Annotated in this window: 53 protein-coding genes and 1 pseudogene (2 of these 54 cut by a window edge); 29 read left to right on the forward strand and 25 right to left on the reverse strand. The window is 65.4% G+C overall.

The genetic code is table 11. The features are described 5' to 3' along the window. Both XH98_RS27240 and XH98_RS27245 read left to right on the forward strand, forming a co-directional pair. On the forward strand, positions 1-261 hold the 3' portion of the coding sequence (locus tag XH98_RS27240; protein ID WP_271620461.1) for a MarR family winged helix-turn-helix transcriptional regulator. It extends 234 nt beyond the left edge of the window; only the last 261 of its 495 coding nucleotides appear in the window; its start codon lies beyond the left edge, outside the window; it ends in the stop codon at positions 259-261. Further along, complete coding sequence (locus XH98_RS27245) at positions 261-743, forward strand: MarR family winged helix-turn-helix transcriptional regulator (protein ID WP_271602055.1); 483 nt, start codon at positions 261-263, stop codon at positions 741-743. The genes XH98_RS27240 and XH98_RS27245 overlap by 1 nt, the downstream gene beginning before the upstream one ends. 167 nt (positions 744-910) lie before the next feature. On the opposite strand, the gene XH98_RS27250 is transcribed toward XH98_RS27245, so the two are convergent. The 15 genes from XH98_RS27250 to XH98_RS27320 all read right to left on the reverse strand — a co-directional run bounded on the left by XH98_RS27250 (position 911) and on the right by XH98_RS27320 (position 16,952). Next, positions 911-1,861, reverse strand: a complete 951-nt coding sequence (locus XH98_RS27250; RefSeq protein ID WP_442868638.1) for a substrate-binding domain-containing protein — start codon at positions 1,859-1,861, stop codon at positions 911-913. Positions 1,862-2,015: 154 nt separating this feature from the next. Next, positions 2,016-3,068 carry an ABC transporter permease gene (locus XH98_RS27255; RefSeq protein WP_057758715.1) on the reverse strand — a complete coding sequence of 351 codons (1,053 nt, stop codon included), beginning with the start codon at positions 3,066-3,068 and terminating at the stop codon, positions 2,016-2,018. Continuing rightward, entirely contained in the window at positions 3,061-4,599 is a 1,539-nt protein-coding gene (locus tag XH98_RS27260) for a sugar ABC transporter ATP-binding protein (RefSeq protein ID WP_271602057.1), read from the reverse strand. The genes XH98_RS27255 and XH98_RS27260 overlap by 8 nt, the downstream gene beginning before the upstream one ends. After that, a complete protein-coding gene (locus tag XH98_RS27265) occupies positions 4,596-5,597 on the reverse strand; it encodes a LacI family DNA-binding transcriptional regulator (RefSeq protein ID WP_271620463.1) in 1,002 nt (333 codons plus the stop codon). The genes XH98_RS27260 and XH98_RS27265 overlap by 4 nt, the downstream gene beginning before the upstream one ends. 147 nt (positions 5,598-5,744) lie before the next feature. Further along, positions 5,745-6,473, reverse strand: coding sequence for an SDR family NAD(P)-dependent oxidoreductase (locus XH98_RS27270; RefSeq protein WP_271602059.1), 729 nt, complete (start codon positions 6,471-6,473; stop codon positions 5,745-5,747). 2 nt (positions 6,474-6,475) lie between these two features. Beyond that, positions 6,476-8,092, reverse strand: coding sequence for an ATP-dependent acyl-CoA ligase (locus tag XH98_RS27275; RefSeq protein WP_271620464.1), 1,617 nt, complete (start codon positions 8,090-8,092; stop codon positions 6,476-6,478). Positions 8,093-8,099: 7 nt separating this feature from the next. Further along, positions 8,100-8,576 (reverse strand): aromatic-ring-hydroxylating dioxygenase subunit beta, encoded by a 477-nt coding sequence (locus tag XH98_RS27280; protein WP_271620465.1) that lies wholly within the window; start codon positions 8,574-8,576, stop codon positions 8,100-8,102. Continuing rightward, on the reverse strand, positions 8,573-9,913 hold the full coding sequence (locus tag XH98_RS27285; RefSeq protein WP_271620466.1) for a Rieske 2Fe-2S domain-containing protein: 1,341 nt from the start codon (positions 9,911-9,913) through the stop codon (positions 8,573-8,575). The genes XH98_RS27280 and XH98_RS27285 overlap by 4 nt, the downstream gene beginning before the upstream one ends. An 8-nt stretch (positions 9,914-9,921) precedes the next feature. Next, positions 9,922-10,872: a PDR/VanB family oxidoreductase gene (locus XH98_RS27290; RefSeq protein ID WP_271620467.1), complete on the reverse strand. Its 951-nt coding sequence runs from the start codon at positions 10,870-10,872 to the stop codon at positions 9,922-9,924. A gap of 208 nt (positions 10,873-11,080) precedes the next feature. Then, on the reverse strand, positions 11,081-12,130 hold the full coding sequence (locus tag XH98_RS27295) for a LacI family DNA-binding transcriptional regulator (RefSeq protein ID WP_271602064.1): 1,050 nt from the start codon (positions 12,128-12,130) through the stop codon (positions 11,081-11,083). Continuing rightward, positions 12,127-12,771, reverse strand: a complete 645-nt coding sequence (locus tag XH98_RS27300) for a ThuA domain-containing protein (protein WP_057759104.1) — start codon at positions 12,769-12,771, stop codon at positions 12,127-12,129. The genes XH98_RS27295 and XH98_RS27300 overlap by 4 nt, the downstream gene beginning before the upstream one ends. A 10-nt stretch (positions 12,772-12,781) precedes the next feature. Beyond that, positions 12,782-13,879 carry a Gfo/Idh/MocA family protein gene (locus XH98_RS27305; RefSeq protein WP_271602065.1) on the reverse strand — a complete coding sequence of 366 codons (1,098 nt, stop codon included), beginning with the start codon at positions 13,877-13,879 and terminating at the stop codon, positions 12,782-12,784. A gap of 22 nt (positions 13,880-13,901) precedes the next feature. Then, positions 13,902-14,750, reverse strand: a complete 849-nt coding sequence (locus XH98_RS27310; RefSeq protein ID WP_271620468.1) for a carbohydrate ABC transporter permease — start codon at positions 14,748-14,750, stop codon at positions 13,902-13,904. Beyond that, positions 14,743-15,684, reverse strand: coding sequence for a carbohydrate ABC transporter permease (locus tag XH98_RS27315; protein ID WP_271602067.1), 942 nt, complete (start codon positions 15,682-15,684; stop codon positions 14,743-14,745). Before XH98_RS27315 ends, XH98_RS27310 begins: the two co-directional genes overlap by 8 nt. A gap of 2 nt (positions 15,685-15,686) precedes the next feature. After that, on the reverse strand, positions 15,687-16,952 hold the full coding sequence (locus XH98_RS27320) for an extracellular solute-binding protein (protein ID WP_271620469.1): 1,266 nt from the start codon (positions 16,950-16,952) through the stop codon (positions 15,687-15,689). 163 nt (positions 16,953-17,115) lie between these two features. On the opposite strand from XH98_RS27320, the gene XH98_RS27325 reads away from it, so the two are divergent. Then, positions 17,116-17,874: an SDR family NAD(P)-dependent oxidoreductase gene (locus XH98_RS27325; RefSeq protein WP_271602069.1), complete on the forward strand. Its 759-nt coding sequence runs from the start codon at positions 17,116-17,118 to the stop codon at positions 17,872-17,874. Positions 17,875-17,904: 30 nt separating this feature from the next. Here XH98_RS27325 and iolE read toward each other — a convergent pair whose 3' ends face one another. Both iolE and iolD read right to left on the reverse strand, forming a co-directional pair. Continuing rightward, positions 17,905-18,804, reverse strand: a complete 900-nt coding sequence (gene iolE / locus XH98_RS27330; RefSeq protein ID WP_271620470.1) for a myo-inosose-2 dehydratase — start codon at positions 18,802-18,804, stop codon at positions 17,905-17,907. Between the two features lie 15 nt (positions 18,805-18,819). Further along, entirely contained in the window at positions 18,820-20,661 is a 1,842-nt protein-coding gene (iolD, locus tag XH98_RS27335; RefSeq protein ID WP_271620471.1) for a 3D-(3,5/4)-trihydroxycyclohexane-1,2-dione acylhydrolase (decyclizing), read from the reverse strand. Positions 20,662-20,888: 227 nt separating this feature from the next. On the opposite strand from iolD, the gene iolG reads away from it, so the two are divergent. The 6 genes from iolG to dinB all read left to right on the forward strand — a co-directional run bounded on the left by iolG (position 20,889) and on the right by dinB (position 28,224). Then, complete coding sequence (gene iolG, locus XH98_RS27340; RefSeq protein ID WP_271602072.1) at positions 20,889-21,881, forward strand: inositol 2-dehydrogenase; 993 nt, start codon at positions 20,889-20,891, stop codon at positions 21,879-21,881. A 2-nt stretch (positions 21,882-21,883) separates the two neighbouring features. After that, positions 21,884-22,666: an inositol monophosphatase family protein gene (locus XH98_RS27345; protein WP_271620472.1), complete on the forward strand. Its 783-nt coding sequence runs from the start codon at positions 21,884-21,886 to the stop codon at positions 22,664-22,666. Positions 22,667-22,759: 93 nt separating this feature from the next. Then, positions 22,760-23,794: an ABC transporter substrate-binding protein gene (locus tag XH98_RS27350; RefSeq protein ID WP_271602074.1), complete on the forward strand. Its 1,035-nt coding sequence runs from the start codon at positions 22,760-22,762 to the stop codon at positions 23,792-23,794. A 22-nt stretch (positions 23,795-23,816) separates the two neighbouring features. Next, positions 23,817-25,997, forward strand: coding sequence for an ABC transporter permease (locus tag XH98_RS27355; RefSeq protein WP_271620473.1), 2,181 nt, complete (start codon positions 23,817-23,819; stop codon positions 25,995-25,997). Positions 25,998-26,018: 21 nt separating this feature from the next. Next, the gene (locus tag XH98_RS27360) at positions 26,019-27,065 is read left to right on the forward strand and encodes an ABC transporter ATP-binding protein (protein ID WP_271602076.1); all 1,047 of its coding nucleotides are present in this window, start codon (positions 26,019-26,021) and stop codon (positions 27,063-27,065) included. 58 nt (positions 27,066-27,123) lie between these two features. Then, entirely contained in the window at positions 27,124-28,224 is a 1,101-nt protein-coding gene (gene dinB, locus XH98_RS27365) for a DNA polymerase IV (protein WP_271620474.1), read from the forward strand. Between the two features lie 24 nt (positions 28,225-28,248). On the opposite strand, the gene XH98_RS27370 is transcribed toward dinB, so the two are convergent. Then, positions 28,249-30,408 carry an exonuclease domain-containing protein gene (locus XH98_RS27370; RefSeq protein WP_271620475.1) on the reverse strand — a complete coding sequence of 720 codons (2,160 nt, stop codon included), beginning with the start codon at positions 30,406-30,408 and terminating at the stop codon, positions 28,249-28,251. Between the two features lie 396 nt (positions 30,409-30,804). Here XH98_RS27370 and XH98_RS27375 point away from each other — a divergent pair, with 396 nt between their 5' ends. From XH98_RS27375 to XH98_RS27470, 20 genes and pseudogenes are all read left to right on the forward strand, one after another. Further along, a complete protein-coding gene (locus XH98_RS27375; protein ID WP_057758758.1) occupies positions 30,805-32,055 on the forward strand; it encodes an ABC transporter substrate-binding protein in 1,251 nt (416 codons plus the stop codon). Positions 32,056-32,182: 127 nt separating this feature from the next. Continuing rightward, a complete protein-coding gene (locus XH98_RS27380; protein WP_271602079.1) occupies positions 32,183-33,010 on the forward strand; it encodes a helix-turn-helix domain-containing protein in 828 nt (275 codons plus the stop codon). A gap of 196 nt (positions 33,011-33,206) precedes the next feature. Then, positions 33,207-34,217 carry a branched-chain amino acid ABC transporter permease gene (locus XH98_RS27385; protein ID WP_271602080.1) on the forward strand — a complete coding sequence of 337 codons (1,011 nt, stop codon included), beginning with the start codon at positions 33,207-33,209 and terminating at the stop codon, positions 34,215-34,217. A 1-nt stretch (position 34,218) separates the two neighbouring features. Then, positions 34,219-35,307 (forward strand): branched-chain amino acid ABC transporter permease, encoded by a 1,089-nt coding sequence (locus XH98_RS27390; RefSeq protein ID WP_271620476.1) that lies wholly within the window; start codon positions 34,219-34,221, stop codon positions 35,305-35,307. Further along, positions 35,300-36,082 (forward strand): ABC transporter ATP-binding protein, encoded by a 783-nt coding sequence (locus XH98_RS27395; RefSeq protein WP_271620477.1) that lies wholly within the window; start codon positions 35,300-35,302, stop codon positions 36,080-36,082. Before XH98_RS27390 ends, XH98_RS27395 begins: the two co-directional genes overlap by 8 nt. After that, on the forward strand, positions 36,075-38,291 hold the full coding sequence (locus XH98_RS27400; RefSeq protein ID WP_271620478.1) for an ABC transporter permease: 2,217 nt from the start codon (positions 36,075-36,077) through the stop codon (positions 38,289-38,291). The genes XH98_RS27395 and XH98_RS27400 overlap by 8 nt, the downstream gene beginning before the upstream one ends. A gap of 3 nt (positions 38,292-38,294) precedes the next feature. Beyond that, positions 38,295-39,128 (forward strand): phosphoenolpyruvate hydrolase family protein, encoded by an 834-nt coding sequence (locus tag XH98_RS27405; RefSeq protein WP_271602084.1) that lies wholly within the window; start codon positions 38,295-38,297, stop codon positions 39,126-39,128. Between the two features lie 27 nt (positions 39,129-39,155). After that, positions 39,156-42,056, forward strand: a complete 2,901-nt coding sequence (locus XH98_RS27410) for a flotillin family protein (protein WP_271620479.1) — start codon at positions 39,156-39,158, stop codon at positions 42,054-42,056. Positions 42,057-42,066: 10 nt separating this feature from the next. Then, positions 42,067-42,504, forward strand: coding sequence for an SRPBCC family protein (locus XH98_RS27415; RefSeq protein WP_271620480.1), 438 nt, complete (start codon positions 42,067-42,069; stop codon positions 42,502-42,504). Positions 42,505-42,509: 5 nt separating this feature from the next. Beyond that, positions 42,510-42,953 (forward strand): SRPBCC family protein, encoded by a 444-nt coding sequence (locus XH98_RS27420; protein ID WP_220002812.1) that lies wholly within the window; start codon positions 42,510-42,512, stop codon positions 42,951-42,953. After that, on the forward strand, positions 42,954-43,772 hold the full coding sequence (locus XH98_RS27425) for an FAD binding domain-containing protein (RefSeq protein ID WP_271620481.1): 819 nt from the start codon (positions 42,954-42,956) through the stop codon (positions 43,770-43,772). Between the two features lie 6 nt (positions 43,773-43,778). Next, on the forward strand, positions 43,779-44,255 hold the full coding sequence (locus tag XH98_RS27430; protein ID WP_271620482.1) for a (2Fe-2S)-binding protein: 477 nt from the start codon (positions 43,779-43,781) through the stop codon (positions 44,253-44,255). A gap of 12 nt (positions 44,256-44,267) precedes the next feature. Beyond that, positions 44,268-45,860 carry a xanthine dehydrogenase family protein molybdopterin-binding subunit gene (locus tag XH98_RS27435; RefSeq protein WP_271620483.1) on the forward strand — a complete coding sequence of 531 codons (1,593 nt, stop codon included), beginning with the start codon at positions 44,268-44,270 and terminating at the stop codon, positions 45,858-45,860. Further along, positions 45,861-46,878: pseudogene (locus tag XH98_RS27440) on the forward strand (xanthine dehydrogenase family protein molybdopterin-binding subunit). Positions 46,879-46,890: 12 nt separating this feature from the next. Beyond that, positions 46,891-47,772, forward strand: coding sequence for an AAA family ATPase (locus XH98_RS27445; RefSeq protein ID WP_271602089.1), 882 nt, complete (start codon positions 46,891-46,893; stop codon positions 47,770-47,772). Further along, a complete protein-coding gene (locus tag XH98_RS27450) occupies positions 47,769-48,890 on the forward strand; it encodes a vWA domain-containing protein (RefSeq protein ID WP_271620484.1) in 1,122 nt (373 codons plus the stop codon). Before XH98_RS27445 ends, XH98_RS27450 begins: the two co-directional genes overlap by 4 nt. Beyond that, the gene (locus XH98_RS27455; protein WP_271620485.1) at positions 48,887-49,771 is read left to right on the forward strand and encodes an amidohydrolase family protein; all 885 of its coding nucleotides are present in this window, start codon (positions 48,887-48,889) and stop codon (positions 49,769-49,771) included. The genes XH98_RS27450 and XH98_RS27455 overlap by 4 nt, the downstream gene beginning before the upstream one ends. 31 nt (positions 49,772-49,802) lie before the next feature. Beyond that, a complete protein-coding gene (locus tag XH98_RS27460) occupies positions 49,803-50,651 on the forward strand; it encodes an MBL fold metallo-hydrolase (RefSeq protein WP_057758792.1) in 849 nt (282 codons plus the stop codon). Between the two features lie 20 nt (positions 50,652-50,671). After that, the gene (locus XH98_RS27465) at positions 50,672-52,246 is read left to right on the forward strand and encodes an isochorismatase family protein (RefSeq protein ID WP_271620486.1); all 1,575 of its coding nucleotides are present in this window, start codon (positions 50,672-50,674) and stop codon (positions 52,244-52,246) included. Positions 52,247-52,249: 3 nt separating this feature from the next. Next, positions 52,250-52,876, forward strand: coding sequence for an FMN-dependent NADH-azoreductase (locus XH98_RS27470; RefSeq protein ID WP_271620487.1), 627 nt, complete (start codon positions 52,250-52,252; stop codon positions 52,874-52,876). Between the two features lie 44 nt (positions 52,877-52,920). Here XH98_RS27470 and XH98_RS27475 read toward each other — a convergent pair whose 3' ends face one another. The 7 genes from XH98_RS27475 to dhaL all read right to left on the reverse strand — a co-directional run. After that, positions 52,921-53,376 (reverse strand): RbsD/FucU family protein, encoded by a 456-nt coding sequence (locus tag XH98_RS27475; protein ID WP_057758798.1) that lies wholly within the window; start codon positions 53,374-53,376, stop codon positions 52,921-52,923. 180 nt (positions 53,377-53,556) lie between these two features. Continuing rightward, a complete protein-coding gene (dhaK, locus tag XH98_RS27480; protein WP_271620488.1) occupies positions 53,557-54,546 on the reverse strand; it encodes a dihydroxyacetone kinase subunit DhaK in 990 nt (329 codons plus the stop codon). A 36-nt stretch (positions 54,547-54,582) separates the two neighbouring features. Next, entirely contained in the window at positions 54,583-55,014 is a 432-nt protein-coding gene (locus tag XH98_RS27485) for a hypothetical protein (protein WP_057758802.1), read from the reverse strand. Then, positions 55,011-56,609 (reverse strand): phosphoenolpyruvate--protein phosphotransferase, encoded by a 1,599-nt coding sequence (ptsP, locus tag XH98_RS27490; RefSeq protein WP_271620489.1) that lies wholly within the window; start codon positions 56,607-56,609, stop codon positions 55,011-55,013. The genes XH98_RS27485 and ptsP overlap by 4 nt, the downstream gene beginning before the upstream one ends. 3 nt (positions 56,610-56,612) lie before the next feature. Continuing rightward, positions 56,613-56,927, reverse strand: coding sequence for an HPr family phosphocarrier protein (locus XH98_RS27495; protein WP_057758806.1), 315 nt, complete (start codon positions 56,925-56,927; stop codon positions 56,613-56,615). Beyond that, complete coding sequence (gene dhaM, locus XH98_RS27500) at positions 56,920-57,306, reverse strand: dihydroxyacetone kinase phosphoryl donor subunit DhaM (RefSeq protein ID WP_271602097.1); 387 nt, start codon at positions 57,304-57,306, stop codon at positions 56,920-56,922. The genes XH98_RS27495 and dhaM overlap by 8 nt, the downstream gene beginning before the upstream one ends. After that, a protein-coding gene (dhaL, locus tag XH98_RS27505; RefSeq protein WP_271602098.1) for a dihydroxyacetone kinase subunit DhaL crosses the window boundary here: on the reverse strand, positions 57,303-57,671 show its 3' portion. 246 nt of this gene lie beyond the right edge of the window; only the last 369 of its 615 coding nucleotides appear in the window; its start codon lies off the right edge, out of view — the gene reads right to left on this strand; the stop codon is at positions 57,303-57,305. Before dhaL ends, dhaM begins: the two co-directional genes overlap by 4 nt.

Below are 57,671 nucleotides of genomic sequence, written 5' to 3' on the forward strand. Positions count from 1 at the left end.
GTCTCCGGCCTGGTGCAGCGCCTGCTCGCGGACGATCTCATCAGCCGGGAAATGTCCAGCGAGGACCGGCGCTCCTTCATCGTGCGCCTGACGCCGAAGGGCGAAGCGCTGTTCAGGAAGGCGGCCGACGTGCACAAGAAGCTTCTCGCCAAACGGTTCGAGAACATGTCGGCCCGGGAGCTCGACAACGCGCTGTCGGTGCTGAAATCGCTTTCTTCGAAACTTGATACCGAGAGCAAGAAGCAAAGTCGCAAGAGATAATGGCCAGAGAATCCAAGAGCCGATGGAAGTCGGGTCCGCCGCGGACGCGGGACCAGCTGCAAAGCTACATCCCCTATCTGTTCAACCGGCTCGCCAATCGCTGGAACCTCGACCAGAACCGCGACCTCAGCGAGCACGGCATCAACAACGTCGTGTTCCGGACGCTGTCGGTGCTGTTCATCTACAAGACCCTGACGGTCAACGAGGTCGCCGTGCTCGCGGTGACCGAGCAGTCGACCGCGAGCCGCATGGTCGAGTCCATGGTGTCGTCGGGCCTCGTCAAGCGCGAGATCGCCGAAGAGGACCAGCGCCGCCGCGTCGTCGGGCTGACGCCTGACGGCGAGGCGCTGCTGCGCAAGATCTGGCCGATCATGGCGAACAATTACGACAGGCTGATCGAGGGCATCGACCCTGACGACATCGAGGTCTGCGCGCGCGTGCTGGCCAAGATGGTCGAGAATATCAAGCAGAACCAGATTTGACTGGTGCGCTTAGATCACGCCGCTGGCCATTCGAAGAAACGCCGAGGCAAAGCCTCGGCTATGGCGGAGCGCTCGGGGCTCTCTCCTCTAGCTAGCAGGTGACGGCGGCGTTGACGAAAAGCGCCGTGCGGGCGCGGCGACCACCGGCCGCGCCCACTGAGCAATGTTCAGTTCTGCATTAGCTGCTTCGCGTTGTCGGGCGTAATCGCGGTGGTCGGCACGGTCACCACGGTCGGCACCTTCTCGGTGCAATCGAGCAGGATTGACTTTGCCATGTCGATCGCCTCCGGGCCTCCGGTCGGATAGGTGAAGGTGGCCGCCCACTCGCCTTCCGCAACCGCGCGGATGCCGCCAGCAGGTCCGGGCAAGCCGTCGGTGCCGAGGATCTTCACCTGATCGAGCTTGCCGGCGCCCTTGGCCGCGAGGCGCGCACCGGCCGCCATCATGTCGTTGCTCGCATAGACCGCCTTGATGTTCGGATGGGCCTGGAGCATCGCGGCGAACGCGGTCTGCGCCTTGTCCGGCAACCAGTCGGCGGCCTGCTCGGCGACGACCTGGACCTTCGGATTGTCCTTCACGCCGGACTTGAAGCCGTTGAGCCGTTCGACGGCGGGCGTCGAGCTCGGCAGGCCCTGGAGCACAGCCACTTCGCCGCCTTGCGGAAGGAGCTTGTCGGCGACGTATTTGCCCGCCTCCTCGGCGATCTTGAAATTATCGCCGCCGATGAAGGCCGTATAGTCCTTGCCGGGCTCGCCGACCGTCTTGCGGTCGAGTTCGATGACGGGAATGCCGGCCTTCATGGCCCGCGCGACGACCGGCGTCAGCGGCGCGGCCTCGAACGGCGAGATCAGGATCAGGTCGACCTTCTGGGTGATGAAATTGTCCATCTGCGAGGTCTGCGTGTTCACGTTGCCGGCGCCGTCGGCGATCTGCAGCTTGAATTGCGGCACTTTCTTCGCCGCAGCGGTGAGCTGATCGTTGACATGCTGGCGATAGGGCTCGGCATTGTTGGCCTGCGAGAAGCCGATGACAAACTCCCCGGTCTTGCTGCATTCCTTGACCAGCGGTGCGGCCTGCGCTGCACCGGCGAGGAGCGCCGCGGTGCCGGCGCCCAGCATCAGATTGGACCATAACCTCGACTTGGTAGATGCGCGTCGCATGATTCACTCCCCTGTTTTGCCTTGAACATTCCGCCACTACCGGCGGTCGCTTGCCGGCGGCCGCTGGCCACCGCCAGATCTTTACGTCCCAGCCTTTGCGTCGCCATTGGGGTCAACGACCCAATCCCTCGCGGCGACGAACGAGAGATTGAAGAACCGCGGCCACGACGATGATCGCGCCGGTCGCGAGCAGCTGCAGCGCCGCATTGATGTTGTTGAGCTGAAGGATGTTGGCCAATGCACCGAGCATGATCGCACCTGCGATCGTGCCGATCATCGAGCCGGCGCCGCCGAACAGGCTGGTGCCGCCGATCACCACCGCCGCGATCGCGGTCAATTCGTAACCTGTACCATCATTGGCGCTGCCGAAATTGAACTGGCCGGCGTGGACGATGCCGGCGATGGCCGACACCAGACCCGTAATCGCATAGACCGAGATCTTGACCAGCGTGACTGGCACGCCGGAAAGCCGCGCCGCCCGCTCATTGCCGCCGACCGCGAAGACATAGCGGCCAAAGCGCGTGAAGTTCAGCACGAAAATGGCCACGATCGCGACGACGAGAAAGACCAGGGTTGCGACCGGAACCGTGTTGTCGAACAGACGATCACCCAGCACCGAGAAGATCGGCGGCGCAAGACCTGGACCATTGCCGTAGGAGATATTGATGTACTGGTTGTTGGAGATCACCAGCGCCAGGCCGCGTGCGACCTGCAGGCCCGCCAGCGTCACGATGAAAGCCTCGAGGCGGAAGCGGGTCGAGATCGCGCCCTGCGCGCAACCGAACAGGGCGCCGCAGATCATGACGAACAGCAGGGTCGGAACAAGTCCCCAGCCCCAGGTCGTCATGATCGTGGCGGTGAGCACACTGCACAGGCTGAGCAGCGCGCCGACCGACAGATCGATGCCTGCGGTGATGATGACGAAGGTCATGCCGACGGCGATGATGCCGGTCTCGGAAATCGCCCGCACGATGTTCGCGATGTTATCAGGCGCCAGGAACAGGATGGAGCCGTGCCGCCGCGGCGAGAAGATGACGCCGCCGATCGCAACGAGGATGAGGCCGATGACGCTCTGAAAGCGGACCGCGATCGCGAAGAAATCAAGACGGCGCCTCGGCGTGGACCGTGCGGGTGCGGATTTCAAGAGTGTTGCGGCGTCATTCATCGCTATCGTCCTGACTGGATTCGGCCACCGCGAGGATGTCGTCCTCCGCGGCGCCGGCGGGAAATTCGGCAACCGTACGCCCACCCCTCAGCACGACGATACGATCGCACAGGCCGATCAGTTCGGGCATTTCGCTTGAGGCGACGAGAATGCCGACGCCTTGCGCGGCGAGCTCGCGAATGCGGGCATAGATTTCGCCCTTTGCGCCGACATCCACGCCGCGCGTCGGCTCATCGAGCAGAAGCAGGCGCGGCTCGCCGAGCACCTCCTTGGCAAGCGCGACTTTCTGCTGGTTGCCTCCGGAGAGGGCGCCGACCGCAAGCTCAGGCCGCGGCGGCCGCACGTCGAACGCCTTGATCGCCTGACGGGCGAGTCTCGCCTGGCGCACCTGCGACATCAGAAAGAACGGCGACACGCGTCGCAGCACCGAGGCGACGAGATTGCGTTCGACGCTGTCGCGCAACATCAAGCCGGCGCCGCGGCGATCATCGCTGACAAAGGCGACGCCGGCGCGGCGCGCCTCCGCTATAGAGGTCAGCCTGGCCGGCCTCTCCCCAACCTCGACGCGGCCCGACCAGGCGCCGGGACCGCCCGCGCCATAGAGTGTAGAGAGCAGCTCGGTCCGTCCCGCTCCCATGATGCCGGCCAAGCCGACGACCTCGCCGGCGCGCACCTCGAGCGAGACCTCGCGCGGCGCACGCCAGCCGGCCTTGGGCCGGCGCGGGCGATAGGCGGCCCGCTCCAGATGCAGCACACGGCGACCGAATGCGCCGCTGCGGCGCGGATAGAGCTCTGCGAGCGGCCGTCCGACGAGCAACGCCACGAGATCGGATTGCGGAGCGGTCGGCGGCGCCGTCCCTGCGATCCTGCCATCGCGCAAGATCGTCACGCGATCGGCGACGCGCGGCACCTCTTCGAGCCGATGCGAGATATAGACGATGCCGACCCCGCGCCGTGCGATCTCGCGCATCACATGAAACAACCGCTGCACCTCCGCAGCGGTCAACGCGGCCGTCGGCTCGTCCATCACGAGAATTCGCGACGCGTAGGTCAGGGCCTTGGCGATCGCGACGATCTGCCGCCTGCCGACCGACAATTCACCGACGGGCTGATCGACATCCACATCGAAGCCGATCTCATCAAGCCGCGCCCGCGCCGCGCGACGCATCGCGCCGCCATCGAGCACGCCGGCCCGCGTTAGCTCTCGGCCGAGGAACAGGTTGGCGGTTACGTCGAGGCTCGGGACGAGATCGAGCTCCTGGAAGATCGTCGCAACCCCCGCGGCCTGCGCGGCGCGTGGATCGGTGAAGCGGACGGCGGCCCCGTCGACGCGGATCTCGCCCTGATCCGGCGCGATCACGCCGGAGAGAACATTCATCAGGGTCGACTTGCCCGCGCCGTTCTCGCCAAGCAGCGCGTGGATTTCCCCGCTTTCGAGATCGAAATCGACGCCGCGCAGCGCCTGCGCGCCGCCAAAGCTCTTGACGATGCCGCGCATGGCGAGCAACGGGGTGTGAGAGCCCGTGTTCATTTGGGCCTCCCGCAAGATTCGCGCTCGATGATAACAGCGTCGAGTTGAATGGAACGCCGCGCCCCTTGCGGCGCGGCGATGCGCTCCATGAGCAGGAAGGCAGCGCGCCGGCCGATCTCGGCGCAGGGCTGCGCGACCAGCGTCAGGCGCGGCTCAAAGCAATCGGCCCATTCGAAATCGTCGAAGCCGACGATCGAGATATCCTTCGGCACCCGCAATCCGCGCCTATGGATGGCCTTCATGATGCCGATCGTCGCGAGATTGTTGCCACCGACCAAGGCGGTCGGCGGGTGATCGAGATCAAGGAGCCGCTCCGCCGCCTGCATCGCGCTGTTCGTCGTCGCACTGCCGGTCACCAGAAGGCGCTCGTCGATCGCGCCGCCGGCGCCGGCCAGGCCCTCGCGATAGCCGGCAATGCGCGCGAGCGTGGTCGCGAAGCCGGGATTGCCGCCGACATAGCCGATGCGGCGGTGACCGTGCGCGGCGACCCGCGCGACGAGATTGCGCATCGCCTCGCGGTTGTTGATGCCGACCTGATCGAAGGTCGGGTCGGGCATGCGATCGACAAGCACACAGGGCAGCCCGACGTCGCGCAGATAGGCGAGCGTGCGGCGATCGGGATCGGGACTCGGCGCGAGGATGATGCCGTCGACGCGCCGTTGATGCAGCGCCATGACGACCTCGAGCTCACGGTCCGGATCGTCCTCGGTATCGGACAGAAACACCATCATGCCGAGGCGCGCACACTCGGTTTCGATCGCGCAGATGATGTCGCTGAAATAGGGATTGGAGATCGAAGAGATGGCGATGCCGACCGAGCGGGTCGACGCGGCCTTCAGGCTGCGCGCCATGATGTTGGGGCGGTAACTCAAGGAGGCGATCGCCGCTTCCACGGCGCGTGCCGTGTCCGGCGCAACCCGCCGCGTACCGTTCACGACATGTGAAACGGTCGAGACCGAAACGCCCGCTTTGCGGGCTACATCGGCGATGGTCGCCACGTCCCCTCCCGTGCCTGGGCTTTGTTGAACAACCCAAGTTTTGGAGGATTATGTCACACGAAAACGTTTGCGCAATCGTTTTTATGCCATTCACTGTCGTCTAGCTTCGGCGTCGCCGCAAAAAATCGAGCCTGGTCTCACGGCCTTTTAGGGCCCCAGCCCGACGAGGCTGGTGCCGCCGCAGACATAGAGCACCTGGCCGGTGACGAAGTCCGAGCGCTCGTCGAGGAAGAACGAGATGGCGTGCGCGACATCCTCGCGGGAGCCGAGCCGCCCGACCGGGACGTTGCGCGCCATCCGCTCCTGCTGCTCGGAGTCCTTCGGGATGATGCCCCAGAAATTGTCGGTGAGGATCGGCCCCGGCGCCACCACATTCACGGTGATGCCACCAGCGGCAAGCTCCAGTGCCCAGGTCCGGGCCATGCCGTGCACGCCGGCCTTGGTGGCCGAATAGGCCGAGCGGGTCGCAGCGCCCATCGCCGCGCGCGACGAGACGAACACGATGCGCCCGAAGCGGCGCGCCAGCATCCCCTCCAGCGCCGCCTGGGTCAGCAGCATCGGCGCCCCCAGATGCAGCTGCGCCAGCATCAAAATGTCTTCCGGCCTCGCATCGGGCAGCAGGTTCGGCAGGATCACGCCGGCATTGTGCACAAGGCGATCGATGGCGTGATCGCGGCAAATCTCTTGCGCGACCGCGCGCGTCTCCTCGAGATCGGAGAGATCGGCGCGGTAGGCCGCGAGCAGCTCATGCGTCCATGTCGGCTGCTCCAGCCCGACCGAGACCACGCGCTCGCCGCGCGCGACCAGCTTCTTCGCCAGCGCCTCGCCGATTCCGGAATTGCCGCCGGTGATGAGTGTGGTGCGCTGCTCGCCCATGATCAGATCTGCCGCTTCTTGAGGTCGCGAAGGTCGAAGAACGCGCCCTCGCGCATCAGCTTCGCGACAAAATCCTTCAGGCTGCCGCGCTGGATTTTCTCGGTTGCCGTCAGCGGCAGGCTATCGACGAAAGCGATCCAGCCCGGCGCCTTGTAATAGGCCATCTGCTCCAGGCTCCAGCGCACGATCTGTTCGGCGAGCGCACGGTCGGCGCCGCTGTGTTCTGCGATGATCACCGCCGCGACCTCGTCGCCGCGCACCTGGTCGGGCGTCGCCGTAACCGCGGCCTGCCGGATCGCGGGATGGCGGTTGAGCACGGATTCGACCTCGACCGCGGCGATGTTCTCGCCGGAGCGGCGGATCACGTTCTTCTTGCGATCGACGAAGTGCAGGTCACCGTCCGCATCGCGCGACACGATATCTCCGGTGTGCAGCCAGCCGCCGGCCCATGCCTCAGCAGTGGCTTCCGGATTCTTCAGATATTCGCGGAAGAAGCCGTAACGTGGATCGGCGCCGGCCCGCCGCACCAGGAGCTCGCCGGGGACGTCGTTTGGAGCATCGTTGCCGGCATCATCTACGATCCGAACCTCCACCTCGGGGGCCGGACGACCAAAGCAGCTGGTGCCAATCTTGCGCGGCTCGACATTGGCGGCGATGACGCCGCCGCTGCCGGTCTCGGTCATCGCCCAGGCCTCCAGCAGCGGAAAGCCGAAGCGCTGCTCGAACGGTGCATGCAGCAGCTTGTCGACGCCGGCGCCAAAGCCGAAGCGCACGCTATGCGCCCGGTCCTGGTCCGATGGCGGTGCGCTCATCAGCATCGAGGGCATGACGCCGAGATAATGCAGGCAGGTGGCGCGGCTGTCGCGCACCGAGGCCCACCAGGAACGCGGATGAAAGCGATCGAGCATGGTCAGGCAGCCGCCGACCGAGAGCATCGCCATCAGCGACACCGCCATCGCATTCATGTGGAACAATGGCAGCGGCGTGATCATGCGCTCGCCATCGTCCCCGAGGTCGATCAGCCCGCCGACGTCGCGATACCAGTTGCCGGAGTGCAGGAAATAGGTGTTGGTGAGCACGCAGCCCTTGGGCTGCCCCGTCGTGCCTGATGTATAGAGCAGCGCGCATTCGCTCCAGCCGTCGCCCGCGCTGGCTGGCCGCGCGCCGCCGAAGGGCGCGGGAACGTCGTCCTGATCGGTCACGACCGGAATCGGCCGGCCGGCCTGGCGTGCCGCCGCCCCGACCTCTTCGCGTCGCTCGGCGAGGACGAAGGCCGCGTTCATCTCGGAATGCGCGATGATGTATTCGAGCTCACTGAGGCGCAGGTCCGGATTGATCGGCACCACGGAGACACCGAGCGCATTGAGGGCGAACCACAGCTCGATGAAGACGGGCCGGTTCTGCAGCAGCAGCCCGACCCGGTGACCTTCGCCGTAGCCGCGCTCTGCAAAGGCCGCGCGCCGGCGTTCGACCCGGTCGAGCATCGCGCGGTAGGAGATCTCGCCCGCGGCGATGCCGTAGATCTCGGCGGTCTCCGGCAGCACGTTGAGGAAGCCCGCCTCACCCCGGCGCAGCGCGGTCTCGCGAAAGCGGTCATAGACTGTGGTCGCAGCGGTCAAAGCAGTCTCACATGAAAAGCTGGATATTGCCGAACGGCGCATCGAAATTGACGAGATCGATCCGCTTGAGCTTGATCTTCAGGGCATCGCCGACCTCTACGAGATCGTGCGAGGCCCATCCCGAATAACGCTCCAGCGTATCACCGCGGGTCTCGGTGTAGATGTAGGACGTCCGCGCCTTGAACACGCCGGCTTCAGGATCGCACGCCACGATCCTGGGCGCCTGGAGCAGATGATGACAGCGGCTCTTCGGCTTCTGGCTGAAGGTGCGCTCGCCGGCCAGCCGCTCGACGCGAACCTTCAGGAGCAGCAGGTCCTCGTACATCAAGGACGGCTGCAGCACCGGATCCTGCTGCTGCCATTCCAACGGCATCCAGTAGCGCCCCTCGGGATGAAACAGTTCGAGCCAGGCCTGCCACTGCATGGTGTCGAGCAGCTCGGCCTCGCGGTAGATGAAGTCCGTAACGTCCCTCTCGCTGATCATTCCGCGGCCTCGATGCGCTTGTCCATGTCCATGGTCATGAATTTCGCCCAGGCATGGAACTGGTTTCGCATCTGCCGCTCCGATGTGCCGTTGATGACGGCCGTGACATCAGGCTCCTCATGATCGTCGTAGAGCCGCCGCAGATTGACCCATTGATTGCCGTTCGACTTGAGCCCTTCCTGCGCCCGCTCGTACATTTCGAGATCGTCGTGGCCGACGATCGAAGTGGGCGCGTTGATGAAGCGGTTGTACATCAGGGCGCGCTCGTAGAGCTTGTCGGGCGCGCCGACCAGGCGATAGACCCAGCTCTCCACCAGCGTCTTGTCGACCGCTACGGGGATGAAATTGCGCAGGATCTGCACCGCGCCTTTCACCATGATGTTCGGGAAATAGACGGTGTTGTGGCGGACCTCGCCGAGGATCTCGTGCGCCCGCTGCTCGCCATAGGCCGCAACCATCCGGTCGAGATAGCCGGGGACATCCTGATAGTTCGAATGGATGGAGTTGGCGACGCCGGTATGACCGTGGCCGTTCGGCCAGATCCTGATGCCGCTCTGCTCGTAGAACTCGTACGGGCTCATGAAGGGCCCGTAGAGCTGCACCGCCATCGGCGTCTCCGTGGCATCCCCCTGCTCGCGCTTCCAGACCTTGACCGCGGTGCCGGCCGAGCTCTCATGCGCCACCATGGGATGGCAGGTGTCGGTCTGGTTCTCGACCAGCATCTTCCAATTGCAGCTGTGCATGTAGCGGATCGGCGTCGCCTGGACGGCGAGCTTTCCCTCCGGCGAGCGGTCGACCATGTTGTCGATGGTCGAGAGGCTCTCGCCGAAATAATCCTCGAACGACACGCCATTATCGCTGAGGCGGGCGAAGATGAAATCGCGGTAGATGACGACGTTTTCGACCTTCGACAGCCCCTCATTGGCCTGGGTGTCGCCGAAGCCGGTGCCCTCGTAGCCCTTCTTCAAGGGAATCGCGAGCAGCGAGCCATCGGTCTTGAAGGACCAGGCATGATAGGGACAGCGAAAGAATTTTCCGGTGTTGCCGCAGGGCTCAGAGGCGATCTTCACGCCCTTGTGCGGGCAGCGATTGTAGAAGACGTGGATGGAGCCGTCGCTGTGGCGGCTGGCCATGACCGGCTGCCGGCCGATGGTGGCAGTGATGAAATCGCCTGAATTGGCCAGCTGGCTGGCATGGCCGACATAGATCCAGCTGTTCGGAAACAGGTGCTCCATCTCGAGCTCGAAGATTTCAGGGTCGACATAGACGTCGCGGTGCACCTCGGCCTCGCGCACCAGCGCGGCAATCGCTTGGGCATTCCTTCCGTATTTCGTCATGGCTCCCCTCACAAATCCAGCACCAGACGTTCGGACTTGGCGCGCGACACGCAGATCTGCATGACCTTGTTGGACGCCCTCTCCTCGTCGCTGAGAATGACGTCGCGGTGATCAGGCACGCCATCGATCACGCCGCATTGGCAGATGCCGCAATCGCCGCGCTGGCAGTCGTAGAGAACGTCGAGCCCCGCCGCCTCCAGCGCCTGGATGATGCTCTGCCCCACCGCGACGCCGACGACCTGCCCGGTCGATTTTATCTCGACCTCGAACGGCCGGTCCGGCGAGGACGGCTGCTCGGATTTGAACAGCTCGTAATGGATGCGATCGGCTGATACGCCGGCGGCGAGCGCACCGGCCTTGACCGCCTCGATCATGCCTGGGGGGCCGCAGACATAGATGTGAGCATTTGCACCTGAAGCGCCGAGCGCTGCTGCAATGTCGAGGCGGGTCTCATCGCTGTCGTAGTGAACGGACAGATTCCTGGCGCAGATCTTCTGCAATTGCGGCAGGAACGCCAGCAGTCCTTGCTTGCGGCCGGCATAATGCAGGCGATACGGACTTCCTCGCGCCGCCAGCTCCGCCGCCATCGACAGTACAGGCGTGATGCCGATGCCGCCGGCAAACAGCAGCGCCGGCACGCTGCCCTCGTGCAGGCGAAAATTGTTGACCGGCGCGCTCGCCTTCACGACATCGCCGACCTTCAGCGCATGCATGAATTGCGAGCCGCCGTTCGAGGCCTCTTCGCGCAGGACACCGAGCGCCAGCGCATCCCCGGGCAGGCCCGGCAACGCCATCAGCGAATACGGCCGGTCCCCTCCATCGGGGAGCGCCACGCGGAGATGCGCGCCGGCCTGCCAGCGCGGCACGGCCCCGTCCTCCACGCCAAACACAAGGCTCCGTATGAACGGCGTCTCCGCGGCATACGACCTGACCTTGAGCTTGAGCGGATGCGCGTCCATTCAGGCGGCCCGTGAATTATATGAATTTGCATATTTTTAGACATGTAATAATTGCCTGTCAATCGTCCGCGCGGGCCAGGCCCGGCGGGGCGCACATCGCGCCTCCAACTATTTGGGAAGATGGAGCTCTTGGTATACTGGGGTGTGCCGGCCTGAACAGTCCCGGGCGATGCATCGTCCCGAGCGCTCCGCCGACACCATCAGGCCGTTACGGCAGGTTGTCGCGCAGGAAGATGTCGATGCGGATGCGCTCCTGATCGGGGCTGATCGGCTCTTCCATGCAATGCGCCAGCAGCACCCGTGCGGCGGAGCGCGCCTCGTGGCCGGGATCCTGGTTGATGATCGCATCGAGCGTGCCGCGCACCAGGAAGCGCCGCGTATGCTGGGTCAGCTCATGAGTGATCCAGACCACGTCGCGCGCGCGGCCGGAGGCCTCGAGTGCCTCGGCAATGCCGCGATTGCCGGCGCCGCAGCAATAGATGCCGCGCAGGTCCGCATGGCGTTTGAGCAGCGCGGTGGTCAGCTCCCGCGTGCGCTCGCTGTCGTCACGGCCCTCGATGACAGGCAATGTCACCAGGTTTGGATACTCGCTGGACAAGATCTGATGGAAGCCGAACTGCCGCTCGCTGTGATCGCGCAGCGACAACGATCCCGCGATGACCGCAACCTTGCCGTCGCGAGCGGCGAGAAAGCGCCCCATCAGCGTTGCCGCGGTCCGTCCCGCGGCCGGATTGTCGATACCGACATAGTGCAGACGGCGCGAGCTCGGCGCGTCCGACACAAGGGTCACCACGACGATCCCGCGCGCGGTGAGCTCGTCGATCGCGTCGCGGACCTTGGGATGGTCGAGCGCGACCACGGCGACCCCCTGATAGACCGGCGACAAATCCTCCAGTGCGCCGGCCAGAACTTCCGGATCGAACACGTCGACGTGGCGGACGTCGATGAAGCCGCGCTGGCCGGCAAGCCAGCCGGCGGTGCGCTGGACCTGCTCGGACAAATTGGTCATGAAGCTGTTGCTGCCGGTCGGCAGCACGAAGGCGAAACGAAACGACTGCCCGCGGGCGAGGCGCGCAGCGGCGACGTCGGCACGATAGCCCAGTTTTGCCACCGCGGCCTCGACACGCGCGACGGTCTTGGCGCGCACGCCCTCGCGCCGGTTGACGACGCGATCGACGGTGGCGAGCGACACCCCCGCCGCGCGCGCGACATCCTCGAGCGTGGCGCGAGCCATGGGCTGGGTCGCGCTCTCAGTCATTCGCGCGCCGCCCACAGCATGCCGCGGGTCATCAATGTCCGGATCTCCGGTACGTCGAGCTCATAGGCGCGATGACCGAGCGAGGAATAGAACACCCTGCCCGCGCCATATTGCTTCTTCCAGACCACCGGCATCACCACGCCGTCGATCCAGGGCGCGTGCTCGCCGGTAAAGGTCGTCGTCGCCAGCACCTCGATAGCGGGATCGACATGCATGTAATACTGCTCGGAACGATGCTCAAAACTCTTCAGGCCCTTCATGATGGGATCGTCAGGCTTGGTCACGTCGACCTTGTAGTCGATGATGTTGCCGGGATGCGCGACCCATTGCCCGCCGCACATGAACTGGTAGTCCACAGAATCGCGGAAGGCATCGCACATACCGCCATGATGACCGGCGAGCCCGACGCCGCTGCGCACGGCCGCGCAGAGATTGAGCGCGTCCGCCTTCTCGATCTTCGACATGGTGTAGATCGGGATGATCAGCGAGAGATCGTGGATCTTGGGATCGCCGAACGCCTCGGTCGTGGTCTCGATCCGGACTTCGAAGCCTTCCGCCTTCAGCCAGCCGCGGATCATCGAGGCACAGAGATCGGGATCGTGTCCCGGCCAGCCGCCCCATACAATCAATGCCTTGCGCATGCTCATTCCCTCAGTCGATCTGTCCGGTTTCACGTCCGGCCGGCAGCATCGCCGGCCGCTCGACGCGGTTTTCGATCTTGACGCGCCGCCCCTCGTCCGCCGAGGTCTGGAACGCCTCCATCACTTCCAGCACATGGAAGGCGAGCGCGCCGCTGGCGCGGTGCGGCCGGTTGTTCAGGATCGCGGAGGCCATGTCGGCGACGCCGATCGAGCGGAATTCGCCTTCGACATGACCATGCGTCAACGGCATCGTCTCAAATTCGCCGCCGGTCTTGGCGACCTGCACTTCGCCGCCGAAGCGGTTCGGGTCCGGCACCAGCATGCTGCCCTTGTCGCCATAGATCTCGATCGGCGCGTGGCGGTGCTTCGGCACATCGAAGCTCATCGTGATCGAGACGACGGCCCCGCTTTCGAATTCGAGTGTGCCCGCGACGTGGGTCGCCACCTCGACCGGGATGAAGCTGCCGTTCATCGGCTGACTGGTGACCAGACGCTCGGATCTCGGGCGCGCGGTCGAGCCCATCACACTGGCAACGGGCCCCAGCAGTTGCACAAGATCGGTGATGTAATACGGGCCCATGTCCAACATCGGCCCGCCGCCCCGCAAATAATAAAAGCCCGGCGCCGGATGCCAGCGCTCATGGCCGGGGCAGCCGAAGAAGGCGCTGCCCGCCACGGGCGTGCCGATCGCGCCGTCATCGATCAGCTTGCGCGCGGTCTGGTGCCCGCCGCCGAGGAACGTGTCGGGTGCGCAGCCGACACGAAGGTTCTTCTGCGCGGCGAGATCCATCACCTTGCGGGCTTCCGCAACGTTGATGCCGAGCGGCTTCTCGGAATGGACGTGCTTGCCCGCGTTCAGCACCGCGAGGCTGACATCGGTGTGGGCGAGCGGGACGGTGAGATTGACGACGATCTCGACGTCATCGCGCTTGAGCAGCTGGTCGACCCGCATCGCCGGCAAGTTGAAGGCGGCGCCCTGGCGCTCGGCGACATCGCTGCGCATGTCGGCGAGTGCCCTCACCTCCATGACTGGAAAGCGCTGCGCTGCCTTGAGGTAAGCAGTGCTGATGACACCGCAGCCGATGATTCCGACGCCGACTTTTCTCATTGTTGTCTCCGTGAAGTCTTGCTTATCCCTTGACCGCGCCCGCCGTGAGGCCGGCAACGATGTGCTTTTGCGCCAGCAGGAACAGAATGATCGTCGGCAGGATGGTGAGCGTGATGAAGGCGAGGATCAGGTGCCACTCGGACGAATATTCGCCCTGGTAAACCATGATGCCGAGCGGCCAGGGATAGAGCGCATCGGTGTTAAGCATCACCAGCGGCAGCAGATAGGCGTTCCAGCTGTTGACGAAGGTGATGGTGCCGACGGTGGCCAGGATCGGCCGCGACAACGGCAGCGTCACATAACGAAAGAACTTGACGTAGCTGCAGCCGTCGACCAGCGCGGCCTCCAGCAGCTCATAGGGAATGTCCTTGAAGAAGCGGCGCAGCAGCAGCACGCTCATGGCGAGGCTGAAGGCCACTTGCGGCAGCGCCACGCCGAAATAGGTATCGAGCAGGCCGAGGTCGCGCACCTTGATGAACAGCGGCAGCACGGCGGTCGCCGCCGGAAACAACAGGCCGAGCGTCAAATAGCTCAGCAGCATCGACGAGCCGAAGAACCTGACATGGGCGAAGGTGAACGCCGCCATCGAGGCGACGATCAGCGTCAATGTCACCGTGAGGGTCGAGATGATCAGCGAGTTGCGCAGGAGCTGCCAGTAGCGGGCAGAGAACAGGATGTCCGCATAGTTCTGCCACTCCCAATGTTGTGGCAGGCCGAATGGATTGACGCGCAATTCGCCGAGCGATTTGAAACCGCCGAGCAGAGTCGCAAGCAGCGGCACCAGCACGAAGATGGCAACGATGCCGAGAAATGCCGCCTTGAACAGCATTGCGGGGTCGAACGGCGCGCGGGCAGTCTCGGCACTATTCATCGCGCATGAACCATCGCTTGTAGGTGAAGGCAAAGGTCACGCAGATCGCGAACAGGATGACGCCGATGGCGCTGCCATAGCCGACCCGCATGCGCGAGATGCCGTTGTTGTAGAGGAAGCTGACCATGGTGTTGGAGGAATCCGCAGGTCCCCCGCGCGTCAGCGGCATGACGAGATCGAACAGCTGCAGCGAGCCGACGATGGCGAAGAACACCGACAGGCGGATGGTCGGGTAGAGCAAGGGGATCACGACATGGCGCAGCGCCTGCGAGCGCGTTGCGCCGTCGATCCGCGCCGCCTCGACCAGACTCTTGTCGAGGCTCTGCAGCGCCGCGATGAACAGCATCATATGGAAGCCGAAATACTTCCACACGATGACGATCAGCACCGCCAGCATCGCCGTATCGGTCGAGGCCAGGAGGTGCGGCGGCTCGGCGCCGAAGGTGCGCCAGATCGATGCGACGAGACCGTAGTCACCGTCATAGACGAAGCTGAAGATCAAGCCGGTCGCGATCTCCGCCAGGATATAGGGCATGAAGAACAGCATGCGCAGCGCCACCGCGCCGCGGAACTTCTCGGCCAGCATCAGGGCCAGTGTCAGCGCGAGCGGCAGCTGGATCGCGAGCGAGACCGCGATGATCAGTCCGTTGTTGCGCAGCGCGAGCCAGAACGCGCGGGTTTCGAGCACGAAGCGATAATTGTCGAAGCCGATCCAGTTGGTCGGCCTGCCGAAACCGTTCCAGTTGAAGCCCGAGTACCACGCCGCCTCGCCGATCGGCAGCACCACGAACAGCGTGAACAGCAGCAGCGCCGGCGGCAGAAACAGGATCAGGACGGTGAAGCGGCCGTCCCAGCCCGGGCCCCGCACCGCAACCTGAGGAGCCGCCTCACCGGCAACGCTGATCGGCGAGGTGATCGCGATCCGTCGCGCCACAGTCAGTTACCTTGCTTGTACGCCGCTTCGATTGCCTTCGCAGCGTCCTGCGGGCTCATGCTGCCACCAGCGATCTCCGCCGTGACGTCGTTGACCACGCGCCCGACCGACGGGCCGAGGCTCTGGTCATAGAAGTTCTGGTGGTACTGCGACCTCGCCAGATTGGCTGCGATCTGCTTCATGAAGGCGCTGTTGAGGCCGGCTTCGCCGCCCTTGACGACGGGAACAATGAAGTTGCCGGCGGCGAGCCGCGCCTGCACGTCCTTGGAGATAAAGAACTTGAGGAAGTCGGTGGCTTCCTTGGGCGCGCCCTTGGTGATCAGCCAGCCGGTGATGCCGCCGAGCGTGTCTGACGGCTCACCCTTGCCGCCGGGTACTACCGGAAAATCGAACCAGCCAAGCTTGTCGTCGCTGAGACCGACCTTGTCGGCGGCAAGCGCGCGCTGGGTGTGATAGAAGGAGGAGATGGCCAGGATCATCGCGGCCTTCCCGTCACCGAAATAGCCGACGGCCTGCGGGTTCTTGAAGCCGAGGAAGCCGTTCTGGAACGGCTGCAGATCGACCAGCTGCTTGAACAGCTCGCCGGATTTCTGGAAGGTCTCGCCGGCGAAGCCGCCATTCTCGCCCTTCAGCGCTGCATCGAAGGCCGGCTTGCCGCCGATGCGCACGGCGAGATGCGTCCAGTAGAAATGCAGCGGCCATTTGTCGGCACCGCCAACCACAATCGGCGTAACACCCGCGGCCTTCAGCGTTTTCACCGCGCCGAGCAGATCGTCCCATGTCTTGATCTTGCTTGGATCGACATTACCCTTGGCCATCAAATCCTTGTTGTAGAGGAAGCCGACCTGCGAGAGCGAAATCGGAAGTCCGAAGACGCGGCCGTTCTGCGTGAAGGCGGCGAGCGCCGCCGGTGCGATCGTGTCGCTGTAGCCGTCGCTCTTCACGGAATCGGTGATGTCTTCCAGCACGCCCGCATCGACCTGCGTCTTCAAGACGCCGCCGGCCCAGCTATAGATGATGTGCGGCCGGTCCTTAGATTGCAGGATGGTCGGCAGCTTGGCCTTGTAGGCCTCGTTCTCGAGGAACTGCATCTCGACCTTCACACCGGGGTGCGAGGCCTCATAGCTGCGTGCGACCTCCTCCCAGATCTTCACCTGGGCCGGATTGACCTCGATGTGGAGCCATTTCACGGTGGTGTCGGCTGCCGCGACATTTGCGCCAAGCAGGCATGCGGCAACGGCGAGTCCCAGCTTCCCGAGCAATCTCATCACAACCTCCCAACGGCTTTTATTCTTTGAACGCAATCCTGCCTTCAGTTTTTGAGGTACGCAACTAAAATTCTGACATATGGACCTCACAAGAGGAACGGCTAAGTTCCTGCGAAAGAATCAGGGTGGGCTTCGCCGCCCATAACAAGATGAAAGGTTCCCCATGGCTGCCATCTATTCCGACCTCGCCGGCAAGGTTGTGCTCATCACCGGAGGTGCAGCGGGAATTGGTGCTGCGATCGTGCGGCGCTTCGCGGAGCAGAAATCCAAGGTCGTGTTCTTCGACATCAAGGTCGACGAAGGCCAGCGCCTGGCGCGCGAGCTGTCGGATCAAGGGCTGGCCGCGCATTTCCAGCGCGTCGATCTGACCGACATCCCGGCCCTGCGCGCCGGCGTCGAAGAGGCCCGCAAGGCACACGGGCCGATCAACATCCTCATCAACAACGCCGCGCATGACGAGCGGCACAAGACCGAGGAGATGACGCCGGAATATTGGGATGACCGCATCGCGGTGAACCTGAAGCACCAGTTCTTTGCGTCACAGGCCGTGTTGCCGGACATGAAGGCGGCCAAGTCGGGCGCCATCATCAATTTCGGCTCGGTGTCGTGGATCGCCGGACAGGGCGGCATGGCCGCCTACACCGCCAGCAAATCAGGCGTGATCGGGCTCACGCGCTCGCTGGCGCGTGACTACGGTCCCTTCAACATCCGCGTCAACGCGATCGCACCGGGATGGATCATGACCGAACGACAGCTCGAGAAATGGATGACGCCCGCAGGCGAAGCCGAGCTGCAGCAGCGCCAGTGCCTGAAGCGCCGGCTCGTGCCTGATGAAGTCGCGAAATTCACCCTCTTCCTCGCCTCAGACGAAGCCTCTGCCTGCACCGCCCAGCACTACATCGTCGACGGCGGCTGGGTCTGAGGCGCTTCGCCCGGCTGGGCAGAACCACAATCAGGTAAGCCCAGCCGCCTTCAGGCTCTGCTTCAGATGGGCAACACCCTTCTTGGCATAGGTCAGCGGGTGTGCCTTCTGCGGGTCCTGCTCAGCCTCGACGACGATCCAGCCGGAATAGCCCGGCAGTTCGCGGAAGACGGCGGGGTAATCGACCATGCCGTCGCCGGGCACGGTGTAGACACCGAGCTCGCTGCCCTGCCCCAGCACCGCATCGAGGAAGCTCCAGTCCTCGCGGCGCGCCTGCTCCATCACCGCCCGGCGCACATCCTTGGCGTGGACGTGGCTGATGCGGGCGCGATATTTTCGCGCCAGCGCGGCCGGATCGACACCGCCCCAGCTGGCGTGGCCGGTGTCGAGCAGGAGATGCGCAGCCTCGCCGGTCGCCGCCATGAAGGCGTCGATGTCATCAGCGCTTTCGACGATGGTGCCGATGTGATGATGGTAGACCAGCCTGACGCCTTCGGCGAGCGTGCGCTCGGCGACTTCAGTGATGCGGCGGCCGAACTGCGCCCAGTCGCCTGCCTTCATAACCGGCCGCTGCGACAGCGGCTTGCTGCGATCGCCGTGGATCGCATTCGAGGTCTCGGCGAAAACGAGGACTGATGATCCCATCGCCTTGAGGAGATCGAGATGCGGGCGCAGATGCTGCATCTCCGCGTCGGCATTGCGCTTCAAGAGCTCCGCCGAATACCAGCCGGAGATGCAGGCCATGCCGAAAGGCGCGAGCGCGGCCTTCAGGGCCTGCGGCTCGCGCGGAAATTTGTGGCCAAGCTCCATGCCTTCGAAACCGGCCTCGCGCGCCTCGGCAAGGCAGGTCTCGAGCGGCGTGTCGCCGCCGATCTCCTGGAGATCGTCGTTCGACCAGCCGATGGGGTTGGCGCCGATACGGATAGGCATGTCGTCCTCACTCGATCAGATATTGCGACGCGCAAGCGCCTCGATATAGCCGCGCCTTGCGGCTTCGACCTCGGTGCGCTCGGAGACCTCCGGCACCGCCACCTCCCACCAATGGCCACCGGCGTCGGTCGAGCGCAGCGGATCGGTGTCGATCACGACGACACTGGTCCGGTCGTGACCTCGCGCCTCCTCGAACGCCGCTTCCAGCTCAGCGATACCGGCGACCTTGCGCGCGGTAGCTCCCATCGCGGCGGCGTGGGCCGCGAAGTCGATCTCGGGCAGCGTCTCGTGACGGGCGTCGCGCAAGAGGTTGTTGAAAGGGGCGCCACCGGTCGCGTTCTGGAGCCGGTTGATGCAGCCGAAGCCTCTGTTATCGAGCACGACGATGATGAGTTTTGCCCCTAACATTACCGACGTGGCGATCTCGGAATTCATCATCAGATAGGAGCCGTCGCCGACCATCACGATGACTTCGCGCGAGGGATCGGCGAGCTTGACGCCGAGCCCGCCGGCGATTTCGTAGCCCATGCAGGAATAGCCGTATTCCATGTGGTAGCCGCCGGGCGCGCCCGGCTGCCACAGCTTGTGCAGCTCGCCGGGCAAGCCGCCGGCCGCGCACAGCACGACATCGCTTGGCCGGCTGCGGCGCTGGACGGCGCCGATGACCTGGGCATCGCTCGGCAAGGTTTCGTTGCCTGACGCGGTGTAGCGCGCGGCCGTTTCCAGCCAGGCCGTGCGGCCACTCCTGGCCTGCCCGGTCCAGACGGCAGGTGCCGTCCAGCCCTGAAGGGCGGTGCCGAGCTCGGCCAGGCCGACCTTGGCATCGGCCACGAGCGGCTGCGCGCGATGCTTGCCGGCATCGAAGCTTTGCGTATTGAGGCCGATGATCCGGCAGGCGGGATCGGCGAACAGCGAGCGCGAGCCGGTGGTGAAATCCTGCAAGCGGGTGCCGATCGCCAGCACGAGATCGGCCTGCCGCGCCGCATCATTGGCGGCGCCGGTGCCGGTGACGCCGATCGCGCCGAGATTAAGAGGATGGTCGTGCGGCAGCGCGCTCTTGCCGGCCTGCGTTTCTGCCGCCGGAATGCCGTGCGCGGTGCAGAAGGCCGCAAGATCGGCTTCCGCCTCGCTGTAGAGAACGCCGCCGCCAGCGACGACGAGCGGGCGCTTGGCGGCCTTGAGCAGCGCTGCGGCCTGCGCCATCTGCGTCGCGTCGGCGCGCGGACGGCGCGGCTGCCAGACGCGCTCGGCGAAGAACCAGTCGGGATAGTCGAAGGCTTCCGTTTGCACGTCCTGGCAGAGCGCAAGCGTCACGGGTCCACATTCGGCCGCGTCGGTCAGAACCTGCATCGCCCGCTCGAAAGCGGGCATGATCTGCTCGGGCCTGGTGATGCGATCGAAATAGCGCGAGACGGGCCTGAAGCAATCATTGGCGGAGACAGTGCCGTCGCCGAAATCCTCGATCTGCTGCAGCACGGGATCGGGACGGCGGCCGGCGAAGACATCGCCCGGCAGCAGCAACACCGGCAGGCGATTGACGTGAGCGACGGCTGCCGCCGTCACCATATTGGTCGCGCCGGGGCCGATCGAGCTCGTCACCGCCATCGTGCGCCGGCGGCGCGAGGTTTTCGCGAAGGCAATCGCGGCATGCGCCATCGCCTGCTCATTATGCGCGCGCAATGTCGGCAGGCGGTCGCGCGCGGCATAAAGCGCCTCGCCGAGGCCTGCGACATTGCCATGCCCGAAGATCGCCCAGACGCCGGCGAACAGCGGCTGATCCTTCCCGTCGATGACAGTCCGTTGCGCGGCCATCGCGGCGACAAGCGCCTGGGCCATCGTGAGCCTGATCGTCGCCATCACTCGCTCCCACTCAACCCCGTCGCGCGGACCGGCCCGTCAAGAAATTCCGCCATCGCGCCGACCGAGCGCTTGTGCTCGCACAACTGTGTCGCGAATGTGTCGTCGCTCGATCCGATACGATGTTGCGTGGCGGTTGATGACATCGAGAAGTGCAAGCTCCGACCTTGACTGGGCGGCGCAGAGAATGGAATGCTTATTCGAATAGTCAAGCAGTGATGATGGCAATGCGGTTTGGACTTCTCGGCGCCGGCAGGATCGGGCGCATTCACGGTCTCAATGTAGCGGCGCGCAGCGATGCACGGCTCGTCGCGGTGGCCGACGCCTCGAACGAGGCTGCGTCCTCGCTGGCTCAGGCGACGGGCGCGAAAGTGGCCGATGCGGATGCGATCATCGGCGATTCAGCCATCGACGCCATCCTGATCTGCACGCCGACCGACACGCATGCCGACCTGATCGAAGCCGCCGTTTCGGCCGGCAAGGCGGTGTTCTGCGAGAAGCCGGTCGATCTCGATTCGGACCGCATTCGCCGCTGCCTCGCCACGGTGGAAAAATCCGGCAAGCCTCTCATGATCGGCTTCAACCGCCGCTTCGATCCGAACTTTGCGGCGCTGGAGAAGCGGCTGCGCAGCGGCGAGGCCGGCGAGATCGAGATCGTCAGCGTGATCTCGCGCGATCCCGGACCGCCGCCGGTCGACTATGTGAAACGCTCGGGCGGCCTGTTCCGCGACATGATGATCCACGATTTCGACATGGCGCGCTTCCTGCTGGCCGAGGAACCGGTCGTCATCTTCGCAGTCGGATCGGCGCTGGTGGACAAGGCGATCGGCGAAGCCGGCGACGTCGACACCGCCGCTGTGGTCATGAAGACGGCGAGCGGGCGCATCGCGCAGATCTCGAATTCGCGCCGTGCCACTTACGGCTACGACCAGCGCGTCGAAGTGCATGGCGCGAAGGGCATGCTGCGGGCCGGCAACGTCCACGAGACGACTCTGGAGATCGCGACCCGCCAGGGCTTCCGTGCCGATCCGGTGCAGAACTTCTTTCTCGAACGCTATGCCGCCGCCTATCGCGCCGAGCTTGCGGCCTTCATCGATGCCTGCAGCGGCAAGGCTGCGCCCTCTCCCACCGGTCTCGACGGGCTGCGCGCGCAGGTGCTCGCCGACGCGGCGACCGAGTCGGCCCGCACCGGCCGCCCTGTCGCGATCAAGGCTGCCTGAGCATGACGCCGGCCGACCTCATGCTGCGCCGTTACGCGGCCCAGGGCCTCGCCACTGAAGCGGGGCGCATCGCGCTCGGCTATTTCGGCCGGCAGGAAAGCCTCGGCGTCACGATGAAAGGCGCGCAGGATTGGCTCACCGTCGCCGACGGTGCCGTCGAAGACTTTTTGCGCGCACGGCTGACGGAGCTCTTCCCCGGCGACACTGTCATCGGCGAGGAAGGCGGCGGCGAGGCCAGCGATGCGGTCTGGATCCTCGATCCGATCGACGGCACTGCGAACTTCGCCCATGGCGATCGCAACTGGTGCATCTCCATCGGCTTTTTGTTCAACCGCGAGCCGACGATCGGTATCGTCGCCGCGCCCGCACTGGACGAGCTCTATGTCGGCCAGCGTGGCCAGGGCGCGACCCTGAATGGGCGGAAGATTGCCGTCTCAGGTATCGATGACCTCAGGCAGGCCTCCATCGAACTGGGCTGGTCGTCCCGTATTCCGCCGCAGCGCTATGTCGACATGATCGGCCGCGGTTATGATGCCGGCTGCTCGGTCAGGCGCGTGGGCTCGGGCACTTTGGGCCTCTGCAATGTCGCAACCGGGCGCACCGAGGGCTACGCCGAGCTGCACATCAACGCCTGGGACGTTGCCGCAGGCATCGTGATCGTCGGCGAGGCCGGCGGCTGGGTCAGCGACTTCTTCGCCGGTGACGGCATCAGCAAGGGCAACCCGATCCTGTGCTGCACGCCGGCGCTGGCATCGCAGCTCAGCGAAATCACCGGGATTTCCTAGTCGACTTAATAGTTATTGCTTTGGACCTGAAGAGACGCCACCGTCCCAGCCAATGACAGAGAATATCAAGTTCTCGTTCTGGGGAGGTGGACCATGGTTTGGAAATCCCTGATTGCCAGGGCGCTGTTCAGCGCCGGTATCCTGGTCGCGGGCGCAGCCTCGGCGTCGGCCGAGGGGTCGCTCGTCATGTATTGCGGCGTGCAGGAGGAATGGTGCCGCGCGATGTCCACCACCTTCGAGAAGGAGACCGGCATCAAGGTTTCGATGACGCGGAAATCCGCCGGCGAAACCTATGCGCAGCTCAGGGCCGAGGCCTCGAACCCCCGCGCCGACATCTGGTGGGGCGGCACCGGCGACCCGCATCTTCAGGCCGCCGATGAGGGACTGACGCTCGAATACGAATCCCCCGCCAACCGGGATCTGCACGACTGGGCGCTGAACCAGTGGAAAGCGGCGAAGCAGCGCGCGATCGGCATCTACGCCGGCGCGCTCGGCTTCGGCTACAACACCGAGCAGATCAAGGCCAAGGGCATCCCGGAGCCGAAATGCTGGGCCGACCTGCTCAACCCCAAGCTCAGGGATGACGTGCAGGTGGCGGACCCGAACTCGTCCGGCACCGCCTATACCCTGCTTGCCACGGTCGTGCAGCTGATGGGCGAGGACAAGGGCTTCGATTATCTCAAGGCCCTGCACAAGAATGTCAGCCAGTACACCAAATCAGGCGCCGCGCCGGCCAAGGCTGCGAGCCTCGGCGAGACCGCCGTCGGCATCGTCTTCATCCATGATGCCCTCACCTATGCGGTCCAGGGCGACCCGATCAAGGCGGTCGCCCCGTGCGAAGGCACCGGCTACGAGATCGGCTCGATGTCGATCGTCAAGGGCGCACGCAATCTGGAGAACGCCAAGAAGTTCTACGATTGGGCGCTGAGCCCCGCCGCACAGGCCCTCGCGGCCCCCGCGAAGTCGTATCAGGTGCCGTCCAACAAGAACGCTCCGGTGCCGCCGCAAGCGCCGAAGATGAGCGAGATGAAGCTGATCAACTACGACTTCGTCAAATACGGCTCGTCCGCGGAGCGCTCGCGGCTGCTGACGAAGTGGGACAAGGAGGTCAAGGCGCTGCCGAAATAGCCGTCGGCTGCGGAGATCTCGGATGCGCCCTTCGACACGGCTTGCTCTTCTGCTCGGCTGGTTGGGCTATATGCTCGTGCCATGGTACCTGCCGGAAGGTTGGGACCTTGCAGGCTATCCGTTCGGGCGGGCCGGCACCGCGCTGGTGCTTGCGACATCAGGCGCAGCCCCATGGCTGTGGCCGATCGGCATCGCGCTGCTTGCGGCGACGCTCCTCGCCGTCCGTGCCGAGACCACCCTTAGTGGGACCGCGTTGATCGTCGCCGGGCTGCTCGGCCTGGGAGCGTTCTTCGCACAAGGCTTTGCGGTGACGCTGCCCGGGCAAGGCATTCCCTGGCTCGCCGCGCTGCTGGGCGGCGCAGGCGCCGCGCAGCCGGGCATGGGTTTCGGCGCGCTGCTGACGCTGTTCTCGCTCCTCTTGCTGCTCTGCCACGGCCTCGCCTATCGCGGGTTCTGTCGGGGCGATCTCTTCACCACGTCCTCCATCGGTGTCGTGGTGCTGCTGATCGGCCTCTTCATCTTCCTGCCGGTGGCGACGATCCTGCGCAGTGCGCTGGTCGACGCCAACGGCAGCTGGGCGCTGGGCGAATTCGCAGGCCGCCTCTTCTCCTCGACGATCTGGGGCCTCGGCTGCGTCGGCGGCGGCATCGCCTGCGGCGTCGCCTGGAACACATTGATCCTCGGCGTGCTGACCGGCCTCATCACCACGCTGCTGGGCCTCGCCTGCGCGCTGCTGGTGTTGCGCACGGCGATGCCCGGCAAGCGGCTGATGCGCGCGATGACGGTGCTGCCGATCATCACACCGCCCTTCGTCATCGGTCTGGCGCTCATCCTGTTGTTCGGCCGTTCCGGCGTCGTCACCGGCCTGATGTCCGAATGGTTCGGCATCCCGCGCTCGCGCTGGATCTACGGCCTGCCGGGCGTGCTGCTGGCGCAGGTGCTGGCCTTCGCGCCGATCGCCTTTCTCGTGCTGATGGGCGTGGTTCAGGGCATCGCTCCCAGCCTCGAAGAGGCGTCCCAGACGCTGGGCGCCAGGCATTGGCAGACGTTCCGCTCCGTGACCTGGCCGCTGCTGCGACCGGGGCTCGCCAACGCCTTTCTGCTCGGCTTCGTCGAGAGCCTGGCCGATTTCGGCAACCCGCTCGTGCTCGGCGGCAATTTCGAGGTGCTTTCGACCAAGATCTTCTTTGCCGTGGTCGGCGCCGCACACAACCAGGGTCTGGCGGCCGTGCTCGCGATCGTGCTGCTCGTCTTCACGCTCGGTGCATTCTGGCTGCAGCAGAGCTGGCTCGGCGGCAAGAGCTACACCACCGTCTCCGGCAAAGGCGATGCCGGCATTCCGGCGAAGCTTCCGACCTCCGTCACCGTGCTCTCCGCCGCGGTGATCGTACCCTGGGTCGTGCTGACAGCGGTGATCTACGCGGTCATCCTGATCGGCGGCTTCGTCAAGACGATGGGCCGAGATCATACGCCGACGCTGGAGCATTACCGCACCGGCTTCGCCGTCGATTTCAGCCACGGCCTGTTCTTCGAGGGCGCAGCCTGGCCCTCTTTGTTCACGACGTTGAAAGTGGCTGCGATCTCGGCACCACTGACGGCGCTGATCGGCCTGCTCACCGCCTATCTGCTCACGCGGCAACGCTTCGTCGGCCGGCAGCTGCTCGAATTCACGACCATGCTGAGCTTCGCCATTCCCGGCACCGTGCTCGGGGTCGCCTATATCCTCGCCTTCAACGTGCCTCCGATCGAGATCACCGGGACCGGCCTCATTCTCGTGCTCGCCTTCGTGTTCCGCAACATGCCCGTCGGCATACGCTCGGGCATTGCGGGACTGGCCCAGATCGACAAGAGCCTCGACGAGGCCTCGACCACCTTGCGGGCGCGCAGCTTCACGACATTGCGCCGTGTGGTGCTGCCGTTGCTCAAGCCCGCGCTCGTCGCGGCGCTGATCTACAGCTTCGTGCGCAGCATCACCTCGGTCAGCGCCGTGATCTTTCTGGTGTCGGCCGAATACAATCTCGCCACAGCCTACATTGTCGGGCGAGTCGAGGCCGGCGAGTTCGGCCTCGCCATCGCCTACTCCTCGGTGCTGATCGTCGTCATGGCGGCGGGCATCGCGCTCATCCAGTTCGGCGTCGGCGAGCGCAAGCTTGGCCGCAGGCCCGTTACGCTCGCGACCTCGGCCGCCGAGCCGGCCAGATAGGACTTGCAGATAGGACTTGCCATGCCCAAATCAGGCCCCGCCTCCGTCGAGTTCAGACATGTCAGCATGCGCTACGGCAATGTGACGGCCGTGGACGATGTCAGCTTCAGGATCCACGCGGGCGAGCTCGTGACGCTGCTCGGCCCCTCCGGCTGCGGCAAGACCACGACCTTGCGCATGATCGCCGGCCTCGAAATCGCGAGCGACGGGCAGATCCTGATTGGCGGCAAGGATGTGACACGGCTCTCGGCCGCGGACCGCGACGTCAGCATGGTGTTCCAGTCCTACGCGCTGTTTCCGCATATGAACGTGCTGGAGAACGCGGCGTATGGACCGACGGTGAAGGGGCTGGGAAAGGCGCGGGCCGAGGCGATGGCGCTGGAGAAGCTCGCTTTGGTCGGGCTCAAGGGCTTCGAGAAGCGCTATCCGGCCGAGCTGTCCGGCGGTCAGCAGCAGCGCGTCGCCGTGGCGCGCGCCCTCGTGCTGGAGCCGCAGGTGCTGCTGTTCGACGAGCCGCTCTCCAACCTCGATGCCAAGCTCAGGCGCCGGGTGCGGCAGGAGATCCGCGAGCTCCAGCAGTCGCTCAAGCTCACCGTCGCCTATGTCACGCATGACCAGGAGGAGGCGCTCGCCGTCTCCGACCGCATCATCGTGATGTCGAATGCGAAGATCGCGCAGCAGGGCTCGCCGCGCGAGCTTTATGAAGCCCCGGCGAACAGCTTCGTCGCCGATTTCATCGGCGATGCCAATCTCGTGGAGGTGTCGATCGAAGCCGTGCATGACGGGCAAGCGCAGGTCATGCTGGGACCTCTCCGCCTGACGCTTGCCGCGCGCGGCCTCACGCCCGGGCCGGCCAAAGCGGCCATCCGGCCCCACGGCATCATGCTCGGCGATGGCCTTGCAGGAACCGTCAGGAAATCCTCTTACCTCGGCGATCACGTCGAGATGATCGTCTCGACGCCGATCGGCGAGCTTTTCGTCGTGAGCCGCCAAACCGATGAGATCCCGGCTGAAGGCGCGGCGATCAAGCTGTCATTCGTCCAGCAAAATATCGCTCTCGTGCGGTGACGGGCTCGAATCCGCATACTCGCTCGCGATTCCCGCGGCCCGATTGTATCATCCCGGCATGAGCTATTCCGACGCCGCGGACGACGACCCGACACGCGTTCGCAAGATCATCCATATCGACATGGATGCCTTCTACGCATCCGTGGAACAGCGCGACAATCCCGAGCTGCGCGGCAAGCCCGTCGCGGTCGGTGGTTCGGCCGAGCGCGGCGTGGTCGCTGCCGCGAGCTATGAAGCGCGCAAATTCGGCGTTCGTTCCGCGATGCCGTCGGTCACCGCGAAGCGGCAATGTCCCGACCTGATTTTCGTAAAGCCCCGCTTTGAGGTCTACAAGGCGATCAGCCGGCAGATCCGCGAGATCTTTGCCGAGCACACCGACATCATCGAGCCGCTGTCGCTCGACGAGGCCTATCTCGACGTGACGGAAAACCTGCAAGGCATCCCGCTTGCCCGTGACGTGGCGCTGCGGATCCGCGAGAGGATCAAGGCCGAGACCGGCCTCAACGCCTCGGCGGGCATCTCCTACAACAAGTTCCTGGCAAAGCTCGCCTCCGACCATCGCAAGCCCAATGGGCAGTTCGTGATCTCGCCCGAAATGGGGCCCGCTTTCGTGGAGACGCTGCCGGTCGGCAAGTTCCACGGGATCGGACCGGCAACGAGCGCAAAGATGAACGCGCTCGGCCTGTTCACCGGCCTCGACATCCGCAACCAGACGCTTGAATTCATGAATGCGAATTTCGGCAAGTCAGGCGCCTATTATTACTGGATCTCGCGCGGCGTCGACGAACGGCCGGTGCGGGCCAACCGGATCCGCAAGTCGATCGGCGCGGAGACCACGTTCTCGACCGACCTCGCCGAATTCGACGCACTCGTCGTCGAGCTGCGCCCGCTCGTCGACAAGGTCTGGCGCCATTGCGAGGCATCAGGCAGCCGGGGCCGGACCGTGACCTTGAAGATCAAGTTCGCCGACTTCGAGATCATCACGCGCAGCAGGTCCGTGGCTGCGCCGGTCGCAGGCCGGGACGAGCTGGAGCGCCTCGCCTGCGGCCTGCTCGAGGCGGAGATGCCCCTGCCCAAGCGCGTCAGGCTCCTGGGAGTCTCGCTGTCATCGCTCCAGGTCGGCGACGATGCGGCCCCGCAACTGACGTTCGAAATTTGATCCGGACGCCGGGGATTCGAATGCTCAGGCCGCGATCTCTTCTGCCCTGCTCCCGACCTCGTCGCGCTTCGCATTGATCAAATTGAGCAGATGCGCGGCCGCGCGGGCATCGCACAGCGCGCGGTGGTGGTCCTTCAGCTCGATATTGTAGGCCCTTGTGAGCTTGCCGAGCCCGTAGGATTTGTGGCCTGGGTAGTGCCGGCGCATGCTCGCGCAGGTGCAGAGCTTTGGAAAGCGGAAACGGCGTTCGAGGCGCTCGTATTCCGCGGCGATGAAGCCGTAGTCGAAATTGACATTGTGAGCGACGAAGACGCCGTCACGCATGAACTGCATGAAGCTATCGGCGACTTCCGCGAACAATGGCGCACCCCGCACCATCTCATTGCTTATGCCGGTCAACGCGACGATCTTGGCCGGGATCGACCGCTGCGGGTTGATCAGCGAATGCCACTCCGCCACGACCTCGTGATTGCGGATCTTGACGGCGCCGATTTCAGTGATGCGATCCCCGCCGGTCCAGCCGCCGGTGGTCTCGATGTCCACGACGACATAGTCCTGGCCCGGATCGAAACGGAAATCGGCGCGGCCGATCTCCGAAGGGATTCCAGCGTTGCCGAGCTGGCGAAGCCGCGTCAGCTGGTTGCGCCTGATGACGTCGCCCTCGGCCTTCACTTCCATGAACGAGACGGCGCCATCAGCCACAAGCATGAGATCGGGGAAGCCATCGCGCATCGCGCGATAGTCCTCGCACATCAGGCGAAGGATCGCGGCGAGGCCGTCAGCACTGGCCCCCGCAAGCAACGCGCGGAGCGCGTCCATATCGACATGGTCCCAGGTGAACACGCCGTTCGGCTTGCCCCATTTCGCAGCAACGATCCGCAGGATCTGGGGCAGCGCGGAGCTCGCGGCCACGGCCGCCAGCTTCGCCTCGATCTGAGACGCGAACATCCGGGCAAAGGTTCTGTCCTTCAGGCAGTGCGGCATCCAATCGAAGCCGCTGTGCAGCTGTCCGGATTCGAACAGCTCATCCCAGAACAGCAAGCCGAACAGGCAGTGCCAGAGTGTGTTTTCGGCGTGGAAGACCTCAAGGCCCTGCCGGCGCAGAACGCCTGCGATCCCGGCCTCCGGGCTGCCGCGCCAGGTGTCGTCGACCCGGAGCGTTCGTCCTGCCCGCAACAGCTCGGTGCAGAGTCCCGTCCGGCGCCCATCGAACTTCCGGGCATAGAAGTCGCTCGCAAAGACGCATTCGTCATCGCTGGCGGGATCATCGATCATGCGACGTAGCAGGTCCTCCGCGGCGTCCTTGTCGCCCTCCGCATAAAGCAGCCGGGCGAGGCGCTCATTGCATTCGGCCGAAGCGCCGGCACGATAGAGCTGCACCGCGAGCGCGGCCTCACCCTTCTTCTCGAAGTGCAGACCCGCTTTGTGGGCCGCGCGGCTGCGCAGATCGAGGGCGTAATCCGTCGGGCAGGCAGGACCACCGAGAATGTCGGCAACGGACCTGTGATACACCTGCTCGGATTTGGCCTCGAGCTGGCGCAGCAGGCGCGCATAGTGGAAGCAGGCCCTCGCCTCGTCCGCATCGGCAAACCGCGCGCTGAAATCCGCCTGGCCGTTGGTGCGCAGGATGCCGAGATCGCGCAGCGCGAAATTCTTCAGGTTGTTCTCTGTCTTGCCGAAATAGAGATAGAGCAGGAACTCGAGCGGTTCGGTGTCAGCGAGCGCGATGAAGGCCTCTCCACCGCAGTGCCGGAATGCCGTGCCGAACGACAGATTGGCGAGGCAATACTCCGACAGCTTGGCCTTGGGCCACGAGGCCCTGACGTCGTTCATGCCGGCCGCCTTTGCCCCGTCGAACAGATCAGGCTTTGCAAGGCACGCCAGGAACGCAGCGTAGTCCTGTTCGGTCAGGCCTCGAACATAACCGGCAACGCCAAGCTCCCCCAGCGCACCGACGGGGTCGGCGATCTCGGCGTATTTGAAGGTGGAGGGATTGAAGACCGTGCCGTTGCGGTTGACCATCCGGATGAACAGGCACTGGGCGTCCTTCGACAGCTGTGAGAAGCGAGCGACAAAGGCGTGATGCCTCTCGGCCAGCACCGGACCGTAGGTCTCGCAAACGAAGCTCAGCATCTCCGTGAAGTGGTCGTGATAGTAGTAGACCGGCAGGACAGGCAGCGTCATCCGCGCGCGGCCCTCGGCGCAGCGCAGCGCGATCCCGCTCCGGTCGAAGTTCCCCGTGATTCCTTCGCGTTCATGTTCGACTTCTGTTCTTTTCGCCAGGCGCTGTCAAGCTCGGAACTTCGCGACCCCGCGCCCGTCCCGACGCCGGGTTTCGGCGACAACCACGGCGCGTGGACGCGCCTATTGCACCGCGGAACGATTTGCGACGCACCATTCAAAATGAGACTGCCCGTTAAGCCGCGCGTGGCGCCGACCGGTGCGCCGTATCCGAGTTCGGTTAGCCTTCATCCCAAGAAATCGTCGAAGACCCGATGGCCTTGCAAGAACGTCGCACCGCGCGGCGGAAGCGTGAGGTGCGGTGAAAAACAGCGACAAGAACGACCAGGGAGGAGAGCAATGTTGAAAGGCAGTCTAGGACTGATTGCGTTGAGCGGCCTGCTGATGTCGGGCACCGCCTTCGCGCAGGAGAAGATCAAGGTCGGCGTCACCGCGACCCTCGAAGGCACCTACACCGTGCTCGGCGAGGACGGCATCCGCGGCTTCCAGACAGCACTGAACGTGCTCGGCAAGAAGGTCGGCGACAAGGAACTCGAATTCGTCATCGCTTCGACCGACGCGACACCTGACTCGGCTGTGCGCGCCGTGCGCAAGCTGATCGAGCAGGACAAGGTGCAGATCCTGCTGTCGCCGCTCTCCGGCGACGAGGGCATCGCGGTCAAGAACTTCGCGAAGACCCATCCGGAGCTGACCTTCATCAACGCAGCCTCCGGCGCGCAGGAAACGACCTATGTCGATCCGGCCCCGAATTTCTTCCGCTACAACATGGACGGCGCGCAATGGCAGGTCGGCCTCGGCAAATACGCCTATGACACCAAGGGTTATCGCAAGATCGCAACGGTCGGCGAGGACTACTCCTTCATCTACACCCAGGTGTTCGGCCTCGTGCTCGAATTCTGCGGCGCGGGCGGACAGGTCACCAACCGGCAATGGGTGCCGCTCGGCACCAAGGATTTTGCGTCGGTCATCGCGGCGCTGCCTGACGACGTCGACGCCATCTATCTCGGCCTCGGCGGCGGCGACGCCGTCAACTTCCTCAACCAGTACCAGCAGGCCGGCGGCAAGGCGCATCTGATGGGCGGCTCGATCATGATCGACCAGACCATCCTGTCGTCCAAGGGCAATGCCAAGAACGCGCTGATCGGCACGCTGGCCGCCAGCGGCCAGGCCGACACGTGGGAGGATCCGGGTTGGCAGAAGTTCGTGAAGGACTATCAGGACGCCTTCCCGCCGAACAAGCGCTTCCCGAGCCCGTCGCTGCTCGCCACCAACTATTACGGCTCGACCATGGCGCTGATCCTGGCATTGCGTCAGGTCAATGGCGATCTCAGCGACAACCAGTCGAAGTACAAGGCTGCGCTCGCCAAGATCGAGCTCGATGCGCCCAACGGCAAGATCAAGCTCGACTCCAACCGCCAGGCGATCGGCACCAACTTCGTCACCGAAGTGGTCGATGACGGCAAGGGTGCGCTGTTCTCGAAGGTCGTGAAGGTGATCCCGAACGTAAACCAGACGCTGGGCTATGACCCTGCCGTGTTCGCCAAGATCGGTTTGCCCAGTCGTACAGTACCGGAATGTAAGAAGTACTGACGTAGTCGCATCAGCGACGTGATGACTGACCGGGGAGAGATTTGCAGAGGCGCGACACGCGCTCTTGCATTCTCTCCCCGGTTGTTGAACCCTACAAAAAAAGACAAAAGCTTTTGGGAGGGAAGGCATGAGCCGGGCGCTCGCCGTCTTCCACGGCCGTTTTGGTCGGGCGACGGTCTATCAGTTGAACCGCCCCTTCAATATCCACGCGCATCGCGAAGGTCATTTGATCTTCCATGTGGGCGGGCGTTCTGCATGCATCGATGTCAACGACGGACGCTACGACCTCACCGAAGGCTCAGTCGTCGCGGTCAATCCATGGGAACCGCATAATTTTCTTCCCACCGACCTCGACGGCGGCGCCGTCTTCTTCGTGCTCTATGTCAATCCGGAATGGTTCGCGCCGGATGCGCCCGGCGCCGACCGCCTGCGCTTCGGCCGCACCCAGTTCGCGCGATCGCCTGCGCTGGACAAGCAGATCAGGCACGCCGCAGCCCTTGTGTGCGGCGCCCCCTCGCTGAACAGCCTCGATGGCGAGCTGCGACGGCTGATCGATATCTGCTACGACGAAAGCTGGCACCAGGCCGAGACCGCGCCCGATCTGCGCGCGAACGGTTCCATCACCGATTTTCGCGTTCGCAAGTGCATCAAGATGATGTCGGAGAGCCCCGGCGCGGAGATCGAGCTCGACACCATCGCACGCGAATCCGGCCTGTCGCGGCCGCATTTCTACCGGCTGTTCCGCACCCAGACCGGCGTCACGCCGCACCTTTATCTCAACACGCTGATGATGGAGCAGGCGCTGGAGGCGCTGGTGGAAAGCGAGGTCCCGATCGCCGATATCGGCTTCGATCTCGGCTTCTCCTCGCAGAGCGGCTTCACCCGCTTCTTCGCCGCCAATGTCGGGATGGCACCGACCGATTATCGCCGCGCGGCCAAGGTTTTGCGCGGCTGACGAACGCGCGAAAAGATACTCACGATCAAATGCCTCTCTCTCCGCCCCACTAGGATGGACGGAACGCGATCCCGGCAAGAGGATCGCATGTCCCGGGAGGACGCAAATCCATGGCGCGGTACGCAGCCTGCACAGGGCTGTCCGACCTGCATCCGAAGTGGTGTGGCGCCCGTCGCAAGCGGAGCGAGGTGACGCCATGACCCGCTTTGTCGAGCGTCATCCGGCCTGGGCGCTGATCGTCATCGTCGCGGTCGCAGTCGTGCTGTGGCTGATCTTTGCGGTATGGCCCCCGGGGCTTGAAGATGCGATCGGCCGCAAGCGCGTGTTCCTCAACGCGGTCTTCAACGGCATTACGCTCGGCGGTCTCTATTTCCTTGTCGCCAGCGGCTTCACGCTGATCTTCGGCCTGATGCGCAACGTCAACCTTGCGCACGGCTCGCTCTATCTGTTCGGCGGCTATGTCGGCTACGCCATCAGCGCCTCGACCGGGTCGTGGATCCTCGCCTTCATCGTCGCCTTCATCCTGACGGCGCTGGTTGGCATCCTGCTCCAGGTGCTCGTGTTCCGCCGCATGGAGGGCCAGGATCTGCGCCAGACCATGGTGACGATCGGCCTCTCGATCGTGTTCGCCGACCTGATGCTGTGGGCCTGCGGCGGCGACTTCTACCAGATCCAGACCCCGAACTGGCTGATCGGTCCGGTCGAGCTGCCGCTGATCACCGCACTGAAATCCTCCGGCGAGCCGGTTTACTTGCGCTATCCGCTGGTGCGGCTCGTGATCTTCCTGGCCTCCGTCATCATCGGCATCGCGATGTGGCTCGCGCTCAACCGCACCCGGATCGGCATGATCATCCGCGCCGGCGTCGACGATCGCGACATCCTTGCAGCGACCGGCGTGCGCATCCAGATCGTCTTTGTGCTCGTCTTCGCGCTCGGCGCGGGGCTTGCCGGAATCGCGGGCGTCGTCGGCGGCACCTTCCAATCGCTCTCGCCCGGCGAGGACATCCGCTTCCTGCTCGCTTCCCTCGTCGTTGTGATCGTCGGCGGGATGGGCTCGATCCCCGGCGCCGCGCTCGGCGCGCTGATCATCGGCCTCGCCGAGCAGCTCGGCTCGGTCTACATCCCGACCTACGCCATCGTCGTGACCTTCCTGATCATGGTGCTGGTGCTGGCGCTTCGGCCGCAGGGCCTGCTGGCGAGGCGCTGACATGTCCGTCACCCACGATACGCGCATTCAGATCCTCAGCCCCGCCTCATCAGCGCAGCGGCAGGCCGCACGCGGCTGGCCCGATCTCAACAATCCCGCAGCCTGGATCGTGGCGGTGATCCTGCTAATCATGCCGCTGATCGCCAACGGCTTCTTCCTGATCGAGATCTTTGCGACCACGCTGATGCTCGGCACCATCGCGCTCAGCCTGATGTTCCTCGCCGGCTATGGCGGCATGGTCAGCCTGATGCAGCTCACCATCGCGGGCTTTGCCGCCTACATGGTCGCGGTGTTCGGCACTAGCGACAACGCCAATATCAGCCTGGGCTGGCCGTGGTGGCTGGCGGTGCCGATGGCGCTGACGCTCGCGACCATCTTCGGCACGCTCGGCGGTGCGCTCGCGGTGCGGACCGAGGGCATCTATACCATCATGATCACGCTGGCGATCGGCGCGGCGTTCTACTACTTCACCAACCAGAACTGGGCGATCTTCAACGGTCATACCGGCATCAACAACGTCGCGACGCCGCATTTCTGGGGCGTCAACTGGCGGTCGGACATTCCGTTCTACTATGTCGTGCTCGCGATCGCCGCGCTCTGCTATTTCGCGGTCGACTACATCTCCCGCGCGCCGTTCGGCCTGGCGCTCCAGGGCGTGCGCGACAATCCGCGCCGCATGGCCGCGCTCGGCTTCAACGTCAATGCGCACCGCGTCGCCGCCTATGCGGTCGCTTCGTTCATTGCGGGCCTCGCCGGCGTGCTCCAGGTCTGGAACTATCGCCAGATCTCGCCGGGCTCGGTCAGCGTCGGCGCCTGCATCGATATCCTGATCATCGCCATTGTCGGCGGCATCACCCGCCCGATCGGTCCTTATATCGGCGCCCTGGTGTTCGTGCTGCTACGCACCTTTGCGCTCGACTTCCTGGTCAAGATCGGGCTCGACGGCAACCGCTTCCGGCTGCTGATCGGGCTCGGCTTCCTTGCCATCGTGTTCTGGTCGTCGGATGGCGTGATCGGCCTGTGGCAGCGCTGGCGGAGGAGCCAGCGTCCGCAGTCGGATCGCCCGAACGGAGGGCGCGGCCATGGATAGCGTCGCCCGGCGCCTCTCCGCGGTCGGAGCCGGTGCAGCGCTGGAGCTGCGCGGCGTGACGCGACTGTTCGGCGCACTGGCGGCGCTGACCGACGTCACCATCACCGTGCGCCCCGGCGAGCGGCGCGCCGTGCTCGGCTCCAACGGCGCCGGCAAGACCACGCTGTTCAACTGCATCACCGGCGACTTCCCGCCGACCTCAGGCACGATCCGCTTCTTCGGCGAGGACGTCACGCACTTCCCGCCCTATGAGCGCATCCGCCGTGGGCTCAGGCGCACCTACCAGATCTCCGCGCTATTCCCCGGCCTCACCGTGCAGGACAATGTCTACCTCGCCTGTCGCGGCGTCTCGCGCGGACGCTTCTCGTTCCTGCGGCCCGCCCAGAACGATGCGCTGATGCATGCGGCCGACAATCTGGTGCAGGCGGTGCATTTGAGCGCGGTCAAGGATCAGCGCGTCGCCGAGCTCGCGCACGGCCAGCAGCGCCAGCTCGAGATCGCGCTGGCGCTCGCAGGCGCCCCCCGCTTCGTGCTGTTCGACGAGCCCGCCGCCGGCCTGTCGCCGACCGAGCGGGCCGAGCTGGTGGAGATCCTGACCTCGCTGCCCGCGCATATCGGCTACATCATCATCGAGCACGACATGGACGTTGCGCTGCGCGTCGTCGAGAGCGTGACGATGATGCACAATGGCCGCATCTTCAAGGAAGGCGTGCCGGAGGAGATCCAGTCCGATCCCGAGGTGCAGGAGCTTTATCTCGGAGGCGGCCATGAGTGAGGCCCGCCGCAGTGCCGCCGCACTCGAGGTCCGTGGCCTCGACGTCTATTACGGTCATTCGCACGCGCTGCAGGGTGTCGACCTCACGCTCGACGCCGGCGTGTTCTCCGTGGTCGGCCGCAACGGCATGGGCAAGACCACGCTGTGCAAGGCGATCATGGGGCTTGTGCCGGTCAGCGGCGGCTCGATCCGGGTTCGCGGCGAGGATATCACGCGGCGGCCGCCGGCGAATATCGCGCGCCTCGGCGTCGGCTACGTGCCGCAGGGCCGCCGGCTGTGGCGCTCGCTCAGCGTCGACGAGCATCTGCGGCTCGCTGGCGGCATCCGCTCCGGCGCCTGGACGGTCGAGCGCATCTACGACACCTTTCCGCGGCTTGCCGAACGCCGGGATCACGGCGGCGGCCAGCTCTCGGGCGGCGAGCAGCAGATGCTGGCGATCTCGCGCGCGCTGCTGACCAATCCGCAATTGCTGATCATGGACGAGCCGACCGAAGGGCTTGCGCCCGTCATCGTCGCCCAGGTCGAGGAGATGCTGCTGCAGCTCGGCGAGGACGGCGACATGTCCGTGCTCGTGATCGAGCAGAACATCGGCGTCGCCACCGCGATCTCGCGCAACGTCGCGATCATGGTCAACGGCCGCATCAACCGCATCATCGACTCGGCGCGGCTGTCCGCCGACCGCGCGTTGCAGCAGCGCCTGCTCGGTGTCGGACTGCATGCCGAGCTGGAGCCCGACATCGACGTGCCTTCTGCGGGCGACGAAGCAAAGCCGGTCGCTCAGCCCGCACGCACCAGCAGCCCGATCCGCATCTACATGTCCAATCCGACGCCGCCGACGCGCTGGTCACAGCCGGTCCCGATCGCTCGCATCGAAGCCGCCGCGCGCACGCTGTCGACGCAAGTCGCGCGTCTTGATGAGACCGCGAGGCGCAAGCGTGAGCCGATAACGGCGCAGACCTCCGGTCCGCCGGTCGTTCTGGTCGTCGGCACGCTCGACACCAAGGGCACCGAGCTACGCTTCATCCGCGACGTCATCGGCGAGAGCGGGCTGCGCACGCGGCTCGTCGACGTCTCCACCACCGGCAAGCACGCGACCTGCGACGTCTCCGCGCAGGAGATCGCGCTGAACCATGGCCGCGGCGGCTCGGCGGTGTTCGGCCCGGACCGCGGCGCTGCTGTCACCGCGATGGCGGACGCGTTCGCCAAGTGGATCAAGCGCCAGGGCAATATCGCCGGCGTGATCTCGGCCGGCGGTTCGGGCGCCGCATCGCTGGTCGCCCCCGCCATGCGTACCCTCCCCGTCGGCGTGCCGAAGCTGATCATCTCCTCGGTCGCTTCGGGCGATGTCGCGCCTTACGTGGGTCCCGCCGACATCACCATGATGTATTCGGTCACCGACGTGCAGGGACTCAATTCGATCTCGCGCGCGGTGCTTTCGAACGGCGCCAATGCCATCGTTGGCATGGTCAAGGCCCGCCTCGACCAGCGCGAAGCCAAGGAGCGCGCCGCGAGTGCCGGCTTGCCGTCGATCGGCATCACCATGTTCGGCGTCACGACACCAGCGGTGCAGAAGATCGCGGCCGATCTCGCTGGCGATTTCGAATGCCTCGTCTTCCACGCCACCGGCGTCGGCGGTCGCTCGATGGAGAAGCTGGTCGATTCCGGCCAGCTCGCCGGCGTGATCGATCTCACCACCACCGAGATCTGCGACCTCTTGATGGGCGGCGTGTTTCCGGCGACGGAAGATCGTTTCGGCGCCATCATCCGCACCCGCCTGCCCTATGTCGGCTCAGTCGGCGCGCTCGACATGGTCAATTTCGGCGCACCCGACACCATCCCCGAGCGCTATCGCGGCCGCAAATTCCACGTCCACAATCCACAGGTGACGTTGATGCGCACGACAGCGGACGAGAACGAGCGCATGGGCCGCTGGATCGGCGAACGGCTGAACCAGATGGACGGGCCGGTGCGCTTCTTCCTGCCCGAGGGTGGCGTCTCCGCGCTGGATGCGCGTGGCCAGCCGTTCTGGGACCCCGAGGCCGATGCTGCCTTGTTCCGCGCGCTGGAACGCACGGTGCGTGCGACCGGCAACCGGCAACTCATCCGCGTCAAGCAGAACATCAACGATCCCGAGTTCGCCTCGACCATCGTGAGCGCATTCCGAACCCTGTTCGGACGCGCCGGGGCGCGCCGGAGAGCAGCGAGGTGACCGATGGCCCGGTTTGAACGCGCAGCACTCCTGAAGCGGTTTCGCGACATGGCGAAGCGCGGCGAGCCGATCGTCGGCGGCGGCGCCGGCACCGGCCTGTCGGCCAAATGCGAGGAAGCCGGCGGCGTCGATCTCATCGTGATCTACAATTCCGGCCGCTATCGCATGGCCGGCCGCGGCTCGCTTGCGGGGCTGATGCCCTATGGCGATGCCAACGCGATCGTGGTCGAAATGGCCGGCGAAGTGTTGCCGGTCGTCAGCAAGACGCCGGTGCTCGCGGGCGTGAACGGCACCGATCCATTCCGCGACATGGATGTGTTCCTCGACCAGCTCAAGGCACTCGGCTTTGCCGGCGTGCAGAACTTTCCAACCGTCGGCCTGATCGACGGCATCTTCCGCGCCAACCTCGAAGAGACCGGCATGTCCTACGCGCTGGAGATCGACATGATTGCGAAGGCGCGCGAGAAGGATTTGCTGACGACGCCCTACGTCTTCAGCGAGAAGGAAGCCGCCGCGATGGCGATCGCCGGCGCCGATATCATCGTCTGCCACATGGGCCTCACGACCGGCGGCACGATCGGCGCGCAGACCGCGCCCAAGCTGAACGACTGCCCGGCACGCATCGACACCTGGGCATCGGCGGCGCTCAGCGTCAACCCGGACATTCTGGTGCTCGCCCATGGCGGCCCGATCGCGGATCCCGCGGATGCCGATTTCATCATGAAGAACACCCGCTACTGCCACGGCTTCTACGGCGCCTCCTCGATGGAGCGGCTGCCGGTGGAGCGGGCATTGACGGAACAGGTCCGCAAATTCAAGGCGATCGGCGCGCCGTAACGCCTTACAAGATCGAGGGAGGGAAACATGTCAGGGATCCTGGTCGGCGAGCTCATCCTCTGGCTGATCGTCGCGATCATCGTGATCGTGGTCGGCGTCTACATCGTCAACTGGCTCTACCACCGCTCTTCCAAGGAGGTGTCGTTCGTCCGCACCGGTTTCCTCGGCGAGCGCGTGGTGATCAACGGCGGTGCCTTCGTGCTGCCGTTCATTCACGACTACACACCCGTCAACATGAACGTGCTGCCGATGGGCATCGTGCGCTCGCGCCAGGACGCCGTGATCACCCGTGATCGCATGCGCGTCGACATCGAGGCAGATTTCTATGTGCGGGTGCAGCCGACCCGCGAGGCCGTCTCGATTGCGGCCGCCACGCTCGGCCGCCGCACCATGGAGCCGGGGCAGCTCCATACATTGCTGGCCGGCAAGTTCATCTCGGCCATCCGCTCGGTTGCCTCGGAAATGACCATGGAGGAGATGCACGAGCGCCGCGGCGACTATGTCGCGCGGGTCAAGACCAACGCGGCCGAGGCCCTGGCCCTCAACGGCCTCGAGATCGAGTCCGTCGCCATCACCGATCTCGACCAGACCGACCTCGAATTCTTCAACCCGTCGAACCGCTTCGACGCCGAAGGTCTGACCCGCCTGATGGAGGACATCGAGGCCAGGCGCAAGCTGCGCAACGACATCGAGCAGGACTCGATGATCAAGATCCGCGCCCGCAATCTGGAGGCCGAGCGCCAGGCGCTGGAAATCGAACGCGAGAGCGAGACCGCGCGGCTCGAGCAGGAGCGCGACATCGAGATGCGCCGGGCGCTCCAGCGCACCGAAGTCGCCCGCGAACGCGCACTGCGCGAGACCGAGGCCGAGCAGGCCCAGATCTCGGCGCGCGAAGCCATCGAGCGCTCGCGCATTGCCAACGAGCAGGCGATTGCGGAGGCCCGCATCGCCTCCGAGCGCGAGACTCGGCAGAAGGAGATCGAGCGCACCCGCACCATCGAGGAGAAGGAGCTACTGGCGCGCGAGGAGATCGAGAAGACCCGCATCGCCAACCAGCGCTCGATCGACACGACGCGGATTGCCAGCGAACGCGAGGTCCGCCAGCGCGAGATCGAGCGGATGCGCACGGTCGAGGAGGCCGAGATCGCGGCCCGCGAGGCGATCGAAAAGGCACGGATCCAGCAGGACCGCGTCGTCACCGACGCCCGCATCGCCAATGAGGAGGAGACAAGGCGCCGCGAGATCGAGCGCACCCGCGTCGTCGACGAGGCCGAGATTGCCGCCCGCGAGGCCACTGAGAAGGCGCGCATCGCGCAGACGCTGATCGTCAATATCGAACGCATCTCCTCCGACGAACGCACCCGCGCGCTGGAGATCCAGCAGGTCCGCACCATCCAGGAGGCCGAGATCGAGGCGCAGCGTGCGCTGGAAGCCGCCCGCATCGCCCGCGAACGGACGCTCGCCGCGGAACGGATCGCCGCCGAGCAGACCACGCGACAGCTCGAAATCGAGCGCAACCAGACCCTCGAAGTCGCCGGCATCGCGGCACGCGAGGCCACCGAGGCCTCGCGGATCGCCCAGGAAGAGCGCGTCCGCTCGCTGGAAATCGCGCGCAACCGCGCCGTCGAGGAAGCCGATATCGCCTCCCGCGAGGCGATCGAGGCGGCGCGCATCGCCCAGGAGAAGGCGGTGGCGGCCGAACGCATCCAGGCCGAGCGCGACACGCGCTCGCTCGAGATCGAGCGGACAGGCATTCTGGAGGCCGCCGAGCTGAAGCGGCGCGATGCCATTGAACGCCAGCGCATCACCGTCGATCTCGCGCTGGAGGCGGAGCGGATCAACTCGTCCAAGAAGCGCGAGGTGCTCAACATCGAGCAGAAGAAGGCGATCGAGATCGCGGACGAAGACCGTGTGATCGCCCTCTCCGCCAAGAAGTCGGAGCGGATCGACGCGGATCGCCAGGTCCGCCAGGCCGAGATCGTCGCCCGCAAGGAGGTCGAGACCACAGACGTCTCGCGCGAGCAGGCGTTGGAAGCCGCCCGCCTCGAGCGCCGCCGCGCCATCGAGCAGCTCGAGGTCGCCCGTGTCCAGTCGCTGCAGGAGGCCGAGATCTCATCCCGCGAGGAAGTAGAGCGCGCCCGCATCGCCTCTGATCGCGGCCTCGACGAGGCCCGCATCGGCCGCGAGCGCGAGCTGCGCAAGCTTGAGGTCAACCGCGAGAAGGAGGTCGAGACCGTCTTGATGGAAAAGGCGATCGCCATTCATCAGAAATCGCTCGAAGAATCCGCCGCCCGCGCCGCGGCCGAAGAGGCCCGCATGCGGGCTACCGAAGCCGCCGAGCGCGTGGTCACGGCCCGCGAGAGCGAAATTGCAAAACGCCGCAAGACGGTCGAGGTGCTGCTCGCCGAGAAGCAGGCCGAGGAAACCCGCATTGCCGCGGATGCCGAACGTGTCCGCGCCGCCGTAGAGGCTGAGGCCCAGCGGATGCTCAACGAAGCCGAGAACGTGCTGACGGACCAGGCGCGCTACTCGCTGTTCCGCCGCAAGCTGCTCGACAAGATCGAGGGCATCGTGCGCGAGAGCGTCAAGCCGATGGAGAAGATCGAGGGCATCCGCATCCTCCAGGTCGACGGCCTCAACGGCAACGGCCACGGCGGCAATGGCGGCCGCAGCGCCACCGACGAGGTGATCGACTCGGCACTGCGCTACCGCGTGCAGGCGCCGCTGATCGACACCATCCTGTCCGACATCGGCGTCGAGGGCGGCAGCCTCGCCAAGATGCCGGGCCTGATCCGCGAGGCCCGCGACATGCAGGGCATCAAGGATTCCGCGCGCAAGGGCGGTGGCGACAAGCAGGCCAGCCCCACGCCCGCGGCCGAGGGCGGTGGCGAGCCGCCCGCCGAGCGCGGTCCGCGGAAGAAGAGCTGAGGTCTCACCCATGCCCCGCGTCTACGTCTCCACCGTCGTCAATGCGCGCAACGACCGCGTCTGGGCGCGCGTGCGCGATTTCAACGGCCTGCCGAACTGGCATCCCGCGATCGCCGAAAGTCGCATCGAGGGCGGCGAGCCCGCCGACAAGATCGGCTGCGTGCGCGACTTTCGCCTGCGCAACGGCGACCGCATCCGCGAGAAGCTGCTCGGCCTCTCCGACTACGACATGTTCTGCACCTATTCGATCCTGGAATCCCCGATGGGCGTCGAGAACTATGTCGCGACCTTGCGGCTGACGCCCGTCACCGATGGCGACCAGACGTTTGTGGAATGGACCGCCGAGTTCGACTGCGCCCCGGAGCGCGAGACCGAGCTTGTCGGCGATATCGGCGGCCGTGTGTTCCAGGGCGGGTTCGATGCGCTGAAGCGTGTGTTCGGAGGCTGATATCAGTGCCGCATATCGTCAAAAGCACCATCCTGGACGCGCCCACCGATGCAGCGTGGGCACTGCTGCGCGATTTCAACGGGCACGATCGCTGGCATCCGGCGGTCGCGACGTCTTCGATCGAACGCGCGCATTCGTCCGACAAGATCGGCTGCATCAGACGGTTCAAGCTGAAGGACGGCGCCGAACTGCGCGAGCAATTGCTGGCGCTGTCCGACCTCGAACAAAGCTTCAGCTACTGCCTGCTCGATACGCCGATCCCGATGTTCAATTACGTCGCCCATGTCCGCCTGCTGCCTGTCACTGACGGCGACCGCACCTTCTGGCACTGGGAGTCGCGCTTCACCACCAGGCCGGAAGACCGCGACCGCATCACCCACATGGTCGCCGAAGACATTTACCAGGCCGGGTTCGATGCAATCCGCCGGCACCTGAAGGAGGCCGCCTAGATGGCCGTGACAGTGAAGACTTTTGCCAGCGCCAGCGAGGCGGCCGGGGCGCTGTCGTCGGACCGCAGCGCCCGCTATCTCGGCGGCGGCACGCTGGTGATGCGAGCGCTGAACGAGGGCGACGTCTCGATCTCGACGGTGGTCCGCGCCCAGGATCAGGCACTGACCCGGATCGACGCGTCCGGCCCGCGCATCACGCTAGGTGCCGGCGTCACCTTCACGCGCGTCCTCGCCGAGCGCGACCTCGGCTTCCTGCACGCCCCGGCCCGCTCGATCGGCGGCCCAGCGGTGCGCAACATGGGAACGGTCGGCGGCAATCTTTTTGCGCCGAACCCCTATGGCGATTTCGCCGTCGCGCTGCTGGCGCTCGATGCGACCGTGGCCGTCGCGGGCGGCTTTGGCTCGCGCGACATTCCGATCGAGGAATTTTTGCAGGTGCGCGACCGACAGGCGGGGGCATTGGTCCTCTCGATCTCCTGCACCCGGCCAGGAAGCACCGAGGCGTTCCGCTATCGCAAGATTGCGCGCATCAAGCCGAAGGGTGGCTCGGTCATCACGCTGGCCGCGCATCTGCCGATCTCGGGCGGCCGTATCGCAGGCGCCCGGATCGCACTCGGCTCGATGGCGCCGACCCAGATCCGCGCCCGCGCCGCCGAGCGTGCGCTGGAGGGACGTTCGCTGGATGCAGCGACCATCGCCGCTGCCGCATCGGCCGTCACCGAGGGAACATCACCATCCGACAATGCGCTCGGCAGCGCCTGGTATCGCCGCGAGATCGTCGGCGTCCATCTGCGCCGCCTGCTGTCGGGACAGGAATAGAGCCCCATGTCCAAGATCCCGCTTCAATTTCGTCACAACGGCCGCGACGTCGCCATCTTCGTCGACGGCGGCACCAATCTGCTGGTGGCACTGCGCGAGCTGATCGGCGACATGACGCCGAAATTCGGCTGCGGCCAGGGCGGCTGCGGCACTTGCAGCGTGCTGATCGACGGCGAACTCCACCTCTCCTGCCTGACGCTGGCGGAAACGGTCGCTGGCCGCGCCGTCGAAACGCTCGGCGGCATGAAGCAGGGTCCGAACCTGCATCCGCTGCAGCGCGCCTTTGCCGACAATTTCGCCGCGCAGTGCGGCTATTGCACGCCGGGCATGCTGATGGCCGCCAAGGCCCTGCTCGACCGCAATCCCTCACCGAGCCGCGACGAGGTCATCGAGGCCATCTCCGGCAACATCTGCCGCTGCACCGGCTATGAGCCGATCATCAATGCCATCCTCGCCGCCGCCGGCGGCCGGGTCAGCGCGTAAGGGAACGCGACCATGCTGGAACTGCGCAAGGACATCTTCGCCGACGAGCGCGACGATAATTTAAAGGAAATCGGCAAGGGCACGCAGCGGCAGGACATGCTCGGCCATGTCACGGGCACGTCGAGCTATTTCAACGACCACAAGCTTCAGGGCATGTTGCATCTGAAGGTCGTGCGGTCGACGCAGGCGCATGCCCGCATTCGCCGCATCGACACGACGGAGGCTGAGCGCTCGTCCGGCGTGCGCCGGATCATCAGGGGCGCCGATGTGCCGGTGAATCTGAACACGCTGCTCAGCCTGATCAATTTCGGCAAGGACGACGAGCCGTCGCTGGCGGTCGACAAGGTCCGCTACAAGGGCGAGCCGATCGTCGCCATCGTCGCCGACAGCGAGCGCGAGGCCTTTGAGGCGATCGCGAAAGTCAGGATCGACTACGAGCCGTTGCCGGCGGTGTTCGATGTCGAGGATGCGCTGAAGCCCGGCGCACCTGTCGTCAACGAAACCTATCCCAAAAACACCTTCACCTATCACGAGACCTACGATCACCAGCGGCTGCGCTTCGGCGATGCCGATGCGGCGCTGGCGACCGCCGATCATGTGCTGGAACAACGCTACCAGATGTCGCCGATCGAGCACGCGCCGACCGAGACCAACGGCGCGATCGCCGCGCCCGACACCAACGGCCGCTATGTCGTCTATACCTCGACCCAGGCGCTGTTCTTTTCGGTCGATACCTGCGCCAAGATTCTGAACGTGCCGTCCAACACCTTCCATTTCATCGGCGGCACCGTCGGCGGTGGCTTTGGCGGCAAGGTCGACACGCTGACCGAGCCGCTTGCCATCCTCGGCGCCATGCTGACCGGAAAGCCCGTCCGCTACGTGTTCGGACGCGAGGAGGAGATGCAATACGGCCCGCCGCGGGGGGCCGAGCGCATCTACATCAAGGACGGCGTGATGCGCGACGGCCGCATCGTCGCGCGCAAGATCCGCGCCTATTTCGACAGCGGCGCCTATACGCGTCTCTCCAGCTACGCCGCGGTGAAATGCGCCGCGCATCTGCCGGGCCCCTATACCATCCCGAACGTCTATGGCGACGTCTATTGCGTCTTCACCAACCGCACGCCAGCGACTGCCATGCGCGGCTTCGGCGTCACCGCAATGGACTACGCCATCGAGTGCCAGATGGACAAGCTGGCGCACCTCGTCAACATGGATCCCATGGAATTCCGGATCCTCAACGCCTATCGCGACGGCGACATGAAGGCGCACCGGCGCGAGGCCAAGAACACGGCGCTGATCGAATGCGTGCAGGTCGCGGCTGAAAAAGCCAAATGGCCGCTGCGCGAGGAGTTCAGGCGGGCATCCTCGCGCAAGGACGGCGGCGGCAGCCGCGCCATGATCCCGCCGACACCGGCAGACTCGCGCGCACGGCCAGCGGCTCCGGCCCAGCAGCGCACCAGCTACGACCGGCTGCCACCGACCGTCACCCGCGAACCGCCGCGCGAGCCGCCTCCGCCGGCTCCGCCGCCGCCTTCACCGCGGCCCGCCGCGCCCTCGCATGGCGCGACCCGTTTCTCCTCCGTCTTCGGCACCAGGAGGCGCTAGATGACCCGGCATCGCGGACGCGGCATGGCTTCGATCAACTATCCCATCGGCATGAATCTCGGCGGCGATCCCAGCCAGGCGCTGGTGCATTCCAATCCGAGCGGCAAGTTCACGGTCGCGCTGTCCTCGATCGACCTCGGACAGGGCATGAAATCGGTGACGCGGCGGTGCGGAGACGCTGGGCGTGCCGGTCGAGGACGTCTATGTCGACACGGCCGACTCGGACACCGGCCCGCATTGCATGGGCTCCTTCGCCTCGCGCGGAACGCATCGCGTCGGCAATGCGGTGATGGCAGCTGCGCGGGAGGCGCGTGGCGTGATGATGGAAGCCGCCGCCGAGGAGCTGGAGGTCAACGCCGCCGATCTCGAGACCGACGGGCGCGGCAACATCCACGTCAAGGGCGCGCCGCACCGTTCGATCTCGACCAAGGACGTCGCAATCGCGGCCCAGTTCAAGCAGGGCAAGACCATTTCCGGCCGCGGCATTTTTCTCGTGCCTCTCTCCGAAGTGAATCCGGAGACCGGCGAGATGTCGCCCGCGACCTGCTATGCCCACGCCTGTCTCGTGGCCGAGGTGGAGGTCGACGACGAGACCGGCGAGGTCGCGATGATCAGGATGGACTCGGCCTATGAGCTCGGCCGCGCGCTCAATCCGCGGCTGGTCGAGCAGCAGCTCGTCGGTGGCGCCTGGATGGGCGTCAGCCACGCGCTGTATGAGACGCCCGAGCCGTATTATCCCGAGCCGGTGCATGGCCCGCGCGACTTCGTCGAATATCTGATGCCCGGGCCCGGCGACATCTGCCCGCACGATATCGCCGTGCTGGAGCGCCCCGCCCCGGACGGTCCGTACGGCGCCAAGGGGCCCGGCGAGATGTGCGCGAACCCGGTGCTGCCGGCCGTCGCCAACGCAATCTTCAACGCGGTCGGCGTGCGCATCGACGACCTGCCGATCACGCCGGAAAAGGTGCTGCGCGCGATCAAGGCCCAGGGCGGCGCGCGGCCGCAGGCGCGGCGCTAGAGGTTTTGGCTCATGCCGGTCCGCAGCAACATCGTCGGCATCGACAGCCCGGAGGCGCTGGAGAAAGCGTTGCGCGCTGCCTATTACCTCGCCGACGAGGGCCTTGCGACCGCGGCCTATCTGGGCCTTGCGCTCGGCAAGCCGTTGCTGCTCGAGGGCGCGCCGGGTGTCGGCAAAACGGAGGCCGCAAAGGCCATCGCCGCCGTGCTCGGCCGCCGCCTGATCCGCCTGCAATGCTACGAGGGCATCGACGCATCCGCTGCACTCTACGAGTGGAACTATCCGCGCCAGATGCTCGCGATCCGCCAGGCCGGCGACGAGAGCATCGACATCTATGGCGAGACGTTCCTGATCGAGCGGCCGATGTTGGCTGCCCTGCGAGCCCCGGACTCGACTGTGCTGCTGATCGACGAAGTCGACCGCGCCGACCAGGAGTTCGAGGCTTTCCTGCTGGAATTCCTCTCCGACTTCCAGATCTCGATCCCCGAGCGCGGCACCGTGCGTGCTGCCGAACGCCCCGTCGTCGTCCTGACATCGAACCGGACGCGCGACCTGCACGAAGCCTTGCGCCGCCGCTGCGTCTATCACTGGATCGACTACCCCACCGAAGAGCGCGAGGCCCGCATCGTGATGCTGCGCGCCTCCAGCGTCGCCGAAGCGACCGCGCGGGCCGTTGTCGCAGCGGTCGGCAAGCTCCGGCGCGAGCCGCTGAGCAAGGCGCCTGGCATCGCCGAGGCCGTGGATTGGGCCGAGGCCGCAACGCTGCTGCACAAGGGCGGTGCGCGCTGGCCCGATGCGTTCAAGCGATCGATCGGCGTCGCGCTGAAGGACGAGGAGGATCTGCACTTCATCTCGCCCCGGCTCGACGCCATGCTCGCGGAGGCGACCGCATGAGCACCGAGCCCCAACTGCCGCGCGCCGCCCGCATCTTCGTCTCCTTCGTCGCATTGCTGCGTGTCAACGCCTTTGCCGTCGCGCCGGAACAAACCACCGCGTTCCTCACCGCGATCGAGCTGCTCGGCCCGCGCGACCTCGGCGATATCAGGCAGGCAGCACTCGCCACCCTCGCCCCGCCGCCCGAACGCCGCACGACGTTCGACCGTCTGTTCGACCTCCACTTCCGCGGCAGTGAGGCGATCGAGCATGCCGATGACGGCGAGGACGATGAGACCGTCCGCCTCCAGGAGGAAGGCCGCGGCGACGAGGAGCCGCTGCGCTCCGACGACGCCAACGAATCCGGCCTGACCGCAACTCGCACCGAGGCATTGGTCGAGCGCCGTTTCGCGCAGCTCTCCACCACGGATGCGCTCCGCCGGCTGTCCCGCGAAGCGCCAAGGCGCCTGCCCCGGCGGCGTGGCCACCGCCGCATGCGCACGCGCCGCGGGCCGTTTGCCGATCTTCGCCGTACGTTGCGCGACTCCGTCCGCAGCGACGGCGAGATCCTGCGGCTCGGGCATATGAAGCGGCGCCAGCGGCCGCGAAAATTCCTGCTGCTGATCGACGTCTCCGGTTCGATGAAGAGCCGCACCGAAGAGAACATGAAGCTGGCGCATGCGCTGGTGCAGGCCGCGCCCAATGTCGAGGTCTTCACCTTCGGCACCCGGCTGACCCGCGTCACCCGCGCGCTGCGGCTGAAGCGCCGCGAGCAGGCGCTGAGCGCGGCTGCGCATCTCGTCAGCGACTGGGATGGCGGCACCCGCATTGGCGATGCGCTGCAGGCCTTCCTGGCGGTGCCCCGCTTCGGCAGCTATGCGCGCGGGGCGGCCGTGGTCGTGGTCTCGGACGGGCTGGAGCGCGGCGAGCCCGATGCGTTGCGTGATGCGGTGGCAAAGCTGTCGCGACGGGCCTGGCGCGTGAGCTGGCTGACGCCACTGGCGACCGGACCCGGCTTTCGGCCGCAGACCGAGGCGCTCGTTGCCATCGAGCGCTTTGTCGATGATCTGGTCGACGGTGGATCGAGCGCCTCGATCGTCGCGCATGTCCTGGCCTTGGGACGAAGGAGAGTGGCGTGAGCGAGCTTGTCGACGGCCATCATCATATCTGGCGGCAGGCCGACCTGCCCTGGCTGGTCGGCCCGATGCAGCCGCGCATCTTCGGACCTTACGAGGCTATCCGGCGCGACTATCCGATCGAGGAATATCTCGACGACGTCAATGGCAGCGGCGTGACCCGCTCGGTCTATGTCCAGACCAATTGGGCCAATGACCGTTTCGAGGACGAGGCGGCCTGGGTGCAGCGGACCGCCGATGAACACGGCTGGCCGCACGGCATCGTCGCCTATGCCAATTTCGCCGTGGACGACGTCCGTCCGCAGCTTGACCGCCTCAAGCGCTATTCCCTCGTGCGCGGCGTGCGCATGCAGCTGCACTGGCATGAGAACCCGCTCTATCGCTTCGCAGCCAAGCCCGATCTCTGCGTCGATCCCATGGTCCGCCGCAACGTCGCGCGTCTCGCCGACTATGGCTGGAGCTTCGATCTGCAGGTGTTCACGCCGCAGATGCCGGATGCCGCGCATCTCGCCGACTCCTGCCCCAAGGTGACCTTCATCCTCCAACATGCCGGCATGCTCGAAGACCTTTCGCCAGCGGGCCGCGCAGCCTGGCGCGCCGGCATGGCCCGGCTCGCCACATGTCCGAATGTCGTCTCGAAGCTCTCGGGCCTCGGCACCTTCATCCATCGCAACGACCCCGCGCATATCGCCGCTGTCGTCGCCGACACCGTCACGATCTTCGGCGCCGAGCGCTGCCTGTTCGGCTCGAATTTCCCCATCGAGAAATTGTGGACCAGCTATCGCGAGCTCGTTGAGGCCTTTCGTGCGGCGGCCGCGCCGCTGAGCGCCGAACAACGGGATGCAATCTTCCGAGGTACGGCGACACGCGTCTATCGACTTTGAACGACAAGAAAGAACACAAGGAGGGCAACGAATGGCGCTGGAGATCAAGATCCTGGACTACGGCGATATCGAGCTGGAATCGAGCTTCCTGGTGCTCGGTCGCGATTGCGGCCGCACCCGCCGCGTCCTCACGCTGGGCTTTTTGATCCTCGGCGGCAAATATCCTGTCGTGGTCGACACCGGCTATCGCTCCAACCAGATCATGGAGACGCTGGGCATGCGAGGGCTGCAATACCACGAACACATGATCGAGAACCAGCTCGCCCGCCACGGCGTGCGCATGGGCGACGTCCGTTTCGTCTGTCACACCCATCTGCACATCGATCATGCCGGCAAGGACGATCTGTTCCCGATGAACACGACCGTCGTGCTCAACCGCAAGGAGCTGGAATATTCCGTCTCCGGCCTGATGCACCCGCAATATCCGGCGCCCGACATCAAGCATTTGATCGACCGTCTGCACACCAAGAGCGCGCTGCGCTTCCTCGACTTGGAGATCACCGGCCCGATCGAGCTGATGCCCGGCGTCTATTGCGACGCCGCCAATGCCCATACCGAGGGCTCGATGAACATCATCGTCGAGACCGCCGACGGCATTGCCACCATCTGCGGCGACGTGATCTACGATTTCAACGACCAGATCGTCACGCCCTTCCACGAGATCCACGACTGGGAGCCGCGCACCACCGGCAACCACGGCACCAGCAAACGTGCGGAGAAGGCCGCGATCAAGAAGCTGCTCAGCAATTCGCGCTACCTGCTGCCGGTGCACGACCGCCCCGCCAAGATCGAAGGCGGCAATGTCGTGGGCCGGCTGCACGACCAGGTCCCCGGACCGATCGTGCAGTCCCTGCCCGCGCGCAACTGGTTCCCTGCCTAGCATGATGTGAGGGCCGACCGATGACACATGTCACCCTGCGCTCCGAATTCGAGACGCTGATCGATCCCTACGCGCCCGTTGCGCAAGTCGGCACGGGCTTTGAGTTCACGGAAGGACCGATCTGGCATCCGGTCGATCATTACCTGTTGTTCTCGGACATGCCGGGCGACGTGCGCCGGCGCTGGGATGCGCGGCGCGGCGTCGTCGAGGTCAAGCGTCCATCGAACAAGTGCAACGGCATGATCTATGATGCCGAACTCAATTTGATCGTCTGCGAGCATGCGACCTCCTCGCTGATCCGCGAACGGCCGGACGGGCGGCGCGAGGTGCTGGCCTCGCACTTTGGCGGGCAGGAGCTCAACAGCCCGAACGATGTCTGCGTCCACTCCTCAGGCGCAATCTATTTCTCCGACCCCTGGTATGGCCGCATGCCCGTCTATGGGGTCGAGCGGCCGCGCCAGCTCGGCTTCCAGGGCGTCTATCGCGTGGTGCCCGGCGGCGAGCCGAAGCTGGTGGTCGACAGAACCTTGTTCGACCAGCCGAACGGCTTGTGCTTCTCGCCCGATGAAAGACTGCTCTATGTCAACGACACCGTTCAGGCGCTGATCCGTGTGTTCGACGTCAACGCCGACGGCACGCTGGCGAATGCGCGCGTGTTCGCCAGCGGCATCCGCTCCGAACTGGAGGCGGGCGTGCCCGATGGCATGAAATGCGATCAGCACGGCAATGTCTGGGTCACCGCGCCCGGCGGCGTCTGGGTCTATTCATCGCGCGGCGAGTTGCTCGGAAAAGTCCGTGTGCCGGAGCTGGTCGCCAACCTCTCGTGGGGTGGGCCGGATTTCCGCACGCTGTACCTGACCGCGACGCATTCGGTCTACGCCATCCCGACCAGGACCGGACCGCGCCACGAGCCCTATATGAGCGGACGGCGCAGCAGCGGTGGTCCAAGCACGGGCCCCGCGGCCACAGCGCCGATCCTCGCCGATGGCGAGTTGCGGCTCGATCCGAACCGCTGCGCCATGATCATCCAGGATCTGCAGAACGACGTGATCATGGATGGCGGCGCCTTCGCCGACTCCGGTGCGCCGGGCCATGCCAAGCAACAGCACGTTGTCGAGAATGTCCGGCGCCTGGCGGAGACCGCGCGGGCGCGCGGCGTCGCGATTATCCATGTCTGGTTCGTGGTCGAAGCAGGCGCGCCCGGCGTGACGCTGAACGCGCCGCTGTTCGAAGGCCTGGTCGACAGCAAGGCGATGGTGCGCGGCAGCTGGGGCGCGGCGCCGGTGTCAGGCCTCGAGCCGCGGCCCGGCGATTTCGTGGTCGAGAAGATGCGCATGAGCGCCTGGGAAGGCACCAAGCTGGAGACGATCCTGAAAGCCACCGGCCGCGACATGATCATCAACACCGGGGCCTGGACCAACATGTCGGTCGAGCACACCGCCCGTACCGGCGCCGACAAGGGCTACTTCATGATCGTGCCGGAGGACTGCTGCTCGACCATGAATGCCGACTGGCACTCGGCGTCGATCAATTTTGCCATGCAGAACGTCGCCGTGGTCACGCGCGCGGATGCCGTCATCAGAGCGCTGGGATGAGCGGTGGCGAAGCTTCTGCATCTCTCCTGCTCGCCGCGCCCCGACTCCGAGTCCAGTGCCGGTGCAGGCGTGTTCCTTGACGGCTTTCGCCAGGCCCGCCCCGATTGGGACATCGACGTCGCCGACCTCTGGCGCGAGCGGATGCCGGAATTTGCAGGTCCCATCGTCGAGGCCAAATATGCGCGCATGAACGCGCAGGCCTTCAACGATGCTCAGCGCAACAGCTTTGCCGAAGCCGAGCGGATGGCCCTGCGCTTCGCGCTGGCCGATCGCGTGCTGATCTCGACGCCGATGTGGAACTTCAGCATCCCCTACAAGCTGAAGCAGTGGTTCGACATCATCATCCAGCCCGGCCTGACGTTCCACTTCGATCCCGTGCAAGGTTACCTTCCGCTGCTGAAGGACCGGCCGACCATTGTCATCCTCGCCTCAGGCAGCGATTTCGCGACCGGCATGAACCGCGGTCGCATCGACATGGCGACACCCTATTTGCGCGAAGCGCTCCGCTTCATCGGTGTCAGCGACGTGCGCTTCGTGCCGATCGGCCCAACCGCAGGTCCGGCCGAACCGATCCGCGCCGCCCGCGAGTCTGCGCATCGCCGCCTCGCCGAGATGGCGAAGCGGTTCTGAGCCGCACTGTCAGCTGAATCGTCCGGTGCCATGACTCATGGCCATCACTCTCCGTCCGGCGCGATCACGCCCTTCGAGAAGATGAAGCAGCCGTAGAAGCGCCGCTCGCCGGTGGCGATGACGCAATAGGCCGTTTTGGCCTTCTCATAGAAGGCGTGACGCTCGACCCCGACCAGCGGCCAGGAACGTCCCTCGGCGCGGTCGATCACGGCCTGCACTTCGCGCTGCACCGGCGGCACCTCCTGCGGCTGGCCGACGATCTCCATCCGCATGGCCGCGTCGTCCACGAACGTATCGAGCGGCAGCACCGAGAGAATGGCTTCGACCGCCTTTGCGGTGCTGACATTGTCGATGCGAAGCAGCTCGCCGAATGCGGTCTGGCGCGCGATCGAGTCGGCCGGGAAATTGGTATCGCACACGACCAGACGATCCCCGTGCCCCATGGCACGCAAGGCATAGAGCACGTCGGCATTGAGCAGCGGGTTGATGCCCTTGAGCATATTGTATCGTTCCCTCTCTCGGAATCGCCCGGACTCTGAAGGTCCGGCTGCCCATCTATATCACCCCCAATCGACTTCTCCAGTCGCTATAAGCAGGCGTCCCGCGGATCGATCTTCGCCCCACTCCGCAATCGAGCGACTTGAGCCATGCCGTTGGTGATCGGGCCTGATTTCTGGCCGTCACATCCCCCAGCGCAGTGCCGCGGTATGCACCGGCGCGTCCCACAACTCCTTTGACTGGCCATCGAGCACCGAGACCGTGATCGAGGCGCCGGCCATGTCGAGGGACGTCACGTAGGAGCCGGTCAGGAAACGCGTCGCCGTGATGCCGGCGCCATCCAGGAGGCGCTTGGCACTGTTGGCCATCAGATAGAGCTCGATCAGCGGCGTTGCGCCGAAACCGTTGACCAGAAGCAGGACTTCGCTGCCCTTGCTCAGCGCGAGATCATCCAGGATCGCGCCAATTATGTCGGCTGCAATCGCATCGGCAGAGGCCAGCGGCACCCTGCGCCGCCCCGGTTCGCCATGGATGCCGACCCCCATCTCCATTTCGTTGTCAGCCAGTGTGAAGTTCGGCCGTCCTGCCGCAGGAACGGTGCACGGCGACAGCGCCACGCCCATCGAGCGGGTACGCCTGTTGACCTCATCGCCGAGCGTCTTGAGCGCGGCGAGCGGCATGCCCTTTTCGGCCGCGGCGCCGACCATCTTTTCCACGATCAGCGTGCCTGCAACGCCGCGACGACCGGTGGTGTAGGTCGATTTCTCGACCGCGACGTCGTCATTGGTCACGACGCTCGCGACCTCGCGCCCGGCCATTTCGGCGGCCATGGTGAAATTCATCACATCGCCTTCGTAATTCTTGACGATGAAGAGCACGCCCGCCCCGGTATCGACGGCCTCGGCCGCCTCGATCATCTGATCCGGCGTCGGCGAAGTGAAGACCTGGCCCGGACAGGCGGCATCGAGCATGCCATGGCCGACAAAGCCGGCATGAAGCGGTTCATGGCCGGAGCCGCCGCCCGAGATCAGCGCGACCTTGCCCGGCTTCAGATTGCGGCGGCGCACGAACTTCCTGTCAGGACCGAGCTGCAGGATATCGGCATGCGCAGCCGCGAGCCCATCGAGACTCTCTTCGAGCACCGTGTCGGCGCTGTTGATCAACTTTTTCATGGCGTCCTCCCGGTTATCTTTTGCGTTTCGAATGGGTCAGCCGATGCTCTCGGCATAGCGGGCGAGCTGGGCGGCAAAGTCGACGATGAGCTGCTCCAGCGCACGATTTTTCTTGTCGTCGCCGAGATCGGGCACCGTCACGGTCACATCGCGCGTGCGCGTCTCGCGATGAGCGCCACGCAGCCGCCCCGGATGCGCGCGCCCATAGGCTTCCAGAAAAGCCGCGCGCTCGGTACCGGAGAGATGGCAGACCTCGAAGATGATCGCGACATGCTTGGCCGGAATCGGCACCAGATAGGCCGGATTGGTGATCTGGCTGACGAAGGAGCGGTTCTTGCCGAGCGCCGCCGCGAGCTTCAACCGCGTTCCGGATGGCCGGTTGTCGAGCGCCCGCCGCAGGATGAGCTTGTAATCCGCGACGTTGCTGTCGCCCGGCCGGCTTATGTCCTCGCCTGCATCCTCGCTCATGCGCTCACCCCGGCGATGGCGGCTTTGAGCCGGGCCACGGCGATCGGAGAGACCGAGAGGGTTGTCAGGCCCGTCGCCAGCAACGCCCTAGTCAAGCGCGTATCGGCGGCGGCATCGCCGCAGAGCGAGACCTCGACGCCGCGCTTGAGCCCGGCCTCGACCGTCCGTGCGATCAGCGCCAGCACCGCCGGATGGCCGGCATCGTTGAGGTCGGCGACGGCGCCGATGTCGCGCGCCGCGGCCATTGTGTATTGGGTCAGGTCATTTGAGCCGATGGAATAGAACGCCGCGCCGAAATCTTCCGCGCAGAGCGCGGCCGAGGGAACCTCGACCATGATGCCGAGAGGCGGCTTGGCGCAGTCTGTGCCTGCTGCCTTCAGTGCAGCGAATTCCTCGTCCAGCATGGCGTTCGCACGATCGAGCTCCGTGGGAATCGCCACCATCGGCAGCATCACCTTCAGCGTCCCATGCACGGCTGCACGGCACAGCGCCCGCAACTGCACGCGAAACACCTCCGGCCGCGCCAGCGATAGCCTGATGCCGCGCAGGCCCAGGAACGGATTGCGCTCGCCATCAACAGTCACGCCGGGGATCGGCTTGTCGCCGCCGGCATCGAGGGTGCGGATCGTCACCGGTCGCCCTTCGGCCCATTCGAGAATGCGGCGGTAGACCTGATATTGCGCATCCTCGCCCGGAAGTCCTCTCGATCCCTCGAACAGAAACTCCGTCCGTACGAGTCCGATGCCGTCGCAGATGGCGGGATCGAGGCCTGCGAGATCTTCCGGCGCAGCGACATTGAGGAGAACGGCGATACGGCGGCCATCGGCTGTCACCGCGGGCTTGAGGCGACCAGCATCGGCGGCAATCTGCGCGGCATTCGCAGCCGCCATGCGTTGCTCGAACAGGCGGCGCGTTTCGGGCATGGGATTGAAGATCACGGTGCCGGCGTCACCGTCGACCAGCGCCAGTGACGGCGGCTGTCCGTTCCATGGCAACGGCCCCAACCCGACGACCATTGGGGCGCCACGCGATCGCGCGAGCATCGCGACATGCGACGATGGCGATCCGCTGGCGAGCGCAATCGCGCCGCCGCGGGTCCAGTCAACGGCGAGGAATGTCGATGGCGAAATATCATTACCCGTAACGACCGAATCGCCGGAGATGTTGGCGATCGTGTTTGCACCGTTCAGGCCCGCGAGGACGCGATCGCGAATGTCGACAAGATCGGCAGCACGCGCCCGAAAATATTCCTCATCCGCCGCGCGGTAGCCGGCGATCTCGACGTCGAGTGCCACCCGCCAGGCTTCATCGGCGGCCGTACCGCCCGCAATGGCTTCGTAAGCGCCCTCCGCAAGCGCATCGTCGCCGAGCATCGCGACCTGGAACTCCAGGATCTCCGCGGCCTCGCCGTGAACCGTCGCAATCAAATCGGCGAGCTCGCTTGCAGCGCCCTCGATCGCCGCCTTCAGCGCTGCGGCCTCCTGTGCCGGATCGCCCTTCTCAGCCCTGCTCGCCACTTCGCTCGTCAGCACCGCGACCGGGCCGATGGCTAGGCCTGGCGAAGCGGGATGGCCGGTCAGGTGAATCTCGCCCACGACTTATGCCTCGCCGAACCCATCATGCACCAGCGCCAGCATGGCCGCGAGCGCCGCCTCGCCATCGGGACCGTTGACGCGGAAATGCAGCGTTGCGCCCTGCGGCGCTTTCACACGCATCACCTTCACCGGGCTCTTGGCGTCCGTCCACGGTCCCTCGGCCGCAAGCGCAATCTCGATCTTTGCGGTAAAGCCCTTTGCCAGTTGCGTCAGCTTCACCGATGGCCGCGCGTGCAGGCCGACCGGATTGACGAGGACCGCCGAGGCGGTCAGCGGCGCAAACGTCTGGGCCGCCCGGTTGGCGTTAACATCATGCATAGAATTCCTCCGCACTGCGCTTGACGGCGGCAAGCGATGAGCCGCCCGACGATTCGGTCGCGGCGATCACCGCCCCCTCGACCACTGGGGCATTGCAAACCAGAACGCGCGCGCGACGATCTTCGGGGAGCATCTCCACTGCCATCTCGGAATTGGTCTCGGCACCCCCGAGGTCGACCAGGATCGCCACGCCTGCCGGCGACCAGGCCGACTCGATCGCCTCGAGGATTCCGGAAACGTTCGTACCAAGTCCGCCATCGACATCGCCGCCGGTCCAGGCCAGCGGCACTGCGTCACCGACCATCTGGCGCACCATATCGGCCGCGCCTTCCGCGATCTTCGGTGAATGCGACACGATGACAATTCCGACATTGCTCATGGATTGACCTCGAACTCCAGTGTCTCAACGGCTGCGCCGATCAGAAGGGACGCCGAGCGCGAGCCGGGATCCATGTGACCGATGGAACGTTCACCAAGGAACGATGCGCGGCCGCGAATCGCCTGCATCGGCGTGGTGCGATCGGCGGCCTGCGCAGCCTCAGCCGCGATCGCCTTGGCATCGCCGCCTCCCGCCAGGACGGCGTGAACCGGCACCAGGACATCCAGCAGCGTTTTCTGCCCCGCCTCCGAACGGCCGCGCGCCTTGACGGCTTCGATCGCCTTCTCCGTCGCGGCGACCAGATCAGAGCGGCTCGGTTGCTCCGGAAGCGCCTTACCCAGTTCCATGAAGAAAGTTCCGACCAG

The sequence above is a fragment of the Bradyrhizobium sp. CCBAU 51745 genome, assembly GCF_028128715.1.
GTDB lineage: Bacteria > Pseudomonadota > Alphaproteobacteria > Rhizobiales > Xanthobacteraceae > Bradyrhizobium > Bradyrhizobium manausense.

Coding starts and splice junctions, on each gene's coding strand:
- XH98_RS27390 (WP_271620476.1), top strand. CDS start 34,219: ATGTCCGTCACCCACGATACGCGCATTCAGATCCTCAGCCCCGCCTCA.
- XH98_RS27300 (WP_057759104.1), bottom strand. CDS start 12,771: ATGCGCAAGGCATTGATTGTATGGGGCGGCTGGCCGGGACACGATCCC.
- XH98_RS27290 (WP_271620467.1), bottom strand. CDS start 10,872: ATGGACGCGCATCCGCTCAAGCTCAAGGTCAGGTCGTATGCCGCGGAG.
- XH98_RS27460 (WP_057758792.1), top strand. CDS start 49,803: ATGGCGCTGGAGATCAAGATCCTGGACTACGGCGATATCGAGCTGGAA.
- XH98_RS27485 (WP_057758802.1), bottom strand. CDS start 55,014: ATGAGCGAGGATGCAGGCGAGGACATAAGCCGGCCGGGCGACAGCAAC.
- XH98_RS27320 (WP_271620469.1), bottom strand. CDS start 16,952: ATGAGATTGCTCGGGAAGCTGGGACTCGCCGTTGCCGCATGCCTGCTT.
- dhaM (WP_271602097.1), bottom strand. CDS start 57,306: ATGAGCAATGTCGGAATTGTCATCGTGTCGCATTCACCGAAGATCGCG.
- iolG (WP_271602072.1), top strand. CDS start 20,889: ATGCGGTTTGGACTTCTCGGCGCCGGCAGGATCGGGCGCATTCACGGT.
- XH98_RS27425 (WP_271620481.1), top strand. CDS start 42,954: ATGGCCGTGACAGTGAAGACTTTTGCCAGCGCCAGCGAGGCGGCCGGG.
- XH98_RS27430 (WP_271620482.1), top strand. CDS start 43,779: ATGTCCAAGATCCCGCTTCAATTTCGTCACAACGGCCGCGACGTCGCC.
- iolD (WP_271620471.1), bottom strand. CDS start 20,661: ATGGCGACGATCAGGCTCACGATGGCCCAGGCGCTTGTCGCCGCGATG.
- XH98_RS27350 (WP_271602074.1), top strand. CDS start 22,760: ATGGTTTGGAAATCCCTGATTGCCAGGGCGCTGTTCAGCGCCGGTATC.
- XH98_RS27405 (WP_271602084.1), top strand. CDS start 38,295: ATGGCCCGGTTTGAACGCGCAGCACTCCTGAAGCGGTTTCGCGACATG.
- iolE (WP_271620470.1), bottom strand. CDS start 18,804: ATGCCTATCCGTATCGGCGCCAACCCCATCGGCTGGTCGAACGACGAT.
- XH98_RS27465 (WP_271620486.1), top strand. CDS start 50,672: ATGACACATGTCACCCTGCGCTCCGAATTCGAGACGCTGATCGATCCC.
- XH98_RS27450 (WP_271620484.1), top strand. CDS start 47,769: ATGAGCACCGAGCCCCAACTGCCGCGCGCCGCCCGCATCTTCGTCTCC.
- XH98_RS27325 (WP_271602069.1), top strand. CDS start 17,116: ATGGCTGCCATCTATTCCGACCTCGCCGGCAAGGTTGTGCTCATCACC.
- XH98_RS27435 (WP_271620483.1), top strand. CDS start 44,268: ATGCTGGAACTGCGCAAGGACATCTTCGCCGACGAGCGCGACGATAAT.
- XH98_RS27355 (WP_271620473.1), top strand. CDS start 23,817: ATGCGCCCTTCGACACGGCTTGCTCTTCTGCTCGGCTGGTTGGGCTAT.
- XH98_RS27310 (WP_271620468.1), bottom strand. CDS start 14,750: ATGAATAGTGCCGAGACTGCCCGCGCGCCGTTCGACCCCGCAATGCTG.
- XH98_RS27415 (WP_271620480.1), top strand. CDS start 42,067: ATGCCCCGCGTCTACGTCTCCACCGTCGTCAATGCGCGCAACGACCGC.
- XH98_RS27245 (WP_271602055.1), top strand. CDS start 261: ATGGCCAGAGAATCCAAGAGCCGATGGAAGTCGGGTCCGCCGCGGACG.
- dhaK (WP_271620488.1), bottom strand. CDS start 54,546: ATGAAAAAGTTGATCAACAGCGCCGACACGGTGCTCGAAGAGAGTCTC.
- dinB (WP_271620474.1), top strand. CDS start 27,124: ATGAGCTATTCCGACGCCGCGGACGACGACCCGACACGCGTTCGCAAG.
- XH98_RS27285 (WP_271620466.1), bottom strand. CDS start 9,913: ATGACGAAATACGGAAGGAATGCCCAAGCGATTGCCGCGCTGGTGCGC.
- XH98_RS27385 (WP_271602080.1), top strand. CDS start 33,207: ATGACCCGCTTTGTCGAGCGTCATCCGGCCTGGGCGCTGATCGTCATC.
- XH98_RS27445 (WP_271602089.1), top strand. CDS start 46,891: ATGCCGGTCCGCAGCAACATCGTCGGCATCGACAGCCCGGAGGCGCTG.
- XH98_RS27360 (WP_271602076.1), top strand. CDS start 26,019: ATGCCCAAATCAGGCCCCGCCTCCGTCGAGTTCAGACATGTCAGCATG.
- XH98_RS27260 (WP_271602057.1), bottom strand. CDS start 4,599: ATGAACACGGGCTCTCACACCCCGTTGCTCGCCATGCGCGGCATCGTC.
- XH98_RS27410 (WP_271620479.1), top strand. CDS start 39,156: ATGTCAGGGATCCTGGTCGGCGAGCTCATCCTCTGGCTGATCGTCGCG.
- XH98_RS27305 (WP_271602065.1), bottom strand. CDS start 13,879: ATGAGAAAAGTCGGCGTCGGAATCATCGGCTGCGGTGTCATCAGCACT.
- XH98_RS27280 (WP_271620465.1), bottom strand. CDS start 8,576: ATGATCAGCGAGAGGGACGTTACGGACTTCATCTACCGCGAGGCCGAG.
- XH98_RS27250 (WP_442868638.1), bottom strand. CDS start 1,861: ATGCTGGGCGCCGGCACCGCGGCGCTCCTCGCCGGTGCAGCGCAGGCC.
- XH98_RS27475 (WP_057758798.1), bottom strand. CDS start 53,376: ATGCTCAAGGGCATCAACCCGCTGCTCAATGCCGACGTGCTCTATGCC.
- XH98_RS27375 (WP_057758758.1), top strand. CDS start 30,805: ATGTTGAAAGGCAGTCTAGGACTGATTGCGTTGAGCGGCCTGCTGATG.
- XH98_RS27370 (WP_271620475.1), bottom strand. CDS start 30,408: ATGACGCTGCCTGTCCTGCCGGTCTACTACTATCACGACCACTTCACG.
- XH98_RS27270 (WP_271602059.1), bottom strand. CDS start 6,473: ATGGGCGAGCAGCGCACCACACTCATCACCGGCGGCAATTCCGGAATC.
- XH98_RS27495 (WP_057758806.1), bottom strand. CDS start 56,927: ATGCATGATGTTAACGCCAACCGGGCGGCCCAGACGTTTGCGCCGCTG.
- XH98_RS27345 (WP_271620472.1), top strand. CDS start 21,884: ATGACGCCGGCCGACCTCATGCTGCGCCGTTACGCGGCCCAGGGCCTC.
- XH98_RS27380 (WP_271602079.1), top strand. CDS start 32,183: ATGAGCCGGGCGCTCGCCGTCTTCCACGGCCGTTTTGGTCGGGCGACG.
- XH98_RS27400 (WP_271620478.1), top strand. CDS start 36,075: ATGAGTGAGGCCCGCCGCAGTGCCGCCGCACTCGAGGTCCGTGGCCTC.
- XH98_RS27395 (WP_271620477.1), top strand. CDS start 35,300: ATGGATAGCGTCGCCCGGCGCCTCTCCGCGGTCGGAGCCGGTGCAGCG.
- XH98_RS27255 (WP_057758715.1), bottom strand. CDS start 3,068: ATGAATGACGCCGCAACACTCTTGAAATCCGCACCCGCACGGTCCACG.
- XH98_RS27295 (WP_271602064.1), bottom strand. CDS start 12,130: ATGACTGAGAGCGCGACCCAGCCCATGGCTCGCGCCACGCTCGAGGAT.